Raw genomic sequence first — 54,159 nt, 5'->3', positions numbered from 1 at the left:
GTCGCGCTGCCGGCGGTCAGCGCGCCGGCGCAGATCTTCGATATTGCCGTGGCCCGGATCGAGGAAATCGTGATCGGCATCGTCTGCGCCGGGCTGGTGGGCTCGGTCGTCTTCCCGGCCAAGGTGGCGCCCGCGCTGCGGTCCCGCGCAGCCACCTGGCTGGCCGACGCGTCGGCCTGGGCATCGGACATACTCACCGGCAGCCCGCGCGCCGACGACAGCCGCCACCGGCTCGCTGCCGACATCCTGGCGCTGGACCAGCTGGTCAGCCAGCTGGCCTATGACACCGAGGGCAGCCACACGCTGCGCCATGCCCGCGCGCTGCGCCAGCGCATGACCATGCTGATGCCGCTGCTGTCGTCGCTGGAGAGCGTGCTGCACGCGCTGCGCGGCCATCCGGACGGCATCCCGTTGCCAGTGCGCGAGGCCATGGCGGCGGCGACCGCCTGGCTGGCGACCGATGCTGCCACGCCGCCTCCGGTCGCCGCGGGCGGCTGGCTTGCCGATAGCCGCGCGGGCGAGGTCGACTGGCAAGCCAGCCTCGCCGCCACGGCGGCGGACCAGCTGCAGCGCCTGGGCGCGTTGTACGCTGAATGCCGCGCCCTGCAGCAAGGCATAGGCGACCGCAGCGCCGGCGCGCCGCAGCTGCGCGGCAACGCGGCCCCGGAGGCTGCAGGCCATCACCACGACCACGGCATGCTGCTGTTCGGCGCCGTGTCGAGCGGCCTGGCCGTATTCTGCGCGGGGCTGCTGTGGATCTTCTCGGGCTGGGAGGGCGGCGCCGGCGCGGTCGCGGTGGCATCGATCGCCTGCTGCTTCCTTGCGGCCATCGACGAGCCGCGCCGCATGGCCGGTGCCTTCCTGCGCTGGAGCACGATCTGCCTGCTGGTGTCGTGCGGCTACCTGTTCCTGGTCGTGCCGCACGCGCACACCTTTGAAGCGCTGGCCGCGATGCTGGCGCTGCCCTATCTCGGCATTGGCCTGCTGATTGCGCGGCCCGGCTTCCAGTTGATTGCGATGCTGCTGTCGGTCAACACGGCCTCGTTCGCCAACGTGCAGGCCGTGTTCGATGCGGATTTCCTCGGCACCTTCAATACCTGCCTGGCCAGCGCCGCAGCCATGCTGTTCGCGCCGCTGTGGTCGATGGCGGTACGCCCGTTCGGCGCGCGCGCGGCGGCGCACCGGCTGGTGCGCGCCAGCTGGCAGGACCTAGCCCAGGCCGCCACGCTGCGAGCGGCCGATGGGGATGCGCGGCTGGGCGCGCGCATGCTGGACCGGCTCGGCCAGCTGGTGCCGCGGCTGGGGGCTGCCGGCGATCCCTTGTCGTCCGACGGCTTCCACGCGCTGCAAGTCGGCTACTGCGCGCTGGCGCTGCAGAAGGCGCTGCCGGCCTTGCCGCCCGCGGCACGCAAGCCGGTGCGCCGCGTGCTGGCCGCGGTGGCAAGGCATTTCCGCGCGCGGCTGCGCGCGGGCCATGCCGTGCCGGCTCCGGCGGGGCTGGCCGCCTGGGTGGCCGATGCCATCGCCGGCGTGGCCGCGTTGCCCGCAGGTGGCCGCCCTGACCACCGCGGCACGCTCGGCGCGCTGGTGGTGCTGCAGGTCACGCTGCTGCCTGGCCCTGTGGCTGCCCTGTCCCGCTGACCTCCCCAACTCTCCTCTGCCGCCGAATGCTCAGTGAAATCGACCTCTATGGCGTGTTCGTGCCAGGCGTGCTGGTGCTGATGGTGCTGGCCTTCGCCGCCACTACCGCGATCCGCATGGTGCTGGCCGCGCTGGGCTGGTACCGGCATATCTGGCACCGCTCGATGTTCAACCTTTCCCTCTATGTGATCGTCCTTGGCGCCGTGGCCGCAGTCTTTGTCGCGGTGCCGGGACTGCCGTCATGACCTTCCGACTCCGCCCCCTGCTTCCCTTGCTGCCAACGCTGCTGGCAGCCATCGCCGCCCTGCTGGTGCTGCGCCACCTGTGGGACTACTACACGGCCGCGCCATGGACCCGCGACGGCCATGTGCGTGCCGACATCATCCAGGTGGCGCCCGATGTGTCCGGGCTGGTCACACGCGTACTGGCGCGCGACAACCAGCATGTGCAGCAAGGCGAAGTCCTGTTCGAGATCGACCGCGACCGCTACGCGCTGGCCCTGCAGCAGGCGCTGGCCGCGGTAGCGACGCAGCGCGCCGCGCTGGCGCAGGCGCGGCGCGAAGCCGCGCGCAACCGCAATCTCGACGGCCTGGTTGCCGCCGAAGTCGCGGAACAGGGGCGTGCCCGCGTAGAGCAAGGCGAAGCCGCGCTGGCGCTGGCCGAAGCCGCGGTGCGGCTGGCCCGGCTTGACCTGGAGCGCACCAGCGTGCGCAGCCCGGTGGCGGGCTACCTCAACGACCGGCTGCCGCGCCTGGGCGACTATGTCTCGACCGGCCGCCCGGTGCTGTCGATGGTCGATGCCGGGTCCTTCCACGTGGAAGGCTATTTCGAGGAAACCAAGCTGCACCGGATCCGCATCGGCAGCCCGGTCGACGTGCATATCATGGGCGAGCCCCGGCACCTGCGCGGGCACGTGCAGAGCATCGCAGCCGGCATCGAGGACCGCGACCGCAGCGCGGGCTCGAACCTGCTGCCCAACGTCAACCCGACCTTCAACTGGGTGCGGCTGGCACAGCGCGTGCCGGTGCGCATCGTGCTGGAGGACGTGCCCGCGGATGTGCGCCTGGTTTCCGGCCGCACCGCGACTGTGGCCGTTCGCGAAGCCAGGCGCGTCGATGACGCCGGCCGCCGCACGGGGCCCCGGTCGTGAAGCGGCGCCATCCCTGGCTGGCGTGCGCCGCGGCCTGCCTGTGCGCCTGCACCACCGTGGGCCCGGACTATCGTGTGCCGGATCATGCGGCAGTGCGCGCGGCCGCCGCCAACGGCCCGCTTCAGGGTGCCAAAGCGCCCGGCGTGGCCATCGCGCCCGTGCCCGACGACTGGTGGCGGCTCTATGACAACGCGCGGCTCGACCGCCTGGTCGAACAGGCGCTGGCCGCCAACACCGACATCCGCGCCGCCAGCGCCAACCTGCGCCGCGCGGTGGCCCTCCTGCACGAGGTGGAGTCCGAGAACCTGCCGCAGGGCGGCGCCAGCGCCAGCGTTTCGCGCGCGCAGCTGTCGGGCGAAAGCTTCCTGCAGACCACCAAGCCACCGGTATTCAACCTGGGCGACTTCGGTTTCGGCGTGTCCTACCTGATCGATTTCTTCGGCAAGCTGGCCCGCGCCGACGAGGCCGCGCTGGCCGGCGCCGAAGCCAGCGCGGCCACGCTCGACATGGTGCGCGTCACCGTGGCGGCGCAGACGGTGCGCGCCTACGTGCAGGGCTGCGCCGCCACGCATGAACTGGCCGCCGCCACGCAGCAGCTCGCGGTACAGCAACGCACGCTGGACGCCACCGGCCGCCTGGTCGACGCCGGCCGCGGCGAACCCGCCGACGTGGCGCGCGAGCGTGCCCGCACCGAAGCGCTGCACTCTACCTTGCCAACGCTGGAAGCCGCGCGTAGCGCCGCACGCCACCGGCTGGCGCTGCTGCTGGGCAAGCCGCCTGCGGCACTGCCAGAGGCCGAGGTGGACTGCCATGCCGAACCCACGCTGCGTGTGCCGCTGCCAGTGGGTGACGGCGCAGCGCTGCTCAGGCGCCGGCCCGATATCCGCCAGGCGGAACGCGAACTGGCCGCGGCCACCGCTCGCATCGGCGTGGCCACGGCAGACCTGTATCCATCGATCAGCATCGGCGCCAGCGCCGGGCTGACCGGCGTGCTGAGCCACCTTGGCAGCGGCCCGACGGCGCGCTGGAGCGTGGGGCCGCTGCTGAGCTGGTCGCTGCCGACCAACGGCGTGCGCCATCGCATCCACAGGCATGAAGCCGCGGCCGACGCCGCCCTGGCGCGCTTTGATGGCGCGGTGCTGCGCGCATTGCAGGAAACCGAAACGGCGTTGTCGGCCTACACGCGCGAACTGGAACGGCACGACGCCCTGCACGCGGCGCGCGAACAGGCCGCAGAAGCTGCGCGGCTGCAGCGCCGCCTGCAGCAGGCGGGGCGCATCCCGTACCTGGCGCACCTGGACGCCGAGCGCACGCTGGCCGATGCGGAGGCCGCACTGGCTGCGTCCGAAGGCCATGTCGCCGCGCGCCAGGTCGACCTGTTCCTCGCGCTTGGCGGGGGCTGGCAGGCCGGCGGCAAGGTGGCCGCCATCAATGCGACTGGCAATGAAAAAAACGACTGATTTTTCGACGTTTAAATCATCACAGGAATGCATCGACCTGACTAAACTTCGTCCCGTGCCGCGCGCTTCCCACGCGACGGCACCGCCCAAAAGGCGAACCCGGACGGCGCGGGTGGCAGATCCGCCATCCCCGCGCGGCCCTTCGCGGGCCATGCCGTCCACCCACCCAAAAACAGCAGACATGCATAAAAACGCTCTCAAGGCCCTTCTTGCCACGACCCTCTCGATTGCAGCACTCGGTGCCGCCGCACTGGCCAGCCCTGCCATGGCGCAAGGCCTGAACGACCGCGGCGTCGCCACCGACCGCTACGGCTACAACCTGCACAACGGCAAGCGCAACCCGTTTACCGACGGTGCGCACGTCAATGGCAAGCGCGACCCCTTCACCGATGGCGCGCGCGTCAACGACCGGCGCGACCCGTTTACCGACGGCGCCAACCGCGCTGCCGCCGGCATGGAAGTGGCAGGCATGGACCGCAGCGGCGTGTCGGCACCGCCGGCCCATGGCGGCTCACGCGTATCGGCTGCCGCCTGACCGGCGCCTGCCCGCGCCACGGCAGCCGCCGTGGCGTGTCGACGGGGCGCAAGGCCCCGTCTCTTTTCTCATACCTCCCTGAAGGCCCCCTCATGAAAACCATCCTGTTCGCGCTGCTCGGCCTTGGCGCCCTGGCCGCGTCTTTTCCCGCGGCCGCCGGCCCTGACTGGGCTCTGATCGAGCGCGGCCGCGCCGCTGCCAGGACCGCAGCCGAGCGCACCGCACAAGCCCGCAATGCCACGCCTTGCGCACAAGTGGAAGCCGCCGCGTCGGCGACTTCGCCGGTTACATCACGCTGAGTGCTTCTGAGATGCGCGCTCGGGTGCTAGATTGAGAAGGCGTGCCGCCGCCAGGCGCCGGCCGTGCCTGACAAGCCACCCCACCAGAAGAGCGAGGAGCCGCGCATGTCCCTTCCCCACCTTGAATCCGGACAGATCGCCAGCGTGCTGCCACTGGGCGCACGGCTGGACCAGACCGCCACCCAGGCCCTGTTCAAGGAAGGCCCGCTGGAAGTGATGCGGCTGGTGCTGAAGGCGGGCAAGCATGTGCCGCCCCATGCGGTAGATGGCCCGATGACTGTGCAATGCCTGGAGGGCGAGGTGCGTGTGCGGGTGGACGGCGCCGAGCGCCAGTTGCACCAGGGCGACCTGCTCTACCTGGGGCCGAGCGTGCGCTACGACGTGACCGCCATCTCCGATGCCTCGGTGCTGGTCACGTTGGTCCTGCCCGGCAGCCGCTGAGTATCGCGCCTTTACACCACGGCAGACTGCCAGCGCGCGCTGGCAGCCACAAAGGCATCGATCAGCGCCGCCACCGGCGCGCGGCGCAGTGCCGATTCGCGCACCAGCACGCCCACGTCGCGATAGAGCGGCCCGCCCGGCAATGGCGCCTGCACCACGCCCGCGGACTGCTGCAACGGCACCAGTCCGGACGGGATGATGGCGCAACCCAGGCCAGCTGCCACCATCAGCAGGATCACGGCCGGCTCATCCAGCTCCATCCCTTCCCTGACCCATAGCCGCTGCCGCTTCAGGTAGCCGTCCACCAGCTGCCCGCCGGTGCTGTGGCGGTTGTAGCGAATGAACGGAAGCGTCTCCAGCAACGCGCGCAGGTCTGCAGGCGCACCGGCGGGCCCGATGCCGACAAAGCCCTCGCGCACCAGCGGCACCCACTTGAGGTCCGGCGGAAAGCCCAGCCGCGGCCGGATCAGCACGGCGATGTCCAGCTCGCGCGCATCCACCTGCGTCAGCAGCTGGGTGGACATGCCCGGCACCACGTTGACGTGCGAGTCGGGAAACCGCCCCCGGAAATGCCGCATCGCATCGGCCAGCAAGGTGGCCTGGACCGTCGACACCGCGCCCAGCTCCACCGGCGCGGCGTCGGCATGCGGGCCGGCGCGGTCCTTCATCGCGGCATAGAGCTCGACAAAGCGCCGCGCTTCCGGCACCAACCGGCGCCCGGCTTCGCTGAGCGCGACCGACTTGCCGGTGCGATCGAAGAGTACGCAGTCCAGGTCCTCTTCCAGCCGCCGGATCTGCGTGCTGACGGCCGACTGCGTCAGCGCCAGCCGCGCCGCGGCGGCGGAGAACGAGCCGGTTTCGGCGGCCACCAGGAAGGTCTGGAAGTAGCGGATCATCTATTGAAAATTCTGATACTCAGGCCAAAAATGATTCGCTTCATATTACGGGTTGTGCTGGCTACAATCAACGCGCAGGCCAACGCCTGCCCGCATAACGACCCCCGACAAAGGCCTCCCGCATGAGCGCGACTTCCTCTATTCCCCTGTTCCACCTGGCTTTCCCCGTGCGCGACCTGGCCGAGGCAAGGCGCTTCTATGGCGACTTGCTTGGTTGCCCCGAAGGGCGCAGTTCCGAGGCCTGGGTGGACTTCAATTTCTATGGCCACCAGGTGGTGGCGCACCTGTCGCCCGAGGAGTGTGGTCACCGCGCCACCAGCGCCGTCGATGGCGACGACGTGCCGGTGCGGCACTTCGGCGCGATCCTGCCGATGGCCGAATGGGAGGCCCTGGCCGAGCGGCTGCGCGCGGCGGGCACACAGTTCGTGATCGAGCCGCATGTGCGCTTCAAGGGCCAGGTGGGCGAACAGGCCACCATGTTCTTCCTGGACCCGTCGGGCAATGCGCTGGAGTTCAAGGCCTTTGGCGACCTGAGCCAGGTGTTCGCCAAATAAGGCAGCGCGCGGCCGGGCTAGGCAATGCGGCGCATGGCCTCGCGGATCGGCTCCGACTCGGTCGGGCGCACCAGCCGCGCCACTTCCTGCCCGTCGCGCAGGAACACCAGCGTCGGCCACAGCTTGATGTGAAACGACCGGCCAAGCCGGCGCCCGCTGCCGTCCTCGATCTTGAGATGGCGCAATGCCGGATGCACGGCAAAGGCCTCAGCCAGCGCCGGCTGGGCGCGCTGGCAGTAGCCGCACCACGGCGCGCCGAATTCCAGCACGGTGGCGCCCGGCAGCGCATCCACTTCCGTGCGGGTCGGCTCGGTGGCCGCGTATTGCTGGGTCATGGGCATGGATCTGATCCTTTCGCGATAGCTGGCTGATGGTATCCGCATGCCTGCCAGATTCGTTCCAGCGGCGACTTCGGGCAGGCACCGCGCAAAGAGGATGCCCCAGACTGGCCCGGCTGTGTAATTTCTAGGCCGCCGTGGCGATTTCCCACCATGCCGGCAGCAGTTCGCGCACCTCGGCCGCGGCAAAGCGGTCGTCGATCAGGTAGACCACGCCCTGGTCCTGCTGCGTGCGGATGACCCGGCCTGCCGCCTGCACCACCTTGCGCAGCCCGGGATACAGGTAGGCATAGGCATAGCCCTGCCCGAACGCCTGCTGCATGCGCGCACGGAACTGCTCGTTGACCGAGTTGAACTGGGGCAGCCCCAGGGTGGCAACGAAGGCGCCGATCAGGCGCTCGCCGGGCAGGTCAACGCCTTCGGCAAAGGCGCCGCCGAGCGCCGCAAAGCCGATGCCCTCGCCGCCTTCCGCAAACGTACCCAGGAACGCCGCCTGCGCGGCTTCGTCCATGCCCCGCGACTGCACCCAATGCGGAATGTCGGGGTGAGACTGGGCGAAGCGGGCCACGGCTTGCTGCAAGTACTCGTGGCTGCTGAAGAACGCCAGGTAGTTGCCGCGCCGTGCGCGGAACTGGCCGGCCATCAGCGCGACGATGGCCGGCAGCGATTGTTCGCGCCGCGCATAGCGGGTGGAGATGCGCGCTGCAATCCGCACCGACAGTTGCTCGGCGCGGAACGGCGATGGCACTTGCACCCGCGCGCAATCGGCCGGCAAACCCAGCGTATCGAGGTAGTAGGCGGCGGGATCGAGGGTCGCGGAGAACAGCGTGACCGAATGCGCGGCGCCAAAGCGCGGGCGCAGGAACGGGGCCGGGATGACATTGCGCAGGCACAGCCGCGCACGGTGGCCGCGGCCGCTGCGCGGCACGCGCTGGATATCGAACAGCGAATGCGCGTCGAGCTGCTCGGCCAGGCGTCCAAAATGCAGCGCATCGAAATAGAAGCGCTGCAGCGCCGGATCCTGCGCGCCTGGGTGCTCGGTCATATGCGTCAATGCCGCCGCACAGCATTCGTCCAGTGCGCGGCGGAAGACGGCGGGCACTTCGGGCAGGACTTCATAGGCATCGTCGCTCTGGCGTGCCAGCGCGCCCCATTGCCGGGCCAGCCGTGTCAATGGCTTGCGTACGACGGCGGGCGCACCGCGGCGCACCTCGCGCAGCGATTGGGGGTCGAGTTCCCCGGTGTACATGGCGCGGCCGCGTTCGACCAAGTTGTGGGCCTCGTCGACCAGCACGCTGGCGCGCCAGCCATTGGCCGCGGTCAGCGCATACAGCAACGCGCTGCGGTCGAAGTAGTAGTTGTAGTCGGCCACCACCACGTCGCTCCAGCGCACCAGCTCCTGCGACAAGTAGTAAGGGCAGATTCCGTGTGCCAGCGCCAGCGTGCGCACCGCGGCGCGGTCGCGCACCGGCACGCCGCGCGCCGCTTCGCGTGCTGCCGGCAGACGGTCATAGAAGCCGCGCGCCAGCGGGCAGGACTCGCCATGGCAGGCCAGCTCCGGATGCTCGCAAGCCTTGTCGCGGGCCACCAGCTCCAGCACATGCAGCGGCCGCGCGCCGTGGCCGCGCAACGCATTGGCGGCGTGCAGCGCCACCCCGCGCCCGGTGGAGCGGGCCGACAGGAAGTAGACCTTGTCGATGCCCTGCCCCGGCATGGCCTTGAGCACCGGGAACAATGTGCCGACCGACTTGCCGATGCCGGTGGGCGCCTGCGCCAGCAGGTGGCGGCCCGCGCGGTTGGCGTTATAGACCGCCTGCGCCAGTTCGCGCTGGCCCGGGCGGAAACCCTGGTGCGGAAAGGCCAGCTGCGCCAGCGCGCCATCGCGTGCCTGCCGGTGGGCCAGTTCCGCCTGCGCCCAGTGCAGGAACTGCTCGCAGGTCTGCACGAAGAAGGCTTCAAGCGCCTGCGCAGTGAAGTGCTCCGCAACCGGGTGCTCGCGCTGGCTGATGATGTCGAAATAGACCACCGCGATCTCCAGCCCCGGCAGCCCCAGCTTGCGGCATAACAGGCAGCCGTAGACCTTGGCCTGCGCCCAGTGCAGGTGGCGGTGGTTGTCCGGCACCGCGGCATCGCCGCGCACGGTCTTGATTTCTTCGAGCCGGTTGGCGACGGGATCGTAGCCGTCGGCACGGCCGCGCACACGCAAGGGCCCGAAATCGGCGGCAAGCGCCACTTCGGCCTGGTAGGCCTCCCCGCGCCGGCTGGTTACTACCGCATGCCCGGCCACGCCCTCCTGCGCCGATGGCGTCGGCACGAAGCGCAGGTCCAGGTCGCCCGCCTTGGCGGTGAATTCGCACAGCGCGCGCACGGCCACCACGTAGGCCGGTGCGGCTGCCATGGCAGGCGGGGCTGGAATGGGTGGCGGGACGGCGGACACAGGAAACGGGGCGCGGCAGCAACTGTATGAATATACAGTATCACGCAAGAGCCTTATCGCATGACTGCAACTCCGGCATAAGGAAAGAGCAAAACGTTATTTCCATGTGCCCCACCCGCCGCTCTATATTGTCCGGCTTACAAGACAACAACCGCCTGCCGACGCGCCGGCGGACCACGACCGGAGTACAACCTTGACCCGCGGCATCACCCTTGGCGACACCCTCTCCTGGCCCGCGCGCTACCTGCCGCGCAAGACCGCGCTGGTCAGCGGCATCGGTGCCGGGCGACGCGCGTGGACGTATGCGGAGCTCGATGCCGAGGTCAACCGCCACGCGCACGCACTGCAGTCGCTGGGGATCGGCAAGGGCGACGTGGTCGCGGCCTTCCTCTACAACACTCCGGCCTTCGTCTTCACGCTGCTGGCCACGGCGCGCATCGGCGCGGTCTACAACCCGGTCAACTACCGCCTGGCTGCGCAGGAACTGGCCTACATCCTGAACGATGGCGGCGCCAAGGCAGTGCTGTTCGAGCAGGAAGGCGCGGGCGTGGTGGAAAAGGCCGCCGAACTGGCGCCCGGCACCGCGCTGCGCATCTACGCAGACCCCGATGCCGCCCCCGCTTTCGCCACGCATCGGCTCGATACGCTGGCCGCGGCCCAGCCCGCCACGCCGCCCGCGGTGACGGTCCATGAGGACGATCCCTGCATCCTGATGTACACCAGCGGCACCACCGGCCGCCCCAAGGGCGTGGTGCACACCCATCGCAGCAAGCTGCAGCACAACGCGATGATGCACCAGGCCATGACGCTGTCGCGCGAGGACGTGGGCCTGTCGGTGGCGCCGCTGAACCATACCGCCGAGCTGCACACCAGCTTCCTGCCGCGGCTGCAGCTTGGCGCCACGCAGGTGCTGCAGCGCCGCTTCGACGCGGGCGAGGCCTGGCAACTGGTGGAAAGCGAGCGCGTCACGCACTTCTTTGCCGCGCCGACCATGGTGGGCATGCTGCTGAACCATCCGGATGCCGACGCACGCGACGTGTCTTCACTGCGGCTGGTGGAATACGGCGGCGCGTCGATGGCGCCGCACCTGATCCGCGAATGGGACCGCAAGGTCGGCGCCGGGCTGGTGCAGGTGTACGGCACCACGGAAATGGGCCCGTGCATGTCGGTGCTTTACCCGCATGAGCAGCTGAGCCACGCCGGCTCGGCAGGCCTGCCCGCGCTCGGCCATGAGCTGGTGGTGGCCAGGCTGCGCGACGACGGCGAGCCGACCGACCCCATGCAGCCGTGCGTGCCCGGTGAAGTCGGCGAAGTGCTGGTGCGTGGCCCCTGCATGATGCAGGGCTACCTGAACCGCCCGGATGCCAATGCGCGCGCGCTCGCGCACGGCTGGTACCACACCGGCGACCTCGGCAGCCTGGATGCGGACGGCTACCTGTGGATCCGCGATCGCATCGACTACATGATCAATTCCGGCGCGGAGAACGTCTATCCGCGCGAGGTGGAAGACGCGCTGATCGAGCACCCGGCCGTGCTGGAGGTAGCCGTGCTGGGCGAACCCGATCCGACCTGGGGCCAGGTCGTCGGCGCCTATGTGGTGACGCGCGGCGACGGACCGGTCAGCGCGGCGCAGCTCGACGCCTTCCTGTTGCAGGGTGACCGGCTGGCAGCCTACAAGCGCCCGCGCCGCTATCACTTCGTGGACGCATTGCCCAAGACCACCAGCGGCAAGATCCAGAAGCACATGCTGCGCGCGGGCGCCACGGCCTGAGCCTCAGACCAGGCGCGCGTCGTACTGCCAGCGGCGGACCTTGACGTAAGCCAGCCGCGCGGCGTCGGGGTGCGCCGGGTTGACCAGCACGTTGTGCTCTTCAGGGATGACGATGGAAGGCACCAGCAGCAAGGCGCTGGTGCCCCCGGCGGTCCAGGCTTCGCCGGTGTCGAGGCTGGTCTTTCCGGCGGGAATGGCATCCCAGCCTACGGGGGCGGTGTCGACGCTCAGTTTCTGCGCAGCCGCCCATAGCTCGTCGGGGATGTCGATCCGGACCAGGTAGCGGTTCAGCGGCAGCCCGCCTGAACCCAGGTGGACCAGCGTTTCCAGGCAAGCCAGCGCGATGCTGGACGCCGCATAAATCAAGGGCGTGCCCTGCCGGTTCCAGCGCCCGCCGGTGGCCTTGGCGCCGGCGCCGCTGGCGTCGTCGGCGGTGTAGTCTGGGGTGTCGGTCGCGATCCGCCAGGCTGGCCTCACGCGTACGCCCCGCTCTGCATCCTGGCCACCAGGTCGGAAACGATACGCTGGCCGGCGAGCGTATCCATCAGCTCAGCGGGGCGGCGCCCGCCCAGCGCCGGCGAAGGCTGCTCCAGCCACTGCGCCACCCACTGCGCCGCGCTGAAACCGCGCGGATCGCCCGAGCTTTCCACCAGCGCCTGGACCTGCCCGACCAGCCGCGCCATGCCCAGCACACGCTCGCTCTGCTCGCTCGACAGGTTCTGGTGCGCCCGTGCCTTGCGGTCCACGGTGGCGCGGGGCAAGTCCAGTGTCTTGATCAGCTGCTCCTTGGTGGTGCCCATGGATTCGGCCAGGCGGTTCAGGTCTGAAGCCGGCACACCTTCACGAATCGCGCGGATGATCGACATGGCGCCTTGCGTCGACAGGCTGGCCTCATAGACGGCGACGTAGTTGTTGACGCCCAGCTCGGGCGGAGCCGGGCGTTCATGAGCCAGCGGATAGCGGCCTTTGGGAGTGAGCATGAGCGGCATGGCAGACCTCATCAAATGAGCATTCAGTATAGCTCATTTGACAAAATCCACCTGGGCACCCGCCATGTATCCCTGAGTTGCCGCCGCGGCAGGTGCACTATACGCCTCGCGTACGCCGCCGACTGCCCTTGCCGGCGGCCAGCGCAGCGCGGGCCGGCCGTGTGCGGCGGACTGCCGGGCTACCGGGGCCGGCGGTGGCCGTGGTTGCGGCATCCGCCTGGTTGCGATACTCGGCCAGCAGGCTTTCCCGCTGCCGCACACGTTCTTCCAGCACGGCGAGCGCCTGGCCAAGGCGGGTCATCTCGCTGCCCTGGCGCGACGCGGCCTCGGCAGCACGCGTCAGCCGCTCAACGGCCGCCTTGCGCTCGGCTTCCAGCAGCTTCTGGCCCTCCCTGGCCGCCACGCGCGCGGCGTCCAGCTCCAGCGCCATGCGGCGCTCATTGGCGGCGGCGCGCTGGGTCACGGTTTCCCGCTCCTGGTCCCACGCCGCCCGCTGCGCGGCGAAATCCTGCTGCATGGCGTTGTGTGCCAACAGCGCCGCGGCCGACTCTGCGCGCATTGTCTCCGCCTGTTGCTGCAGGGCGGTGGCTGCAGCTTCAGCGCGCACGGCACGCTCCGTAGCGTCGTCGCGGGCCCGTGTCAGTTCCGCCATGGCCGTCTCGGCCCCTTCCAGGCGAGCCTGCATGACCTGGCGTTCCTGCGCCAGCGCTTGGCGCTCCTGCTCCAGTGCCGCCCGGGCCTCGGCCAGTGCCGCCTCACGCTGCACCAGCGCGGCCTCGGCCGAAGCCTTGGCTACCTGCAGCGCAGCATCCCACAAATAGCGCGCTGCCTCCGTGACTGGCTCCGGGCATCCGGGTGCGGGCGCAAAGGCCTGTGGATCCTGGATACGTCCACCCAGTGCCGCGAACCAGGCATCCAGGTGCGGGCTGACCGTATTGGGAGAGCCCCGCCCCAGGTGCAGGCGGATGCGTTCGATGGTGGGCCGCTGGCCGGCCTTGAGCAGGCTGTCGGCGGCCTGCCAGACGTCGTCCCGGGTAATGCCACGGCTGCGAAAGGTTTCCATGATGGGATCCGGCAAAAAGTCTGTGAGAGGACAAATAAGGTTCGATAATGGAGACTTATCGGCTGTTATCTGTCCTATTCATATGATACATTACAGCATACATCATATTTAATATGATAAAAATCCGAGAAGCCCACGAAGCCTACTTTCCACCGATTGCATCCGATGTCGAACTACCGGCGCCGCTTCGCCCGTCCGAACTGGATCCCCTTGCCGAGCAAGCGGCCAATGCCTTGCGCCGCGAAGGCGAATCCCAAAACACGGTGGCAAGCTACCGGTCCGCACTGCGCTACTGGTCTGCCTGGTATGCCCTGCGCTACCGGCAACCTGTGCAGCTCCCGCTCGCGCCTGCCGTCGTCATCCAGTTCATCGTCGACCACGCCACGCGACAGACGCCGCAAGGTCCTGTCTGCGAGATGCCCGCGGCCATCGACCAGGCGCTGGTCGCTGACGGATACAAGGCACGACCCGGCCCGCCCGCGCTGTCCACGCTGACGCACCGGCTGGCGGTACTGGCCAAGGCCCATCGCCTGCAGGCCTTGCCCAACCCTTGCGCCGAAGCTGCGGTGCGCGAACTGATGGCCGGCATCCGGCGCGCCTATGCGCGCCGCGGACAGCGCCAGGCGCGCAAGGCGGCGCTGACCCGCGATCCGCTGCTGCGCCTGCTCGATACCTGTGATGACTCGCTGCGCGGCCTGCGCGACCGCGCGCTGCTGCTGTTTGCATGGGCCAGTGGCGGGCGCCGCCGCTCTGAAGTCGCGCGCGCGACCCTCGGCCACCTCACCCGGCTTGGCCCCGGTGATTTCGTCTATGCACTGGGCTGGTCCAAGACCAACCAGTCAGGCAACGAGCGCGCCGATACCGCCAAGCCCGTCACCGGTGCCGCCGGCCAGGCGCTGGAGGCATGGCTTGCTGCCGCCGGCATCAACAGCGGGCCGCTGTTTCGCCGCATCCGCCGCGGCGGGCATGTGGGAGAAGGTTTGTCCGATGCGGCGGTCAGCCGCATCGTCAAGACGCGCTGCGCATTGGCGGGACTGGAGGGCGACTACTCAGCGCATTCACTGCGCTCGGGCTTCGTTACCGAGGCTGCTGCGCAACAGGTGCCGCTGGCCGAGACCATGGCCATGACCGGCCACGCAAGCGTGTCGACGGTTGTACGTTACTTCCGCGCCGCGGACGCGCGGCGCTCGCGTGCTGCCGACCTGCTGGCGCAAGCGTCGCAATCCGCCGAAGGCGACTGAGGGCGGCTTGCAACTGGCGCCAATCATGCCGCGCAGCCGGCGCAAATACGGGTATTTCGCTAGCTGGCAGCGCTGGCTCGGGCTGCGGGGCGTGCCTATACTGGCAGCGCGCCGCACAGTGCCAGGCATGGCCGGCCGCGCCCGGAGAATCCAGCAGGCAATCGCCACTGGCACGAAGTGCAGCGGCGACCCATGGGATGCAATTGCGCACCGCCTGCCTGGACCGGAACAAGTAGAAACGCGGAGATGGGGATGCCCAACGAACAATTCCTCGCCACCCAGGAAACCCGGCGCTCGGGGCTGAAAGCCCTGCGGGCTGCCTTGCTGCAGGTTCACAAGGAAGTCATCGGCTATGACAGAACCCAGTATGAGCGCCTGAACGGCCCGATTCCTGCAGGCCTGTTTGTGCAACTGGTGACTGAAGACAACTACTTCCGCTGGCTTGACCCGCTGTCGCGCCTGATCATCGAGATCGACGAAGAGCTGGAGGCCAAGGAACACCACGACGAAACCTGCCGTGCAGTCGGACGCGCAGCGGAAAGACTGTTCAGCGACGGTTCTGACCCGGCCTTTCGCAAGCGTTACCAGGAAGCCCTGCAGGACGAGTCCGGCGTCATCGTGGCGCACGGACGGCTGATGTCGGTGATCGGGCAGCTGCGCCAGTTGCCATAGCACGCCGGATCGCGCGGGGCGCGTTGCGCGCGCCGCGGCATAGCCTGTCCGCCTACTTCGCCGGTTTCGGTTCCGGCGTGGGTTTGCGCGGCGCATGGGTATCGACTGCCACCGGGTCGCTCGCCGGGAATGTCTCTTTCAGCCCCTCGTCCAGTTCGCGCTCGATCAGTTCATCCTTGCGCTGTTGTTCACGGGAGGCTGGCGTCTGGTGCTTCTGCGTTGCGGGCTTGGTCATGGCGATGGGGCTCCGTTGGCATCCATGAGCCGATGGTAATCCCGTGCAGGCCGCATTGCCATCACGGCGACGCAGGCTCATCGCCCCCTGCCGCCGCGCCCGCCCCCATGCCAGCCACCGTGCCCACGGCCACCACCGCCATGCCAGTGATGCCCGCCATGCCTGCCGTAGCTGCCGCCGTGGATATAGGTAAAGCTGCCGTAGAAACCACCGTAGCCCGGCCAAGGACGGTAGTACGGGTAGTACGCCGGCGCCGGGTAACCGTCATAGTAGGCAGAGGAAACCGGATAAGCCGGATAAGCAGGGTAGTAAGAGTCGCCAGCATAGGGATAGGCGACGCAGCCAGCCAGCACTGCCACGCAGAGGGCCGCTCCCAATCCATATCGCATGATCCGCTCCTCACCGTGGCGCCGGCGTTCGGCTGCCTGACAGCAAGTTAGACTGTTCTGCAGGCCGCGCAATTCCTCGAAATGCGGACGCGCCCTGATAGCGCGCGGCAATCGACCTGCGTAGATCGAGACAATTCAGGGCGATATTTAAGAAATGTCCGATATTCAGCTGAGAAGCAACGGAATACAGTCCTCTTGCACCCGGCCCGCGGGTGCCCCGACAGAGCCAGGTTGCCCCCCTTCCTGGTTCCTTACACTGCCACGATGGTTTCTGGCCATCGTGGCATTTTTTTCGCCGTGATCCTGCTGCAGGCGCTAGAGGCCCTTCTCGACCATGTCGAGCAGGCGCTGCCCGAGGATCTCTGCCTGCTCCTTGGCGCGGCTGCGCAGCGGGCCGTCGATCAGCAGGACGGCCAGGCCATGCACGGCCGACCACGCCAGGTACTCCGCACCCGGCCGGCGCTCGGGCGGCAGCACGCCGGCTTCCACCAGCTTGTCCAGCGCCGCGCCCAGCAGCTGGAACGGATTGAGACCGCTGTTGCCTGCCTTGGCCGGATCGGCATCATCTTCCACTTCATCCGGCACCGAAAACGCGGTGCGGAACAGTCCGGTCTCGGCCAGCGCAAAGCGCAGGTAGCCGGTGCCGACCGCACGCAGGCAGGCACGCGCATGCGCGGCGGCTCCACGGCCCGGGCGCAGCCCGCCGATTTCCCCCTCCATAGCAATGGCAAGCGACGACAAGGCCGAGGCCCGCACTGCCTGCAGCAGGTCCTGCCGGCTGGCGAAGTGCCGGTACGCGGCATTGGGCACCACGCCGGCACGGCGTGTGGCCTCGCGCAGCACGATGGCGTCGGGGCCACCCTCGCGTGCCAGGTCGATGCCTGCGTCCAGCAGCGCGCGGCGCAGGTCGCCGTGGCGGTAGGTGGCGCGCGCCGGAGGCGCGGGGACAGCCCGGGTCATGCGGCTCCCCTTGAATATGGATAACGGTTCATGATGTGCATACGCGTATAGTGAACAGTGTACACAATCAGGCCGCAACAAGTCTTTTGCATTGAGAATTGCAGGAACCAGCGGACCGGAATGCGGGCTTCAGAGGATGGGCGCAAACAGCTTGGCGACGTGCATCGCCACGCGCAGCGGCGCCGGCGCATCGAGGAACTCGTTCAGCCCGACGCGCCGGGCTTGGGCGAAGTCGGCTTCGAGCATGGTGGCCACGCTCGCGGCAAAGCCCTTGTCGGCAGTCATCACCATCAGCTCGAAGTTGAGCCGGAACGAGCGGTTGTCCAGGTTGGCGGTGCCGACCGCCGCGGCTTCGTCGTCGATCAGGATGACCTTCTGGTGCAGGAAGCCGGGCTGGTAGCGATACAGCTTGATGCCCGCGGACACGGCCTGGTACGCATAGATAGTGGAGGCGGCATAGACCACCAGGTGATCGGGCCGCGCTGGAATCAGGATGCGCACATCCACGCCGCGCAGCACGGCCAGCCGCAGCACCGCAAACACCGCCTCGTCGGGCACGAAATACGGCGACGTGATCCACAGCCGGTGGCGCGCCGCCTGGATGGCCTCGACAAAGAACAGCGAACAGGTCTCCTGCGCGTCGGCAGGGCCTGACGGCACCACCTGGCAGGTCATGCGCCCGCCCGCTTCTGGCGGCGGCATCAGCAGGTGCGGCACCTCGCGCGCGGCCCAGAACCAGTCTTCGGCAAAGGCCATCTGCAGGTCCAGCACGGCGCTGCCGCGCAGTGCAATATGGGTGTCGCGCCACGGCGCCAGTGGCGGGCGTTCGCCCAGGTATTCGACGCCGACGTTGTGGCCACCGACAAAGGCCTCGCTGCCATCGACGATCACCAGCTTGCGATGGTTGCGAAAATTGAGCTGAAACCGGTTGACAAAGCCGCGGTGCGTGGAGAACGCCCGCGCATCGACGCCGGCCTCGGCCAGCGTGCGCACGTAGCGGCGCGGCAGCGCGTGGCAGCCGATGCGATCGAACAGGAAGTACACCTTGACGCCGGCCCGCGCGCGCTCGCACAGCAGCGCCTGCAGGCGCTGGCCCAGCGCATCGTCATGCACGATGAAGAACTGCACGATCAGCACCTGGCTGGCCCGCGCGATCGCGGCAAAGATCGCCTCGAAGGTCTGCTCGCCGTTGACCAGCAAGCGCACGTCATTGTTGGCCAGGCACGGCATGCCGGTCAGCCGGGGTAGCGCACGCATGCAGGCCTGCGCCGGCGCATGGACCACGCAGGCGCTGCGCGCCTCGCGCTCGCGCGGGGTCATGCCGTGGCGCAGCTCGCGCAGGTGGTCGTCATTGAAGCGCCGGGCGTCGACGTAGCCGGCGAAGGTGCTGCGCCCGAAGATCAGGTAGGGCACCAGCGTGAAGTACGGCATCATCAGCAGCGACCCCGCCCACGCGATCGCGCCGGGCGCGGTGCGCACCGTCATGACGGCATGCAGGGCAGCCACCACGCCGACGACGTGAAAGCACAGGACGATGATGGCGATGACACTCGGGCTCTGCAGCATCGGTGGGCTTGAGTCCCCGGACCGGAACGCGATGCGCGCTATTTTGGCACACCCTGCCCGAATGTTGACAGCACGGCGCCCATAGTGCCCGCGCGCTGCCTTCTTTTTTGGCACGCCGACAGCATCACGGTGCCAGGCCGCAGTCCGGCCACTGCGCCCTGGCTTGTCCACAGGAGCTGTGGACAACTTTCCATATCGCCATCGGCGCCGCCGACATACGCCCCCTCACGCCAACAACGCGAGCGCCATCAAAAAAACAGCAGAAATTTCAGAAATGTCCGATTGTCCTGTGGACCACACTTTTTGTACGCTTGCTGCTTGCGAACGGTAGTGCTGCGTGCGTGCGCGCCTGGTGCCTGCCTTCGTTCCATCGCTGTCCGGCTCCAGCCCTGCCGCGGTCCGGCCGTCCCTGCCACGGCTCTCGTATTTCGCCATCGATGAATATTGCGCTGCTCATGGGCAAGTCGCCCCAACTCCGGCCGGTGCCGGAACTGCTGGCACGTTCCGGTTATCGTTGCAACGTGTTTGAAACGGGCCGCGACCTGATCCACGGTGTTAGCCAGGTACCGTTCGACATGCTGCTGATCGATGATGAACTGCCAGACCTGCCGGCCATCGACGTTATCCGTGCCGTGCGCTGTGCGCGCTCACGCGATGTGCCCATCATCATGCTTGCGGCCGACAGCAGTGAAGACGGCCTCATCGATGCACTCGACGCCGGCGCTGATGACTACGTGTGCCGCCCGCTCAATGTGCGCGTGCTCATGGCACGCATCACGGCGCTGCGCCGCCGGGTGACCGGCGAGCGCCTGCGCCAGGGCCTGGTAGTGCGCGTCGGCCCCTACCAGCTCAACAGCGTGGGCCGCTTTGCCACGCTGCACGACGAGCGCATCGAAATGACGCCGAAGGAATTCGACCTGGCCATGCTGTTGTTTTCCAATGTCGGCAGGGTCCTGTCCAGCGACCGCATCCAGCAGGCGGTGTGGCGGCATGAACTGGCGCCGCTGTCGCGGGCACTGGCGGGACTGATGTCGCGCCTGCGCAAGACCCTGCGCATCGGCATCGCCAACGGCATCGTCATCACTGTCGTCTACGCTCACGGCTACCGGCTCGACGTACTGGAAGGGGGCGCAACGCCCAGGCTGCCCGCGTCGGACCGCCGGCTCACCAGACGCAGGCAGCCGGACCGCTAGACCGACAGCGTCGCGGCCAGCGACAGGAAATCCAGCACGGCCATGCCGGTTGCCGAGCGCTTGGCCTCGCGCTTGGCCGCCGCCGCGGCGGCGCCGATATGCTGGCTGCCCAGCCGCTGCAGGCCCGCCACGCCCTCGCCGCTCACGCACACCACGCCAACCGCCATCGACACTGGCGCAAAAAAGACCGGCCGCCCGTGGCGGTCTTCGCCATGCATGCCGCCGGCGTTGCGATCGGCGGGCGAATACATGGCGCGCGCCGCGTCATTGAAGCGCCGGATCGCAGCTTGCAGGCGCGCGGCCCAGTCGCTGCTCTGGTACAGCACCAGGAAGTCGTCGCCGCCCACATGGCCGAGAAAATCGCGTGCGGGATCACAGGCCTCGGCCAGGATGGCGGCCGCGCCCTTGAGCATTTCATCGCCCTTCCAGTAGCCATATTTGTCGTTGAAGGGCTTGAAGTGGTTCAGGTCGACATAGCAGGCGCGGAACTCGCTGGCGGCTTCGATCAGGCGCTCGATATGCTGGTTCAGCGGGATATTGCCGGGCAGGAAGGTCAGCGGATTGGCGTAGCGCGCCGCCTCCATGCGCACTTCGGTGATGGCCCGGATCAGATCAGCGCCGGTGCCCAGGCCGATATAGCGGCCCTGTTCGGTAATCACGAAACCATCGGCAAGCGAGCGCGTGTTCTCGCCGGACAGGATCTGCGCCATCTCCTCCAGGCTGGCGCGATGGTCAAAGCAGGCCGGCTCGCGGTTGGCCATGGCGATGCAGGCCTTCTTGCCATACAGCTCGCGATGGAATGGCGCCGCGTAGCGGTCGATGAAAGCCTGGCGGCTGATGATCGCCAGCGGCCGGCCTTCGTCATTGACGACGGCCACGGCCTGCAGGTCGGGCTGGTCCTGGAAGACGCGCAGCACCGCATCGTTGCTGGTGGCAGGCGACACCGTCGGCGCAGGCCGCAGCAGGCGCCCGGCGGTGATGCCCGACCAGCCTGAGCGCACCATTTGCGGAAACACGGCGATATGCCGCGAAGCCAACGCCTGGTGCACGTGCTGCGGCGCCTGCGCGGCCGGCCGCAACAAGGGCCGGCCCACGTAGTAGCCCTGGGCGCCGGCCACGCCCAGGTCGCGGATCACGGCGAGCTCGTCTTCGTCCTCGACGCCTTCGGCGATCACGCGCCCGCCAAAGGCGCTCATCACGCGCAGCAGCGCGCGCAGGATCTCCAGCCGCCGCGAACAGGACGCAATGCCCCGCACCAGCGATTTGTCGATCTTGACGAACTGCGGCGACAGGTGCGCGAGCAGGTCGAGGTTGGCATGCCCGGTGCCGAAATCATCCAGCGCGTACTGCATGCCAAGCTCGCGCAGCACCGCCATCGCCTGGGCAAAGCTGGCAGCATCGCCGATCGGGGTCTGTTCGGTGATTTCGATCACCAGGCGCGACGGCGCAATACCGGCCTCCAGCAGCGCCGCCATCAGCCGCCCGCGCTCGGCCAGCAGGTGCCGCAACGTCATGGGGCTGAAATTGAGGAACAGCTTGCCGGGCAGGTCCAGGCTGCGCCAGGCGGCCAGCGCAGTGCGCGCCGCGTGGATCTCCAGCGCCATGGTCGCGGCAACGCCCTGCGCCAGCCGGAACAACGCGTCCGGGCTCGCCCAGGGCGAGCCCGCCGGCCCCCGGATCAGCGCCTCGTAGCCGAGGATCTCGGCATTGTCCGCCTGCACGATCGGCTGGAATACCGCATGCAGCGGCGGCAGCCGCGCATGCGCAAGTGCTGCGGCGATGGGGGTACCAGATGCGACAGGTGCGCGGTCGAGCAAAGGCGTGGCGGCAGGCAGGCCTGTCATGGCGGGAAATCCGGGGATGGGGCAAGAGGGCGAGCGACATTGCATGACATGGATATGACAGCGTGATGACAAAAATCCTCATTCCATGTCACGCCGGCGTCACGTTGATGATCGACCATCCGTGCGCCGCCTGCGACCGTCCCGGACAGAGGACAGCGCGCGCGGCAATTCGGGTCAAGCCCGGGCCGTGCATCCTTCAGGAGCCAGCACGCCCGTTTGGAGTCTTCTCCGTGGTGCAAGTCATCAAGACACACCTGCCCGGCCGCAGCCGGGCAGCTGCCCCCGCGCGGCTGTTCGCGCGGCTTTCCGCACGACTGGGCCGCCTGCCGCTGGTGGCACGCCTGTGCGCTGCCTTTGCCCTGGTGTACCTGTTCGGTGCCGCGGTCGGGTTGACCGGGATCGCCAACCTGGTCTCGATCAAGGCGCGCACCGACACCCTGTACCAGCACGACATGCACGGTGCCATCTCGGCCGAGCGCGCGCAGTCGGCACTGGCCACCCTCGGCCGTGCCCAGCTGGCGTTGACCATGGCCACCAGCAGCACCGAGCGCGACGATGCCGCCGCCGACGTCGCGCTCGGCCTGTCGCAGCTCGATGCTGCGCTGGCCGGCGTACGCCAGGCCGCCGCAGCACAGGCCGCGCCGCTGCTGCGCGAACGCCAGCGCACCGGCGAGCTGGTGCAGGCCTACGTGGCGCTGCTGCGCAAGCAGCCGCTGGACTCGCTGCAATTCGACAGCGCGGTCTCGGTCGACGGCCACTTCGTTACTGAACAGCTGCAATCCCTCAGCCGGCAGGTGGAAGCCGTGCGCCAGCAGCAGGAACAAAAGGCCGCCGCCACTGTGGCCAGCGTGGCGGCCAGCCAGCTGCGCGCGCAGGCATGGATGGCCGCCCTGCTCGGCGCCAGCCTGCTGGCGGCCGCCGCGCTGGCGTGGATCGCTGCGCGCAGCCTGCGTGCCGAACTTGGCGGCGAGCCGCGCGACGCCGCCGAGATCGCTCGCCGCATAGCCGCCGGCGACCTGACCGCCACCATTGCCCTGCGCCCGTCGGACCACAGCAGCATGCTGCACCACGTGGCCCGCATGCGCGACCAGCTTGCCGGCGTACTGGCCCGTATCCAGGCCAGCGCCCAGGAGATCACCGCGGCCAGCCAGCAGATCGCCGAAGACAACCACGCCTTGTCGGCGCGCACCCAGCGGCAGGCCAGCGCGCTCGATGCCACCACCGGCAGCATGCAGGCACTGGCAGCACGCGTGGCCGACGCGCACGCCCAGGCCACCGAATCGAGCCAGATGGCCAGCCAGGCACGCGCCGCCACCGATGCCGGCGCTGCCGTGGTGCAGCAGATGCGCGGCGCGATGGATACGCTGCACGGCCACTCGCGCCATATCGCCGAGATCGTCGGCGTGATCCAGGGGATCGCCTTCCAGACCAATATACTGGCGCTGAATGCCGCGGTGGAAGCGGCCCGCGCCGGCCCCGCCGGCCGCGGCTTCGCGGTGGTCGCGCAAGAAGTGCGCGCGCTGGCCCAGCGCAGCGCCGATGCGGCGCGCGAGATCGACGGCATCGTCAGCACCGCTACACACGAGATCGAGCAAGGCGCGCGCCTGAGCGCCAGCGTGGTGGCGGCGATGGACCGCATCGCGGCTACCGTCGGGCACAGCCATGCGCTGGCCGAGGCCTTGCGCACGCTTGCCGACGAGCAGGCCGGCAGCGTGCAGGCCGCCGGGCAATCCGTATCGCAGCTGCGCCAGACCGCCCAGCAGAACGCGGCGCTGGTCGATGAGCTGGCCAGCCAGGCAGCCCGGCTGGACCAGCACGCAGCGGCACTGGCCGACGATGTGGCCCGCTTCCGCTTCTAGTGCGTGTCATCTTTGTAACGGGCAGATGTGTCTGGGCGAAACATTTGTCATGGCGACGTAACCGGCATTTACGTCTACCCCGATAAAGTTACAGATCTGTTTCAACTGAACCCGTGCCGGTTACGTGTCAGCCTGCCCGTGGCGAGTAATCTTGGTTCACACCAACTGAACTGTCACCCGCACAGGAAACCATGGCTGAACGACTCATCATGCTGGACGTACCCGGCGTCCTGTATTCCGACCGCTCCCGCACCCGCCTCGGCGGCATTCCGGATTCGGGCACGCTGCGCGACGTCCGGTTCTTTGATCCTGTCGCGCTGGGGTTCGTACGCAGGTTGTTCGGCGTGGCCGGCGCCCGCGTGGTGGTGTCCGACGCCTGGCGCCGCGGCACGCCCGCGGCAATCCTGCAGCAGCTGGACCTGCAGGTCGAAGCCATGACCCCGCCGGCCGCAGGCGGCCATGGTGCGGAGATCGAAGCTTATTTCGCCCAGGGCGCCAAGCCGGTTCACTACGTGATCATTTCCTGCGCCGCCCCGGAGTCGATGCCCGAGGCCTTGCGCGAGCATCTCGTCACCGTTGACCCGGCTGCCGGGCTGACCCTGGAGAACTTCCAGCAGGCGCTCGGCATCCTGGGCGTGGCCTGCCCGTCCACGGTGATGCCTGCACCGAAAATGGATGCCGGCCTGAAGGCCAAGCTGGCCCAGCTGCAGCAGCTCGCCCGGGAAAATCCGGCCCGCTTTGGCGGCGCACTGGCACCGGCACGCGAGCGCACGCCCGTCCCCGCCTGATCCGCACCAGCAGCACATCCCGACGGGGCGCCATAAAGCGCCCCGTTTGCATTGGTGCGCCCGCCACGCGCCCCCGATCCCGTATCATGCTCGGTTTCACCGGAACACAGTCAGGACGCCGCCATGCCTCACCTCGTCATCGAACTCACCGAAAACACCCGCCTGAACTGCTCGCAGGAAGAGTTGCTGGATGAAGCCAATGCCGCCCTGCTGGCCTCCGGACAGTTCCAGGAGGCGGACATCAAGTCGCGCTGCGTCACGCTGTCGACTTACCGCCAGGGCGTGGACGCGGTCGAGCGGGCCTTTGTCCACGCGCGCCTGTCGATCCTGGACGGCCGCGACACCGCCGTGCGCCAGGCGCTGGCGCAGGCCGTCTGCGACGTGATCGCCGAAGCCGTGCGCGCCGGCTCCGGCACCGGCCAGGACGTGCAGGTGTCGGTAGAGGTCTGCGAGATGGCGCGGGCAACCTATGCCAAGCAGGTGGTGGCCTGAGTTTGCGGACCGGATGGTGGCCGCCAAATAAAAAACCCGCAGCCATTGCGGCCGCGGGCGGAAGCTTCAGGAAGACTCCGGAAGCTCTGTCATGGGGAGCGCCCCCGCACCCATGACCTGACCGATTCTAGGGGGGCGCCCGTCCTGTCCATTTGACGCAGGTTAAACTTGCTCCAGTCGGATCCGGTTGCGGCCAGCCTGGCATGAATCACCGGGCGGCCGGCATCAACCCGGGTCGGTCACCTCCTGCGGGGCAACGGCAGTGCGCACAGGCGCCAGCCCGTCCCTACCCTCCGTGCCGTGCGCGTCGTCGGCAAGCACTGACCGCACAATCTCGGCAAACGCCGCGTCCGCTTCCGGCATCGGCAGCAGCATCCAGACATGGAACATTCCCTCGCCCTCGTGATACCGAAGCGGCAGGCCCTGCTCGTCGGCCATCTGGCGGAACTTCCTGCAGTCGGGCAGCAGGATGTCATGGGTGCCGATAAACAACGTGGTGGGCGGCAACCCGCGCAACACGCCGTGCATGGGACTGACCTGCGGCAGGGTGACCGGATCCGCGCCGGCATAGACGCGCCCGCATTCAATGCCCCCGGGGCGTGACAGCATCGGGTCGAACGGCTCCAGGGCATCGATGCCGGGATTGTCGCCGGTGGCATCCAGGAACGGCGACAGCAACACCAGCCGCCGCGGCAGCGGCTGGCCGCTGTCGCGCAGCACCTGTGCCAGCGCCAGTGCCATGCCGCCGCCAGCGGAATCGCCCATGACGGTCAGGTCTGCGCCCGGATGGCGCTGCTGCAGCACCTGCCACAGCGGCACCATGGCCGCGAACACGTCGCGGTGGGTATGTTCAGGCGCCAGCGGATAGACCGGCACCGTCACCGCGCAGCCAAGCGCGTCCACCAGCTTGCCGATGAAATCCCAGTGCTGGCTGACGATGTCGAAGACATAGCCGCCGCCGTGCAGGTAAAGGATATGGCGGGATTTACCGTGCGCAGGCCCGCCCCTGGGCCGCACGGTGTAGACCTCCATTCCGGCGATCCGCTCCTCGCTGACCGCATGCCGCGCACGCAGGCGCCGGGACGGATAGGCGCGTCCGACGATACGGCGCCGCCGGATTTCATCATGGAGCGCCTGGGCGCTGGCAAACCGCCGCTTGCGGCGGACCAGGCGCAAGGCAAGCCGCCACAGCTGGCTTTGCAGACTTGGCATCGTGTCTCCTCCCGCGCCGGTCTGTCGCCGGCGGCTGAAAATGCAGGAACGCGCGGCACGTATTGCGCTCGCGCATAAAAAAAGGAGCCGGCAAGCGGCTCCTTTTTTGTCAGAACAACGTGGCGCAGATCAGGCTGCGGCGTCCTTCAGCTTCTTCAGCGGACGGACCTTGACCTTGACGCTGGCCGGCTTGGCCGGGAACCAACGCTCTTCACCGGTGAACGGGTCCTTGCCGAAACGCTTCTTCTTGGCCGGCACTTGCTGCGCCGTGACCTTCAGCAGGCCGGGCAGCGTGAACTCGCCAGCGCCCTTCTTGTTCAGCGCGCCGATGATGGTGGTTTCCAGGTGGGCCAGCACCGTCTTCACGGCCTTGGCTTCCAGTTGGGTCTGGGCTACCAGGTGAGCGACCAGGCTCGACTTGTTGAAGGTGTCCTTCAGCGGGCGCGCAACGGGCGCAGCGGCGGGAGCAGCCTTCTTGGCCGGCGTGGCCTTCTTGGCGGCAGCCTTCACGGGTGCCTTGGTTGCCGCGGCCTTCTTGGCAGCGGGCTTGGTTGCAGTCTTCGCGGTCGGTTTCGCTTTGGTCGCCATATCGATATTCGTAAGTTGAACAGATGGGTGTCGGCAGGTGTTTCGCATTGCTTCTCAGCGTTGCGCAATCGTCTGCTCGACGCCCACTGAATCATAGCGGAAAGTACCGTAAGTCAAGGGGTTTTCGTGCATTCGAAACGTAAAACCCCGTGAAAACCCCGGGTTTTGTCGCGGCTTTGCCTCAGTGGAAACGCGAATACGGCCTACGTACCCCCGTTTTGGCGTTCGCGGCAGGCTCTTCGGTGCCTGTGCGCGCAGCGATGCGCGTGCTGCGGCGCTACCGTTTGCTGCCTGGTCACGAGGGTTTCGTTCAGCCCGCATTCAGGCAATCTGAGGCAAACTCCGGGCCATGAAGTTCAACTTCCCGGCCCTCCTGCGCCCCGGCGTGCTGGTCGCTGCGGCGCTGCTGGCGCTGGCGGCGATGCCGGCCGCGCACGCCGACAAGGACGCCGACCGCGCCCGCGCGGCCGTGCAGTCCGGCGAAATCCTGCCGCTGTCGCGCATCCTGGAAACGGTATCGCGCCAGTACGAGGGCGACGTCATCGGCGTTGAGCTGGACCGCGACGACGGCATCTGGCAATACGAGGTCAAGCTGCTGTTGCCGGGCGGTTCGGTGGCCAAGCTCGAGTACGATGCACGCACGGCCGCCCTGCTCAAGGCGAAGGGGCGTGGGCTGGAAAACGCCCGCCGCAAACCCTGACCGACAGGAAACCCCGATGCGCATCTTGCTGGTCGAAGACGAAGCCGCCCTCGCCGCCCAGGTCCGCGCCAGCCTGGCCGAGGCCGGCTATGCCGTCGACGTGGCCGCGGACGGCCTGGATGCCTGCCACCTGGGCGAGCAGGAGCCCTACGACGCCGTCATCCTGGACCTGGGCCTGCCGCGGCTGGACGGCCTTTCGGTGCTGCGCCGCTGGCGCGCCGCGCAGGTCGGCGTGCCGGTGCTGATCCTGACCGCGCGCGACAGCTGGACCGAGAAGGTCGAAGGCATCGATGCCGGCGCCGACGACTACCTGGCCAAGCCATTCCGCATGGAAGAGCTGCTCGCGCGCATCCGCGCGCTGATCCGGCGCGCGCACGGCATGCCGGCGCCGGAGCTGCAATGCGGCCCGGTGCGGATGAATCCGCGCGCAGGCAAGGTCACCGTCGACGGCACGCCGGTGGCACTGACCTCGCATGAATTCCGCGTGCTGGACTACCTGATGCACCATCCCGGCGCCATCGTCAGCAAGACCGCGCTGACCGAGCATATCTATGCCCAGGACTTCGACCGCGACAGCAACACCATCGAGGTCTTCGTCGGGCGGCTGCGCCGCAAGCTTGGCGTGGATGTCATCGAGACCGTGCGCGGCCAGGGCTACCGCATGCGGCCGCCGTCGCCACCGCAGCCCTAGATGCCGGCCCGCCTGCGCCGATCCCTTGCGCTGCGCCTGCTGGCAGTGGCGGCGGTCTGGCTGGCAGCGGCGCTGGGCGCCAGCGGCTGGCTGCTGTCGACGCTGTTCGAGCGCCACGTCAACAACACCTATGTGCGCCAGCTCGACCACCAGTTGGCGGGCCTGGCCGCGGCGCTGGACTGGAGCGCCGACGGCAAGCTGGTCCTCACCCGTACCCCCGCCGATCCCCGCTACGAGCTGCCCTACTCCGGCACCTACTGGCAGGCGCGCGCGCCGGGCGCGCTGCTGCGCTCGCGCTCGCTGTGGGATACGGAAATGCCGGTGACGGTGGAGCGCCGCCTTGCCGGCGCCCAGGCCGACGTGCGCCCGGGCCCCGGCAACCAGTCGTTGCTGGTGGTGTCGCGGCAACTGGTGCTGCCGTCCGCGGATACCCCGGTAGAGATCTCGGTGGCACTGGACCGGACCGAGCTGCGTGCCGCGCGCCGCAGCTTCAACCGGACGCTGGCGTGGTCGCTGACGGCGCTGGGACTGGGGCTGATGCTGGCGGTTGCGGCGCAGGTGAAGTTTGGGCTGGCGCCGCTGGCGCGGCTGCGGCGCGCGCTGGGCACGATGCAGGCGCGGCGCGAGGCACGCCTGGGCGGCAACTGGCCCACCGAAGTCGAACCCCTGGTGGCCGAGATCAATGCCCTGCTGGCACGCAACACTCAGGCGCTGGAACGCTCGCGCCGGCAGGCGGCGGACCTGGCGCACGCGGTCAAGACGCCACTGGCAGTGCTCGCCAACGAGGCCGCGGCGCTGCCGGGGGCGCCGGCGCATGCCGTGGCGGCGCAGGTCGAAGCGATGCGCCGGCAGGTCGACCGCCATCTGGCACGCGCCCGCGCCGCGGGCGCCGCGGCGGCGCGCGGCCAGCGTATCGATGCCGGCGCGCCGGTGCGGGAGCTGACCCGAGCACTGGCGCGGCTGCACGCTGAGCGCGCGCTGGCGCTGACGGTTGAAGGCGCCGGGCACTTTGCCGGCGACCGGCAAGACCTGGTCGAAATACTCGGCAACCTGCTCGACAATGCCTGCCAGTGGGCGCGCACGCGCGTGCGCGTCACGCTGCAGGAAGCGGATGGCGAGCTCGAAATACTGGTCGAGGACGACGGCCCGGGCATGCCGCCGGAGGCGCAGGCACTCGCCACCGCCCGCTTTGGCCGGCTCGACGAGGCCGCTGCCGGCAGCGGGCTGGGCCTGGCGATCGTGACGGAAATCGCCGCGATGTACGACGGCAGCCTGGCGCTGGCATCGAGCCCGCTGGGCGGGCTGGCGGCGCGGCTGCGGCTGCCGGCGGGGCTGCCCTGATCAGTGCGCGCGGGCGGCCATGGCCTCGCGCGTGCCGCGTGCCAGCCCCAGCGCAAAGGCGGTTTCCGCCACCAGGAACAGCGGACCGATCAGCAGGCCGACCAGGTCGTCGACGAAGGCCGGCTTGCGCCCCTCGTAATAGTGGCCGATGAACTGGATCACCCATCCCACCACGAACAGGCCAAGGCCGATGGCAAGCCACCAGGCGGTGGGCATCGCCGCGATGTGGGCGCCGGCATAGAGGAAGAACGCCAGGATGACCGCCATCGCCACCCCGAACACCAGCGACAGGCGCAGGTAGAACAGGCACGACAGGATGTACAGCAGCATCGCCGGCGTCAGGTAGGCAGAGCCGTCGCCCAGCGGCAGCGCCGGGCGCGCCAGCAGCGTCGTCACTGCCAGCACGATCATCGGAATGCCAATGAAGTGCGTAAAGACGTTGCGCGGGTCGCGATGGTAGGCGGCGTAGTTGGCCAGGTGTTCGATCAGGGTTTTCACGGGGGTATCTCCTTGTATGCGCAGGCGTGCGCGTGCCGCGCCGCAAGGGCGGCCGGACGCTGCCGCCTGCTGCTGCGCGGCGGGCGGGATGTGGATTTATAGTAGTGGGCGCGCACAGTCTGGTCTGTCAGGTTTTTGACAGTCCGGACCGTCGCAGCGTGCCCTTGTGTGTCCCTGCTGACACCCGGCACAACCCCATATGAAAGGAGACCGGCATGGGACTGGCGAGCCCGCCGCAACGCCCTCAACCGCAACTCGCCGGCAAACTGCCCGGCACGGTGCCGCCGCGCGACGATGCGCTTGCTGCCGTACGTGCCGGCGCCTGGTTCAGCCAGTTGCCGCCCGCACTGCGCCAGGCACTGCTCGATGACGGCAGCCTGCGCCGGCTGGTGGCCGGCGAGACGCTCTTTGCCCGCGGCGACCGTTTCGACGGCCTGTATTGTGTCGCCAGCGGCACCATGCAGATCCACGCCAGCGGCGAATCGGGCAAGGCGGCGTTGCTCGGGCTGCTGGAACCCGGCACCTGGTTCGGCGAGATCTGCCTGTTCGACGGCCTGCCGCGCACCCACGACGCGCGCGCGGTCAGCGCCACGACACTGTGGCATGTGACGCGCTCCAGCCTGGAGCAGCGCCTGGCGCAGCAGCCGGCATGGTGGCAGGCCTTCGGGCAATTGCTGGCAGCCAAGACGCGCCAGGCCTTCAACTATGTCGAGGAAGCGCAGTTGCTGCCGCCGGCGGCCCGCATTGCCCGGCGCCTGGCCGCGATCGCACATGGCTACGGCAACCTGCCGCAGATCCAGGCCACGCAGCGCGTGCGCATCCCGCAGGAGCAGCTGGCGCAGATGCTGGGCCTGTCACGCCAGACCGTGAACCACGCGCTGCGCGAACTGGAAGCGCGCGGGCTGCTGCGGCTGGAGTATGGCGGCATCGAACTGCTTGACCTGCCGGCGCTGGAAGCGCTCAACTGAACGCATCGCACCGGAGCCCCGCACACCATGATGACCCTGGACGCACCCCAACAGGATGCCTGGCTCGCGCGCCTCGGCATCGCCGCCCCGCCCTCGCCCACGCTGGAAGCGCTGGATATCGTACTGGCCGCGCACCTGGCCAGCATTCCGTTCGAAAACGTCGATCCGCTGCTGCGACGGCCAGTACGGATCGAGCTGGATGCGGTCTTCGACAAGCTCGTCGCGCGCCGTCGTGGCGGCTACTGCTTTGAACTCAATACCCTGCTTGCGGCCGGGCTGAGCGCGCTCGGCTACGTTGTGACGCCGCTGGCCGCGCGCGTGCGCTGGGGCGTTCCCGACGACGTGCCGACCGCGACCTCGCACATGCTGCTGCGGGTGGAGGTGGCGCATCGCAGCTACCTCGCCGATGTCGGCTTCGGCGGCCCCACGCCATACAGGGCGATGCCGCTGTCCGAGCCGGCCGATGACAGCTTCCCCTACCGTCTGGCGCCTTCGCCGCCGCAGACCTCCGCCACCGCGTTCCACAGCTACGACCTGGAGGCGCGCGGCGATGCCGGCTGGATCAAGGTCTACCGCTTCGACCTGACACCGCAGCCGTGGATCGATTTCGTGCCGCGCAACTGGTATGTATCGACGCACCCTGACAGCGTATTCCTGCAGCGGCTGATGGCCGCGCGCACCGACGGCGGCACCCGCGTGACGCTGGCCGACGGCGAGCTGGCCGAGCGCGCAGCTGACGGCACCGTGCGCCGAACCCGGCTGGCCTCGCCCGAGGCCGTGGTGCAGGCCTTGTCGGATCGCTTTGGCGTGCTGCTGGACGATGAGCTGCGGCGTGGCCTGGCCGACGCCCTGCCAGCGCTGCTGGCGCCCGCAACGGCATCCTCTGGCACCTGAGGCGCCATTATTCTGCTATGCAGCATGCCTGCCATGCACGGCGCGCATTGCCCGCAGAAAGAATCCTGATATGGCCGGCGCACGGCACCCGGGCCTGTGGACTGGGGCCAGCGGCGCCACCATAATGTCCCGGCGATGCTGCCTGCGGGCGCGTCGCCAGGACAAAGCCGGCCCCTGACGCCGGCGCAGCCATACAGGAGACTCCATGTCATTGTTTGATCTGACGGGCAAGGTTGCCATCGTCACCGGCTCCTCGCGCGGGATTGGCCGCGCCATCGCCGAGCAGATGGCCGTCCAGGGCGCCAAGGTGGTCATTTCTTCGCGCAAGATCGAGGCCTGCCAGGAAGTGGTGGATGCCATCAACGCCCGCCACGGCGCCGGCACCGCGATCGCGGTCCCTGCCAATATTTCTTCAAAGGACGACCTGCAGCGCCTGGTCGACGAGACCAACCGCGCCTTCGGCAAGATCGACGTGCTGGTCTGCAATGCCGCGTCCAACCCGTACTACGGGCCCATGAGCGGCGTGTCGGACGACCAGTTCCGCAAGGTGCTGGACAACAACGTCATCTCCAACCACTGGCTGATCCAGATGGTGGCCCCGCAGATGATCGACCGCAAGGACGGCTCGATCATCATCGTGTCGTCGATCGGCGGCCTGCGCGGCTCGCCCACCATCGGCGTGTACAACATCTCCAAGGCCGCCGACTTCCAGCTGGCGCGCAACCTCGCCGTAGAGTTCGGGCCGCACAACGTGCGCGTGAACTGCATCGCGCCGGGGCTGATCAAGACCGACTTTGCGCGCGCGCTGTGGGAAGATCCCGAGCGCTACAAGCAGTCCACCCAGGGCGCGCCGCTGCGCCGCATCGGCGAACCCGTCGAGATTGCCGGGGCGGCGGTCTACCTGGCGTCGGCGGCCAGCACCTTCATGACCGGCCAGGCGCTGGTCGTGGACGGCGGCGTGACCATCTGAGCGTCTGACCCCAGCGTTGCGGGCGCCGGCCTTGAGGCCGGCGCCCGCCGCTTTCCTGCATTTCCCTCAACCTGCAATGCAGTTCCGGGAGGCAGTCATGTCGAGCAATCCGCAGTTGGCCGGCACCTGGCCGGTCATGTCGCTGGCCGAGGCCCACGCCCGGCTTACCGCGCCCGGCGCGCCGTTCGAAACCGAAACGCGCGTGATCCGCGGCATCCCCACCACCGTCTGGAAGAACGCACCGCCCACGCTGCGCGAGCTGTTGCTGAACACGCGCGCGTTTGCCGACCGCACCTTCGTGGTCTATGAGGACGAGCGCGTCTCCTACGATGCCTTCCGTCGCGCCGCCATCGCCCTCGCCCATGCACTGGTGCGCGATGGCGTGCGCAAGGGCGACCGCGTGGCCGTAGCCATGCGCAACCTGCCTGAATGGCCGGTGGCGTTCTACGGCGCGCTGCTGGCGGGTGCCATCGTGACGCCGCTCAATGCCTGGTGGACCGGGGCCGAGCTGGAGTACGGCCTGGCCGATTCCGGCAGCCGCGTGGCGATCGTCGATGCCGAACGGCTCGACCGCATCCTGGAACACCTGCCGGGCTGCCCGGCGCTGGAACGCATCTATGCCTCACGTGCCGGCGGCACCGCGGCCGAGCCGCGCGTGGCCCCGCTGGAAAGCGTGATCGGCTGCCCGGCTGACTGGGCCGCGCTGCCAGACCAGGCGCCGCCGCAGGTCGATATCGATCCGGACGACGACGCCACCATCTTCTACACCTCGGGCACCACCGGCAAACCCAAGGGCGCGCTCGGCACGCACCGCAACTCCACCAACGTGGCCGTTGCAGGCAGCTTCAGCCCGATGCGCAACCTGTTGCGCCGGGGCGAGCCGATTCCCGCGCCGGACCCCGCCGCGCCGCAAAAGGCCATGTTGCTGGCGGTGCCGTTCTTCCATGTCACCGGCTGCATGGCGGTGCTCAACGGCGCCATCGCCACCGGCGGAAAGATCGTGCTGATGCACCGCTGGGACGCGCTGCGCGGCATGGAGCTGATCGAGCGCGAGCGCTGCACCGCGGCCGGCGGCGTGCCCACCATCGCGTGGCAGATCCTGGAGCATCCGGAGCGCGGCCGCTTCGACCTGTCCTCGCTGGAGAACGTCAACTACGGCGGCGCGCCGGCATCTCCCGAACTGGTGCGGCGCATCGGTGAGGTATTCCCGCTGGCCGCTCCCGGCATCGGCTGGGGCATGACGGAAACGTCGTCCACCTTCACCAGCCACAGCGCCGAGGAATACGTGATGCGCCCGGACAGCAGCGGCCCGGCGCTGCCGATCGGCGAGATGAAGGTGGTGGACGGGCACGGCCGCGCCTTGCCACCCGGCGCAACCGGCGAGCTGATGGCGCGCGGTGCCAATGTCGTGCGCGGCTACTGGAACAAGCCCGAGGCCACGGCGCAGACCTTTGCCGACGGCTGGCTGCGCACCGGCGACATTGCGCGGCTGGATGAGGAAGGCTACGTCTATATCGTCGACCGGATGAAGGACATGCTGATCCGCGGCGGCGAGAACATCTACTGCATCGAGGTGGAAAGCACCCTGTACGAGCATCCCGCGGTGATGGATGCCGCGGTGGTCGGACTCGCGCACAAGACGCTGGGCGAAGAACCGGCCGCGGTGATCAGCCTGAAGCCCGGCATGCAGGCAAGCGAGGCCGAGCTGCAGGATTTCGTGCGCACCCGGCTGGCGGCATTCAAGGTGCCGGTGCGTATCCTGATTTACCAGGAGATGCTGCCGCGCAATGCCAATGGCAAGATCCTGAAGTCGAACCTGCGCAAGCTGTTCGACGCTGCCACCTGAGCTGCGGCAGGAGCGCCGACTCGACAAGAACAACAAGGAACGACAAATTGACGGAACAAGCAAAGCGTGACCACTCCCCGTCCGCCCCGGTGCGGGCAACTATCGCGGTGGCACTCGCCGCCCTGGTGGCTGGCTGCGCCGCCGGCGGCACCAACCTGTCCGCGGTGCCGGAACTGCGCCCGGGCGTGCCTGCCGGCTACCTGGCTACCGACGCGCGCCCGGACAGCCTGAAGCTGCTGCCCGCGCCGCCGGCGCAGGGCTCGGCAGCGCTGGCGCTGGATGAGGATGCCGCGCGGCAGGCCGGGACGCTGCGCGGTTCACCGCGCTGGCAAGTGGCTGGCGAGGATGCCGTGTTGACGTTCCCGCAGGCCGCCAGCGCATTCTCCTGCGCGCTGGGCGTGCCGGTCAGCGAGAAAGAAACGCCGTACCTGAACATCCTGCTGCGCCGCAGCCTGGTCGATGCCGGCCTGTCCACCTACAAGGCCAAGGACCACTACAAGCGCACACGCCCCTTCGTTGCCAACAAGACCCAGATGTGCACGCCGGCCGAGACCGCCAAGCTGGAAAAGGACGGTTCGTACCCGTCCGGCCACAGCGCCATCGGCTGGGCCTGGGCGCTGATCCTGGCTGAGGTCGAGCCGGAACGCGCCAATGACATCCTGGCGCGCGGGCGCGCGTTCGGCCAGAGCCGCGTGGTCTGCAACGTGCACTGGCAAAGCGATGTCAACGAGGGCCGCATGATGGCCGCGGCAACGGTGGCGCGGCTGCATGCCGACCCCACCTTCCGCGCCGACCTGGACCGCGCCCGCCGCGAAGTGGCGGCGGCACGCGCCAGCGGCGCGCGCCCGTCGCGCGACTGCCAGGCGGAGAGCGCGGCGCTGGCGCCCTGATCCACCAGGTGCCGGGGCCGGCTGCTGCAGGGTTACTTCACCGGGATAACCGTGCCGGCCGGCACCGGCACGGCGGTGACGCTGTTCTGCGGGCTGCCGCTGACAATGCGGTCGGAGTACGTCAGGTACACCAGCGTATTGCGCTTGCGGTCGACCGCGCGCACGACATGCAGGGCCTTGAACAGGATCGACATGCGTTCGGAGAAGACGTTGTCCTGTTGCCGGATCGGCCCCTTGAAGGCAATCGTGGCCACCTGCCGGCAGGCGATCGATGCCTCCGGCGGGTCTTCGGCCATGCCCAGCTGGCCCTTGATGCCGCCCGTGCGGGCGCGCGACACATAGCAGGTCACGCCGTCCACCTGGGGGTCGTCATAGGCTTCGATCACGACCTTGTCGGAGCCGGTCATGCGGAAATTGGTACTGACGCTGCCGATCTCCTCGGCGTGGGCGCCCGAGGCGGCCGTCAGACAGACGACGGCCAGGACCGTGCGGATGCGATTGCAGTAGCGCTTCATGGCGGGGGTATTCAGGTCACCGACGACTTGATGTCGTCGTGGCGCTTTTCCATTTCCTGGCGCAGCGCGCGGCGCTGCTGGGCGGCGGCAAAGCGCTGGCGCTCCACCTCGTCGCGCGGCTCCAGCGGCGGCACCTCGGCCGGCGTGCCGTTGTCGTCCACGGCCACCATGGTGAAGTAGCAGCTGTTGGTATGGCGCACCAGCTTGCTGCGGATATTTTCCGTCACCACCTTGATGCCGATTTCCATCGAGCTGCGGCCGGTGAAGTTGACCGAGGCCAGGAAGGTCACCAGCTCGCCCACGTGGATCGGCTGGCGAAACACCACCTGGTCGACCGACAGCGTTACCACGTAGCGGCCGGCGTAGCGGCTGGCGCACGCATAGGCAACCATGTCCAGGTACTTGAGGATGGTGCCGCCGTGGACGTTGCCGGAGAAGTTGGCCATGTCCGGCGTCATCAGCACGGTCATGGAAAGCTGGTGGGACAGATCGTTCATGATGCGGGTACGGATTGCGGGGGCGGGATTTCTGGGGCGAACCTGCGACGGCGGCATTGCCTGACTGCACGCCGGAACGCTGGCGCCGGCAGTTTAACCCGGATCGTGCCCGCCGTTGCCGGCTGCAGCCCGGTACCGGCAGGCGTGGCCGTGCCAGGCAACAAAAAAGCGGCCTGCAAGGCCGCTTTTCACGCTGTGGACGCAAACTGCTTACTTCTTCTTGTTCACCGCGTCCTTGAAACCCTGCCCGGCAGAGAACTTGACCGTCTTGGCGGCCGGGATCTTGATGGTTTCACCGGTGCGCGGATTGCGGCCGGTGCGGGCGGCGCGTTTGCCGGCGCTGAAGCTGCCAAAGCCCACCAGCGTCACCGAATCGCCCTTTGCCACTGCCTTCTTGATACTGTCCAGCGCTGCGTTGAGCGCGCGCTCGGCGGCGGCATTGCTCAGTTCTGCTTCCGCGGCGATGGCCGATACCAGTTCACCTTTATTCATGGCTGATTTCCCTTGTTGGTCGTCGTCACCGATGTGCGTGCCTCGCGGCAAAGCCATCGATCGGCGCAGTCTAATCTGCCCGTCGCGCGTAGAGCAATCCCCAGTGGCACCAATGCGACAAAAAAACCCGCAAATCCTTGATTGAGGCCGGTTAGCGGGCAATTTTCCACGCTTTTCCCGCTTGCCAGAAGCCGGCTTTGCCGGGCCGTCCCGCAGCGCGGCAACGCCAGACCGGCCCGCGCGTGGGGCAAACCAGCAGCATAGGATAGATTCCCACAAATGGGGCGCCGCACCATAACGGTTCAGCCCGCGCCGCCGTTTCGCGCCATTTTGGCGCATCTGCACTATCACGGCGATGCCAGCGGCAACGCTACCAGCAGCGCCCGCCCCTGCCTGCGCGCGGCATTCCGGTGCGGTTTTACCCGACAAGGTGCACATGGCACCAGGATGCGGCCGTTGCTGGAATGCTTTTTGCGTACTCACGCTCCCATTTTGAGCATGAGGTCACTATGGACGACTGGAAGACCGGCACCGACGCCCTGTTTATACTGCTAGGCGCCATCATGGTGCTGGCCATGCACGCCGGCTTCGCCTTCCTGGAACTGGGCACGGTGCGCAAGAAGAACCAGGTCAACGCACTGGTAAAGATCCTGGTGGATTTTGCAGTTTCGACCATCGCCTATTTCTTTATCGGCTACACCATTGCCTACGGCGTGCAATTCATGTCCGGGGCCGAAACGCTGGCGCAGAAAAACGGTTACGAACTGGTCAAGTTCTTTTTCCTGGCGACATTTGCCGCGGCCATTCCTGCGATTATCTCGGGCGGTATTGCCGAGCGTTCACGCTTCAACCCGCAACTGGTCGCCACCTTCGTGCTGGTAGGTTTTGTCTATCCGTTCTTCGAAGGCATCGCCTGGAACCAGCGCTATGGTGTGCAGGACTGGATTACGCGCGTGGCCGGCGCGCCATTCCATGACTTCGCCGGCTCGGTGGTGGTGCATGCGCTGGGCGGCTGGATCGCGCTGCCCGCGGTGCTGCTGCTGGGCGCACGGCGCGGGCGCTACCAGAAGGACGGCCGCATCAGCGCCCATCCGCCCTCAAACATCCCGTTCCTGGCGCTAGGCGCCTGGGTGCTGGCGGTGGGCTGGTTCGGCTTCAACGTCATGAGCGCGCAGACGGTCGACAAGGTCAGCGGCCTGGTGGCAATCAACTCGCTGATGGCAATGGCCGGCGGCACGCTGGCGGCCTGGGCGGCCGGACGCAACGACCCGGGCTTTGCCTACAACGGGCCGCTGGCCGGACTGGTGGCGGTGTGCGCTGGCTCGGACCTGATGCACCCGCTCGGCGCGCTGATCACCGGCGCGGTGGCCGGCGCGCTCTTTGTCTATATGTTCACGCTGGCGCAGAACAAATGGCATATCGATGACGTGCTCGGCGTGTGGCCTCTGCACGGGCTGTGCGGCGCCTGGGGCGGCATTGCCGCGGGCATCTTCGGGGCCAGGACGCTGGGCGGGTTGGGCGGTGTGTCGCTGGGCGCGCAGGCGATCGGCACCGTGCTTGGCATCGTGGTGGCGCTGGCCGGGGGCACCCTGGTATATGGCGCGCTGAAGAAGCTGGTGGGCATCCGGCTCGATGCCGAAGGCGAATTCAACGGAGCGGACCTGACCTTGCACCGGATTTCGGCAACGCCGGAACGGGAAACCAACTGGTAATGGCGTGCGGGCCGTCCTGATTTAAATTGACAAGCTGCGCAAGGCAGCTTGTCTTAACAATAATTTGCTTGCACTTCCGGTACGGCGTCTCAATAATTGCCGTGCCCATGTATTGCGCCGCAACAGCGCGCAGGGCTAGCACATTGCTGCCGGCTGAATCGGGGGATGTTGTGCCGGCGGCCGGCCGGACACCAACATGAAAGGACTACGCCGATGGATGCCACTACCTTCGATAACCTCAAGGCCTTGGTCGTCACCTACGCGACAGAATTCGGGGTCAAGATCCTGGCAGCCCTTGCCTTCTGGGTCATCGGCCGCTGGCTGATCCACTTTGTCGTGCGCATGGTGCAGAACGCGCTCGGCAAGCAGAAGGTCGATCCCACGCTGCTGCGCTATGTCGGCTCGATCGTCACCGTGACGCTGAACGTGGTGCTGGTGATCGGCATCCTTGGCTACTTCGGCATCCAGACCACGACCTTCGCCGCACTGATCGCCGCCGCTGGCGTGGCCATCGGCATGGCCTGGTCGGGGTTGATGGCGAACTTCGCTGCCGGTGCGTTCCTGGTGGTGCTGCGCCCGTTCAAGGTGGGAGACTTCGTGACGATCGGCGGCGTGACCGGCACGGTGCGCGAGATCGGCCTGTTCGCGACCTCGCTCGACACACCGGACAATGTGCAGACCGTGGTCGGCAACAACAAGATCTTCAGCGATACCATCCAGAACTTCACGGCCAACCCGTACCGGCGCGTGGAACTGAAAGCGCAGCTTGCCGGCAGCACCGACACCGCCCATGCGGCAGCGCTGCTGAAGGCCCGCATCGCGGAGATCCCCAACGTGCTGGCCGAGCCCCCGGTCGATGTCGAGATCCTGGAGTTCACGCTGGTCGGCCCGGTGCTGGCGGTGCGCCCGTACTGCCACAACGACCACTACTGGCAAGTCTATTTCGATACCAACCGCATCATCCGCGAGAGCTTCGGCCAGGCCGGCTATGCCGCACCAATGCCGGCGCAGATGGTGGTGGTGCAGCAGGCTTTGGCGCAGCAGGCCGCCGCGCAACAGGCTGCCTGACGACGGCTCGCAGACGGTATCAGCGGGGGCCTGAGCGCCCGTAGTATCGCATCAGCACCGCGCCCGCGCCGCAGGCTGCCATCACCACGCCCAGCGGCAGCGCGGTGCCGTCGCGCCACAGGCTGACTGCCGCGCCGCCCAGCGTCCCGAGTGAAAACTGCAGCGTGCCCATCAGCGCCGAAGCCGTGCCGGCGCGATGGCCCTGATGGGCGAGCGCCAGTGCCGACGCATTCGGCGATACGCAGCCGAGCGCGCCGATAAAGACGAAAAAGCCCGCCAGCAGCACCGGCAGCACCGCCACGCCTGCAAGCGCGGCAACAGCCAGCGCCAGGCCCGCCGCACAGGCAGCCAGCAGCGCGCCCCCGAGCACCTGATCGAGCGAGCGGCCGCGCACCAGCCTGGCGTTGAGCTGCGACATCGTGATCAGGCCCAGCGCATTGGCACCGAACACAAAACCGTAGTGCGACGGCGCAATGCCGTGCAGCTCGATCAGCACGAACGGCGAGCCGGAGATATACGCGAACATGCCCGCCGAGCCGAAACCCGCAGACAGCGAATAGCCGAGGAATTCGCGATCCCGCAGCAGCTCGGCGTAGCTTTTCGCCACCGTGCCGAGCCTCAGCGGCGCCGCATGGCGCCGGTCCAGCGATTCCTCCATGCGCAGGTGTACCAGCAGCAGGATCAGCATCCCTGCCACCGCCAGCACCCAGAAGATCGCGCGCCAGCCCGACACCGAGAGAATGGCGCCGCCGACGATCGGTGCCAGAATCGGCGCAACCCCCATCACCAGCATCAGCGACGAGAAGGCGCGCGCCGACTCATGCGCCTCAAGCCGGTCGCGGATCACCGCGCGTGCCATCACCATGCCGGCGCAGCCGCCCAGCGCCTGCAGGAAGCGCCACAGCATCAGCGACTCCACGCTGCGTGCCAGCGCGCAGCCCACCGCGGCGGCCACGTAGAGGCACAGGCCGACATAGAGCGGTGGCTTGCGCCCGAAGCGGTCGCTGAACGGCCCATAGAACGCCTGCCCCAGCGCCAGCCCCACCAGGAATGTGCCGAGGGTCAGCTGCACCTGGCCGATGTCCACGCCGAGATCGCCGGCCAGCGACGGAAAACTCGGCAGGTACATGTCGATCGACAACGGCGCGATCGCCATCAGCGAACCGCAGATCAGCAGCCAGGCAGGAAAGCGCGCGGCCGAGGCAGCGCTGGTGGAACGGAGCATGGGAAGTATCCGGGGGGAACGGCGTTGTCATGCACGGCCAGCCTGCTTGCGCCGCAGCCCGCGCCTGCAACCCGTGAAAAGACGCAATTGTTGCACAGCATAACGAAAGCGGTACGGCACTGGCGTAGCCGGTTTTGAAACAGTCGTTCAGAAAAACTGCCCCGCCAAGGTCGGGTTCGATGATGCTGGCGAAGTTGGCGCTATTGGTGAATAGTGGTGTCAGGTCATTTGCGATCACGGCAGCGCGAATCCGGCGCTGCGGATGCCCTTGCGGGGTGGCGCGGCTTTCACCTGTGGCAAGGTGGAGGGTACAATGCCAGCCTGTCGGCGCAAGCCACACCGTCGGCCACGCAGAGACGGACGACAGTATCGGTCCCGGCAACGTTAGCCTGCATGAGAATACGACACACGCCGCTTTCCGCTTCGCTAGGCCCGGCCGCACTCGCGGCTGCGCTGCTGTTGCCTCTGCCCCAGCCCGGCAACGCCGCGCCGGCGCAGGCGCGCAATGTCGCCGCCTCGGCGCCGGCCCCAGCGATCGATGAGGCCGACCCGCTGTCACGCATGCTCAAGGGCGCTGCCACTGGCCAGAACACCGGCGCCGCCGGCGTGCCTGAATTGCTGCGCAACACCACGCGGCCCGACAACGTGCTGGCACGCGCCTGCCGCCAGCTCAACGACGCCCTGCCAATCGAAATCGACGGAGAAACGCGGCTGCGCCGCTGCCAGTCGATCCCCGGCAAGCATGTGCTGTTCCAGCTGGAGCTCACCAACTACCGCGGGCCGATGCTGGACCTGGCCAGCTTCGAGGTCAACTACGCTGCGCCCCTGCAGCGCAATATCTGCGCCAACCGCGACGTCGAGATCCTGACCAAGCTAGGCATCAGCCTGATGTTCCGCTACATGACGCGCAAGGACCGTGGCGAGCGCCGCATCGGCGATGTCTACATCAACGCGCCCATCTGCACGGCCGCGCTGCGCTAGCCAATACAAACAAGAATCGATTGCAATTGATGCGGCACGGCACGCCGCCCGCGCAAAAGAAAGACGGCCCGCAGATGCGGGCCGTTCTCGTTTGGGTCAGTACCGCTCAGGCAGCGCGCGGGCGCAGCGGCAGCACGTTGGCCGCGCGCCGCACCAGGATGCGCGTGTCCTTCCAGCCGGCATCGGCCAGCGGCGAGCCCCACACCAGTTCATGCAGGCGTGCCAGTGCAAACGGATTGCCCAGCAGCACATGCTTCTGCGCGGGCGTCAGCGCGCGCGGGCCATGCGTGAGCGCATGCTCGACCAGGGCCTCATGGCGCTTGCGTGCCGATTCCGGCTGCACCACGCGCGGCGTGGCGGTCGCGCACATCAGCGCATTGGTAACCGGGTCCACCACGGCATCGACAAAGTCAGGCGTTTCGGCCGCGGCTTCGACATGCTGCTGCGTCTCGACGATCTCGCGCGGTACCTGCGTCTCCTCGGGGATCATGAAGAGGCCCGCATTGCGCGAGGCGCGACCGAACGACACCCGCGACAGCATCACCGACAACGGGATCGACAGCGCCAGCGAGCCCACGATCGGCAGCAGCCACAGCACGTAGGACGGGTTCAGCCAGTACACCAGGCCACCCCAAGCCAGGCCCAGGGCGGTGTGCCAGCCGTGGCGACGGAATGCTTCGCCCCAGCTGGTCTCGGCGTCTTCGCGCGGGGGCGACTTCCACGAGATGCCCCAGCCGCTGTACGCGGCGATCACGAACTTGGTGTGGAACAGCATGCGCGTGGGCGCCAGCAGCGCGGACAGCATCACCTCGATCAGCATGCTGGCAATCAGCTGCACCGCCCCGCCATAACGGCGCGCCTGCTTCAGCAGCAGCACCACGCTGGCCAGCTTGGGCAGGAACAGCAGCGTGGCCGTGGCGGAGAACAAGGCCAGCGCTTTTTCCGGATGCCATTCGGGCCAGGTCGGGAACAGCTGGTATTGCTGCGTGAAGTACTCCGGCGGCACCAGCGCGTGCTTGGCCAGCATCGCCGTGGACAGCAGCAGGAACAGCAGCCACAACGGCGCCGACAGGTAGGCCATGATGCCGGTCAGGAACACCGCGCGGTGCACCACGTGGAAGCCCTGCTTGAGCCACAGCCTGAAGTTCATCAGGTTGCCCTGGCACCAGCGGCGGTCGCGCTTGACCTCGTCCAGCAGGTTCGGCGGCAGTTCTTCGTACGAGCCTTCCAGGTCGTAGGCGATCCACACGCCCCAGCCGGCACGGCGCATCAGCGCGGCTTCGACAAAGTCGTGCGACAGGATCTCACCCGACAGCGGGCCGCGGCCGGGCAACGGCGCCAGCGCGCAGTGCTCGATGAACGGATGCACGCGGATGATGGCGTTATGGCCCCAGTAGTGCGATTCACCCAGCTGCCAGTAATGCAGGCCGGCCGTGAACAGCGGCCCGTACACGCGCGTGGCGAACTGCTGCACGCGCGCGTAGAGGGTCTCGCGACCCACTGCCAGGGGTGCGGACTGGATGATGCCCGCGCCGGGGTTGGCTTCCATCAGCCGCACCAGCGTGGCCAGGCAGTCGCCGCTCATCACGCTGTCGGCATCGAGTACCACCATGTAGCGGTACTTGCTGCCCCAGCGGCGGCAGAAGTCGGCCACGTTGCCGGTCTTGCGCTTCACGCGGTGGCGGCGCCAGCGGTAGAAGATGCGGCCAAAGCCGCCGACGGCGCGGCACAGCTCCATCCACGCGTCATGCTCGGCGGTGCGCAGGTCCGGATTGCCACTGTCCGACAGCACGATGAAATCGAAGTTGGACAGGTGGCTGGTGCGCGCCAGCGATTCATAGGTGGCGCGCAACCCCGCGAACACGCGCGTCACGTCCTCATTGCAGATCGGCATGATGATCGCGGTGCGCGCCTCGGGCGCTATCGGCCCGTCGGGCGCGGCCGAGCGCGAGATCAGGTGGCGGTCGCCGCCCTTGGCCAGCACCAGGAAGCCCATCATTGCCGTCCAGAAGCCGGCCGACACCCATGAGAACAGGACGGCGAACAGCACCAGGATGGCGATCTCGAGCGGATCGGCGCCGTGGTATGGCAGCACGTTGCTCATGAAGTAGGTGGCCAGCACGGTCTGGATCACGACCAGGCCCAGCAGGAACCAGCGTCGGTGCGAGCCGGCGGGATGCCATTTGCCTTCGGCATCGGGACCGTCGTGCAGCGTGTCCCAGGTCTCGGGCACGGGCGGGCGGCCGAGCATGCGGCGCCAGGTATTGCGCAGCCAGCCGGTGACGATATGCGGCGGCCATTGGCGCGGCACCATCGAGCTGCGCTCGGGCTCGGGGCCGGTGTCGACCTTCACGGTGCCGTCTTCGCGCCGCTGCAGCAGCGGTGCGCCATCCACCTGGGGATTGCCGTATGCGATCGTGAAACGCCGGCCGACAGAGGCGTAGGCACTGCCGCCTTGCGCGGGCGGCGTGTCCTTGGCCGCCAGGCGCGACTGCAGGCGCGTGATCGCGTCCTGCGCATCGCGGCCGTCGGCGGTAACGGCGATCACGGGGGCAACGGATGCCACGGGCGTGACCGGTGCGACCGGCGTCGCGGGCGCGCCGTCTGCCAGCAGTTCGCTGCGCACTTCAGGCGATACCGGCAGGCGGTCGACATAGCGCTCGCATGCCGCCGCCTTGGCCGGTCGCTGCTTTAGCCTGGGGGTAAGATGTAGCTCCATGTCTCGGATAGGGTTGTATTGCCGTTGCGAAGATAGCCGCGCAACTCAACCGGCTTGGTTTCGTCCTTGCGGCGCATCACCATGGTCATGCGCCAGCCGCCGGTCGCCTCATTGCGCTGCACCGACGTTTTCAGCAGCTCACCGTTGGCATCGGCCGAAACTACCGGGTCGATGCGCACGTTCGCCGGCAGCTTGCCGAAGGCAGGGCCTTCGAAGTCCACCACCAGCGAAAAGCTCGTGTCTTCCTTGTTGCGGGTCTGGCCCTGCCCCAACCGGGTCTGGGTCACCCACGACAGCGGCGGTTGTTGTTCGCCGTCCTTCTGCCACAGCAGCCGGTACTCATAGTCGAAGGGTTGCTTCGGCTTGGGCGGGTTGTCCGGCACCCAGTACGCGACGATATTGTCGTTGGTCTCGTCCGGCGTCGGGATCAGCACCAGCTCTACCCGGCCCGAGCCCCAGTTGCCTCGCGGCTGCACCCAGCCACTCGGCCGGCGCTCATACCACGATCCGATCTCCTGGTAGCTGTTGAAGGTGCGGTCGCGCTGCATCAGCCCGAAGCCCTGCGGATTGGTCGCCGCGAACGAGGTGACCAGCAAGCGCTTGGGATTGACCAGCGGGCGCCAGACCCATTCGCCGGTGCCCAGGTGGATCGACAGGCCGTCAGAGTCATGCACCTCGGGACGGAAATCCTGTGCGGGCGACGGCTGGTTCTCGCCGAACAGGAACATGCTGGTCAGCGGCGCCAGGCCCAGCTTGGTCACGTTCTCGCGCAGGTAGAGGCGCGACTTGACCTCCATCGCGGTCTCGGCGCCGGGCTTGATGGTGAAACGGTACGCGCCGCTCATGCGGCGCGAATCCATCAGCGCGTAGATCGTGATCTCCTTGGCATTGGGGCCGGGACGCTCGATCCAGTACTCAACAAAGCGCGGGAACTCCTCGCCCGAATTGAGCGCGGTGTCCACCGCCAGGCCGCGTGCCGACAAGCCGTACCACTGGTCCTTGCCCAGCGCACGGAAATAGCTCGCGCCCAGGAACGACGCCAGCTCATCCTTGCGCTTGCCCTGGTTCAGCGGATACAGGATGCGGAAGCCCGCGAAGCCCAGGCCCTTGAGCTTGCCGGCATCGACCTTGTGCGGGCCGTAGTTGAACGCGGACGGGTCGAAGCGGAATTCACGCACGCTGTTGCCCACCACTTCATGGATGCGCACGGGCTGGTCGAACACCATGCCCTCGTGGAAGAATGACAGCTCGAACGGCACGCGCGTGCCGCGCCAGGCAAAGCGCTCGGGCTTGTATTCGATCTCGCGGTAGCGCTCGTACGACAGCTCGCGCAACTCGCGCGGCAGGTTCTGCGGGGGCGCCTTGTAAGGCGAGGCTGCCAGCTGGCGCGCGCGCGCCGCCACCGTGTCGAAATCGAACGCCTGGGCTGCCATGGCACACAGCGCCAGCGCGCTGCCACCAAGCCAGGCTGCGATCCGCACACCCGCCCGCGCCGCCCGGCGGCGGGCCCCCGGCCCGGCGGCGGGCAAGGTATGGGGAATGGACAGGCGTGGCGTGGCGATCTGTGACATGTATGCCAGGGTAAGCGGTTGAATCGGGGTGACCGGCATCGGCAGTCGGAACGAAGGACGACACAGCAAGAGACGGGCCCGGCGCCGAGTGGCGAGGCCCGGACACGAGGCAGACGGCCCGCGGGGCACTGTGTCCGGTTTGTTGCGATGCGCAATAAACCATAACAATTCGAGACGCAAAAGTCACGTTTCGATCACGCAAGGTTTGAAACAAAATGTTGGCCAGGTTGCCTGAAAGCCGCTCCGGACGAGGCTTTGCGGGCGTCGGGATCACGCGGCCGCAAGCTCCGGCGAGGCGAATGCCTCCCGGCTGCGAGAATCTGGTGCGGATCGGGGCCGGCCGGCAGCCGGCCCTTTTAATACGGTGTTACTTTTTAGCGCCTTCGCTGTACGGATCGAACTTGCCGCTCTTGGCGCCTTCGGAATACGGATCGAACTTCCCGCTCTTCATGCCACCCTGGCTATATGAGTCGAAGGATTTCTGCGCGCCGCCCTGGATCGGCTCCATCTGGTCAGGGCGGGCACCCGGGTTCAGCGAAGTCACGTTGTCGCTTTTTGCGCCATCCGAGTACGGGCTGAATTTGTCCTGCTTGGCGCCATCGGAGTAGGTACTGAACTTGTCTTGCTTGGCGCCGTCAGTGTAAGGATTGAATTTGTCGGCCTTGCCCGTGGTCTGGGCGTGCAGCGTGCCGAATGCGCAGGCCAGGGCCAGGCCGATGGTCAGATAGCTCAGCTTCATGGGATCTCCTCTCGCTGGGGGAAAGGCGCTTGCCTTGCAAAGCGCACGGCAGGCGCCGCTGCCGGCCGACGCGAAGCGCGGGGGCAACAATCAACGCTAGGTCAGCGGCTGGCACGTGTCAACCGCACCGCAGCGCCGCTGCGGCGCTGCATTGCGCTTACAATGCCACCCAAACGCCACCACGAAGCCACAAGGAATCGTCATGCTGCCTCGGCCATCCGACCCTACCGTCAGCCCTGTCCGCCCTGCCCTGCGCGCCGCCGTCACTGGCGCGCTTGGTGCCGCCCTGCTGTTTGCCGCTGCGGCACCGGCGCAGGCGTACTTCGACAACTACCTGAGCGGCACCATCATCGGCACGCTCAACGACAAGGAAGGCGCATCGCTGGCCAAGTCAGTGCGCACCGCACTGAACGATACGGCCGACGGCAAGACGGTTGAATGGACGTTCCCGGCGGCGGGGCGGCGCCAGCAGATCGACGGCACCATCACGCCGGTCGAAAGCAAGACCGACAAGGGCCAGCCCTGCCGGCGCCTGAAGTCTGACCTCAAGCGCGGCAGCGCTGAAGAGCACTGGAGCGGCTGGTTCTGCAAGCAGTCCAACGGGCAATGGAAGTCGCGCCACGTCGATGAGTAAGCGGCGCTGAGCGCTCGCGCCGCCGGCGTTCATGCCGCGCGCGACGGCGCGCGATGCGGCCGCGCCGCCGGATCGACCTGCGGCGACCCGGGTTCCTCGTACCACCTGGTCCCGGGCACGTAGACGGTCTTGTCCGGCTGCGCCATGAAATGCGGCGACATGATCTGCACCCCGTGGGTGTTGAACTGGTCCTGGATCGCCGCGTGCAGTGCCGACAGCGCGTAGAAGCGATTGCGCGGATGGTCCAGCGCGCAGAACAGTTCGTACTCGACGTAGAAGTCGGACAGCCCCCGCTGCAGCACGAATGACGTCGGCGACGGCGCAATATGCGCCGCCTCGGCGGCGGCTGCCAGCAGCATCGCATGGACCTGCCGCCAGGGCGTGTCGTAGCCGATCGTGACCGAAGTCGAGATCAGCGCAGCCTGCCAGCCTTCCTGCACGCGGGGATCACGCACGCTGCCGTGCCGGGTGTAGTTATGGATGGCACTGCCGACCACCACCGCATTGGGCAGCGTCACCTCTTCATTGCGCAGGTTGATCACCTTCACCGACAGGGCGTCGAGCGAGGCCACGGTGCCCACCGTATCGCCGATGCACACCATGTCGCCACGCCGCAGCGCACGCGAATACACCACCACCATGCCGCTCATCAGCTGGTTGACCACGTTGGCCGATCCCAGCGTCACCATGAAGCCCAGCAGCACTGACAGCCCCTTGAAGACATCGCTGTCCGAGCCCGGGATGTAGGGGTAGGCAAAGGTGAAGCCCAGCGCCCAGATCACCACCGCCGCCAGCCGCCGCGTGGCGCCCGCGGTTTCCGGATGCATGCCGGGCACCGTGATCTGGCCCTTCTGCACCGCCTTGAAGATATTCGACACCAGCCGCTGCACCGCGCGGGTAATCAGCACGATCACCGCCACCGTGACCAGGCCCGGCACCGACGACACCATCGACAGCGCGATCTGCGACAGCAAGCCGACGATAAAGGCGCCCATGCGGTCGCCCATGGGCTGGGTCAGCGGAAACAGCTCGAGCGCAAACTCCAGCCAGGCAAAGGCCAGCACCAGCACCAGCCCGATCGCCAGGATCTGCACGATGCGGGCAACCAGGTGGTAGAGCGCGCCGGTCCAGTCGAACTGGCCGCCGACGCGCCGCGCCAGGTGGCGCTCCAGTGCCACCTGCAGGCGAGCGCGCAGGGCCACGCCGGCTCGCGCCACGCCCCATGTCAGCGCGGCCAGCACGGCCAGGCCAAGCAGGCTCAGCGCGGCGCCGCGCAGCAGGTTGGGCCAGTGCAGGTGCGCGCGCCGCGCGGCAATGGCCTGGCGCAGGCCCGCCGCGGTGCGCGTTGCGGCAGCCTCAAGCGTAAGGTGATCCTCCGGGGAGAGGTCTTGCGAGGTCAGCGCGAACAAGAGCCGGTCGCCCAGCCGGAAGGCGACCATCGGCGCATCGCCGAACGTGCCGCTGGCCTGCCCGAGCGGCAGTGCCAGTTCGCTTTCCGTCAGGTCGTCGAACACCAGCTGCGCGCGCGAGACGCGCATGGCCGGGGTGGCTCCCGCGATCTCGGCGCGCATGGTGGCGATGGGCCGATCCATCAGGCGCAGCTCGACCGCAGCGCCGCTGCGCACGGCGATCGGAGCCGGCACGGCCGCGGGCTCGGACGCCGGCGCAGCCAGGCTGGCTTGCATCCACAGCGTGCCTATCACCCAGCCCAGTCCCGCCATCCAGAATGCCGTCAATCGCCGCCACCGCCGCCACACCGCTAGCGTTGCCATAAGACCGCTCCCGTCCGAGTTGGCCTGCGCCGGCGCGAGGGCTCCACGCCCGGTCCGGCACGATGCCCGCAAGCATAGCGTGCGGCGGCGCAGGCGCAAAGCCGGCGCGGCGGCAGCCGCCCTGCGGCAGCGGACGAAAAAAAGGAGGCCGAAGCCTCCTGGTTGCGATCCGCCCGGACATGCCCTGCTCTATCCCCCCGGAAGACACGCAACGCGTGCCGCGGGGCTGTCCTGCGCACGGCGGGTCCGCGCCATGCAGGCGCGGCCGGCCATTATCTGCGTGGCGGCATGGCAGTCACGGGCGCAGCCTGCCTCCCCGCTTGCCGGGGAGCCGTGCGCCCGCCGCCATCATCAGCGCGCTCAGGCGCCTTTGTTCTTCGTCGGATCCTTGGCCGCAGGCGCGTGGCTCTTCTTCTTGCTGCCGGTCTTCTTGGCCTTGGCCTTGCTGCTGTCTGCCTTGGCCGGCGCGGCCTTGTCAGTCGACGCTGCCGCCGGCGTGGCCGGGGTGGCAGGCGTCGCCGGAGTAGCCGGCGTCTGCGCCATCGCGCCCGCACCGAACATTGCCATCGACAGCATGACGATCCATTTCTTCATTTCCGTCTCCTCGTTTGCCCTGCGGGTAGGTATGGCAGGGATGCCTGCCATGACGGGCGCTTTTGGCTCGCGCCCTGTCACCAGCATCAACGAGGAAGGTTTGCGCGCCGTTGACCGGGACAAACCCTGATAGGGAGCTGGACAGGCAGCCGTGGATCGCCGCTCGCCGCCAGGCTTACCGGCACAGCTTGCGCAGCAACTCTCCGGCAATCGTGCCGGGGCCGGCGACCTGGAAGGTGCCGTACTGCGGCGCGCGGATCGTATAGAGCGAATCGCCGCGCGCAAAGCGCTTGCTGTAGAGCGTCTGCTCGACCACGGCGAACATGGACGTGGCGCAGTTCAGCACCATGCGCTTGAGCGACGAGCGGATCGGCTCGCCGCTGGCGGTGCGGATCACCCCCGACGGCGAATTGCGCATCACCACCACGCCGACTTCGGTGCCCTGGCGGCGCACCGTGGATTGATCGAAATACGAAATCACGCCGTTGGCACCCATCAGGGGAAGCCATCGTTGCGGATCGGGGGCGGCGGGATCGGGTGCCGCGACCAGCCGGCAGCCTTCCCTGGGCGTGGACCGGAATACCGTGCCGGTGCCAGCGACCTGGCACTCGTACAGGCCAGCGGCGGCAGCCGGGCGGGTGGTGCTGGAGGGAACGGGGGACGGCGCCGTCGCGGCGCTGCCTTCGGCATGCGCCAGCGGTGCGGCCAGTCCGAGCAGGCAGCCAGCAAACGCGGCTGCGTGCCTAAAAATGCGGAACATCATGGAATTGCCCTCATATAGACGGGAAAAAGCGATCCGCATTGTCGCACAGGAAGCACGCATCCCGGGCGCGTTTGCATGCCGGGGTGCGTGCAGGCGGCGACTTTTCAGTCGTGCAGGCGGCGCCAGGCCACCAGGTCCTCGATGGTCAGCACCGGTAGCTGGTACATCTCGGCAAAGGCCAGCGCCTCCGGCCGGCGTGCCATGGTGCCGTCGGGGTTCATCAGCTCGCACAGCACCGCGGCCGGTGACAGGCCTGCCATGCGGGCCAGGTCGACCGAGCCCTCGGTATGGCCGCGGCGCACCAGCACCCCGCCGTCGCGCGCCACCAGCGGAAACACATGGCCGGGGCTGACCACAGCATCGGTGCCCGCATCCCCGGCAATGGCAGCGCGGATGGTGGTGATGCGGTCGGCGGCGCTGACACCCGTGCCGACACCTTCGCGGGCTTCGATCGATACCGTGAAGGCGGTGCCATACTGGCTGCGGTTGTGCTCGACCATCGGCCGCAGGCCGAGGCTGCGCACCTTGTCCTCGGTCAGGCACAGGCAGACGATGCCGCTGCATTCGCGGATCATCATCGCCATATTGGCATTCGTCAGGCGTTCCGCGGCCAGAATCAGGTCGGCCTCGTTCTCGCGGTCGTCATCGTCGAGCAGCACGACCGGACGGCCTTCGCGCATGGCGTCCAGCGCCTGCGCGATGCGCGCGGCCAGGGAACGGGGGGCGGCATCGGCGGCAAGATCCGCGGACACCTCGGGTGCAACAGCTTCGGTGGAAAGGCTAGGCATGAAACGCTCCTTGTTCAGCATCAATGGGCGTTCCAGGGGAAGGATCAACGGAGTTGCAGCGCCGCACGCCGCGCCTGAAGCGCACGCACGAACAGCCGCGCCCTGCGCGCGGCGCAAGGCAACAGCGAACCGCAAGGCTCGGGCAAGGCGCCGGGCCGCGCGGGCAAGCTCCGCCCATCTTCTTTCATCCGGACTATGACCGTCGGCCCTGGCCTCTCACCAGGTCTGCTGACCTCGCACGGGAATGCGAGCGCTCGCGGGCTCGCCGGACACGCACTGCGCGCCGCGGCATACCGCCGGTGGGGACTTTCACCCCGCCCTGAAGACGTAACGAACCGGCGCGGCCTTGTAGCCGGCGCCGGCGCGCGAATGTTAGCACGATTATTTTTTTCTTTGTCCCGACGCAGAGCGCCGGACGGGCGCTCGACCACGCTTGAACAAATCCGACCATCGCAACGTGGCCTCGCGTGTACTACAAATAAGGCAGGGAGGCAGCGCATGTGCAAGCTAGCGCCCGCCGTGGCGGCCGGCTCATGCCTTGCCGGACAACAACGCAGCACCTCTTCATCCGTGCTTCCCATGCGCCGACACGAACCAGAAGCCAGACAAGACCGCCGTGTGAGTTGTTCCTCGTTCCATCCACCCCCGCCCTGCCGACATGCGTGGCAACAGCGGGTGCGCCGCACCGTCGCCGCGGGCCTGCTTGCCCTGTCCTTGTGCCTGGCAGCGACGGCACGCGCCGCGCCTGCCGTGCAGCTTGGCTACGGCTTCGACGATGGCCACGACGTGCAGAAGGCGGAGGTCGCCATGTTGTGGGATTCGGGCTTTGCGTGGGGCAATCCGCAAGGCTGGCAGGTCGACCTGCAATGGGAGGTCAACATTGCGCGCTGGCGCAGCAGCAGCGACAACCAGCCCAACGACCTATGGGAGTTTGGTGCCTCGCCGGTGGTGCGGATCGCATGGTGGCGCCACACCTGGGTGCCCTTCCTCGAGCTGTCGGTCGGGCCGCGCCTGCTGACCAGCACGCACACCTCGGCCAACCACGACATTTCCACCGCCTTCCAGTTCTCGGAGTACGCCGGGATCGGCTTGACGGTGGGCAAGGACCGGCGCTTTGCCGCGGGCTACCGGTTCCAGCACCTGTCCAATGGCGGCATCAAGGACCCCAATCCCGGCACTACCTTCCACGTCATTTACCTGCGCTACCGCTTCTGACAGCGGCCGCTGCAGCCCCGGCCTGCGCTTCAAACAAGGTGCGGGTGGCGTCGTCAGCCGGGAAGAAGCACTCGATGCGCAGCTCCTGCAGCGTGATGTCCTGTGGAATGCCGAGCGTGGTCAGGGTCGAGAACAGCGACGCGCGGAACGCGCCCGCATGCAGCACCACCGGCAGCAATGGCGCCGGCGGGCCATCGGTGCCGTCGTCCTCGGGCAGCAGCGCGCCGCCCGGCCCGACCATGTCAGGATGCCAGGCGGCGATGCGCCCGAAGATCTCGCGCGCGGTCTGGTCGTGGGCCTGCACCTGCAGCTCCTGCCACACGCGCCGCAACAGGTAGCGCCCGACCTGGCGCGCGTTCTCGATCACCGGCCACAGGCCCTCCGGATCAAACACGGTCAGCATCAGGTTGATCCTGTGGCTGCCTTCCGTGAGCGATGCCGGCTCGCGCCCGCCCAGCAGGGTCTCGAGCATGCGCCGGTAGGCCGGGTTGGCATCCACCAGGTTCCAGAAACGGTCCAGCACCACGGCCGGGTACGGCTCCTGCTTGGCCAGGATCAGCGCGATCGCCTGCTGCACCATCTGCAGCGGCGGCGAAGCCAGCGCGTGTTCGCTGTAGGCCGGGGCAAAGCCGCCGGCCAGCAGCAGCCGGTTGCGCTGGCGCAGCGGCACGCCCAGGCGCTCGGCCAGCGCCAGCACCATTTCACGGCTGGGGCGGGCGCGGCCGGATTCCAGGAAGGAGATGTGGCGCTGCGACACCCCGGCGGCCAGCGACAGCGCCAGCTGGCTGTAGCCGCGCTTGCTGCGCCAGTAGCGCAGCAGGCCGGGGAAGTCGAGGGTGGCCTCGGAGGCTGGGGTCAGCGTGTCCATGGCATGCATTACAGCATGCACCGCGGCGTATGACCATTACCTTGCAGGTAATGGCTCCAATTCAGTCATCGCCTGCGGAGCGCCGGGCCCCGCCGCGCGCACCGCGTCGATCAGCAGGCGCATGGCCGGCGTCGCGGCCCGCCGCCGGCGCAGCACAATCCCATAGGGGACCAGCCGCCCGCGCATCGCCACCGGCAGGACCGCCAGCGCACCCAGGGCGACGAAGTACTCCGCGATCGCGCCCGGCACGACGGCAATGCGGTCGCTATCCGCCAGCAGCGGCAGCGTGCCCATGATCGACGAAGTCTCGATGATGTCTTCCGGCAGCGGCACGCGGTTGTCGCGGAAGGTCTGGTCGATGATCTGCCACATCGGCACCGCCGCTGGCGGGATGATCCAGGGATAGCCGGCCAGGGAAGCCAGCTTGACGCCGCGCTTGCCTGCCTGCGGATGGCCGGCGCGCGCCACGATGGCCAGCGACTCTTCGAACAGTGGCTCGAAGTCGAGATCGTCGGCCACCGTGCCTTCGGGAATGCGTCCGATCACCACGTCCAGCGCATCCTGCCGCAGCGCCTGTACCAGTACGTCGCTGGTA

Annotated in this window: 56 protein-coding genes and 1 riboswitch (2 of these 57 running past the window's edge); of the genes, 28 read left to right on the top strand and 28 right to left on the bottom strand. The window is 68.0% G+C overall.

Annotated features, from left to right (window positions below):
- The 7 genes from I6H87_RS25220 to I6H87_RS25190 form a co-directional block, all read left to right on the top strand.
- Positions 1–1,641, top strand: partial view of an FUSC family protein gene (locus tag I6H87_RS25220; protein WP_011617118.1) — the 3' portion only. It extends 360 nt beyond the left edge of the window; 1,641 of the gene's 2,001 nt are visible here — the last part of the coding sequence; its start codon lies beyond the left edge, outside the window; the stop codon is at positions 1,639–1,641.
- A 26-nt stretch (positions 1,642–1,667) separates the two neighbouring features.
- Positions 1,668–1,886 carry a DUF1656 domain-containing protein gene (locus I6H87_RS25215; protein WP_010809381.1) on the top strand — a complete coding sequence of 73 codons (219 nt, stop codon included), beginning with the start codon at positions 1,668–1,670 and terminating at the stop codon, positions 1,884–1,886.
- A complete protein-coding gene (locus I6H87_RS25210) occupies positions 1,883–2,791 on the top strand; it encodes an efflux RND transporter periplasmic adaptor subunit (protein WP_011617117.1) in 909 nt (302 codons plus the stop codon). The genes I6H87_RS25215 and I6H87_RS25210 overlap by 4 nt, the downstream gene beginning before the upstream one ends.
- Positions 2,788–4,251: an efflux transporter outer membrane subunit gene (locus tag I6H87_RS25205; RefSeq protein ID WP_011617116.1), complete on the top strand. Its 1,464-nt coding sequence runs from the start codon at positions 2,788–2,790 to the stop codon at positions 4,249–4,251. The genes I6H87_RS25210 and I6H87_RS25205 overlap by 4 nt, the downstream gene beginning before the upstream one ends.
- A gap of 181 nt (positions 4,252–4,432) precedes the next feature.
- Positions 4,433–4,786: a hypothetical protein gene (locus I6H87_RS25200; protein WP_041688085.1), complete on the top strand. Its 354-nt coding sequence runs from the start codon at positions 4,433–4,435 to the stop codon at positions 4,784–4,786.
- Between the two features lie 92 nt (positions 4,787–4,878).
- On the top strand, positions 4,879–5,085 hold the full coding sequence (locus I6H87_RS25195) for a hypothetical protein (protein WP_011617114.1): 207 nt from the start codon (positions 4,879–4,881) through the stop codon (positions 5,083–5,085).
- A gap of 105 nt (positions 5,086–5,190) precedes the next feature.
- A complete protein-coding gene (locus I6H87_RS25190; RefSeq protein WP_010809386.1) occupies positions 5,191–5,526 on the top strand; it encodes a cupin domain-containing protein in 336 nt (111 codons plus the stop codon).
- Between the two features lie 11 nt (positions 5,527–5,537).
- Here I6H87_RS25190 and I6H87_RS25185 read toward each other — a convergent pair whose 3' ends face one another.
- Complete coding sequence (locus I6H87_RS25185; protein ID WP_011617113.1) at positions 5,538–6,422, bottom strand: LysR family transcriptional regulator; 885 nt, start codon at positions 6,420–6,422, stop codon at positions 5,538–5,540.
- A gap of 122 nt (positions 6,423–6,544) precedes the next feature.
- Between I6H87_RS25185 and I6H87_RS25180 the strand changes: the two genes are divergently transcribed.
- Positions 6,545–6,976, top strand: a complete 432-nt coding sequence (locus I6H87_RS25180) for a VOC family protein (protein WP_010809388.1) — start codon at positions 6,545–6,547, stop codon at positions 6,974–6,976.
- A gap of 17 nt (positions 6,977–6,993) precedes the next feature.
- On the opposite strand, the gene I6H87_RS25175 is transcribed toward I6H87_RS25180, so the two are convergent.
- On the bottom strand, positions 6,994–7,317 hold the full coding sequence (locus tag I6H87_RS25175) for a thioredoxin family protein (protein WP_010809389.1): 324 nt from the start codon (positions 7,315–7,317) through the stop codon (positions 6,994–6,996).
- A 124-nt stretch (positions 7,318–7,441) separates the two neighbouring features.
- Positions 7,442–9,712, bottom strand: coding sequence for an ATP-dependent DNA helicase (locus I6H87_RS25170; RefSeq protein WP_041688083.1), 2,271 nt, complete (start codon positions 9,710–9,712; stop codon positions 7,442–7,444).
- A 232-nt stretch (positions 9,713–9,944) separates the two neighbouring features.
- Between I6H87_RS25170 and I6H87_RS25165 the strand changes: the two genes are divergently transcribed.
- A complete protein-coding gene (locus tag I6H87_RS25165) occupies positions 9,945–11,522 on the top strand; it encodes a fatty acid--CoA ligase (RefSeq protein ID WP_011617111.1) in 1,578 nt (525 codons plus the stop codon).
- A 3-nt stretch (positions 11,523–11,525) separates the two neighbouring features.
- On the opposite strand, the gene I6H87_RS25160 is transcribed toward I6H87_RS25165, so the two are convergent.
- The 3 genes from I6H87_RS25160 to I6H87_RS25150 form a co-directional block, all read right to left on the bottom strand.
- Complete coding sequence (locus I6H87_RS25160) at positions 11,526–11,999, bottom strand: RES family NAD+ phosphorylase (protein WP_011617110.1); 474 nt, start codon at positions 11,997–11,999, stop codon at positions 11,526–11,528.
- Positions 11,996–12,511, bottom strand: coding sequence for an Xre family toxin-antitoxin system antitoxin (parS, locus tag I6H87_RS25155; RefSeq protein WP_011617109.1), 516 nt, complete (start codon positions 12,509–12,511; stop codon positions 11,996–11,998). Before parS ends, I6H87_RS25160 begins: the two co-directional genes overlap by 4 nt.
- Positions 12,512–12,608: 97 nt before the next feature.
- On the bottom strand, positions 12,609–13,574 hold the full coding sequence (locus I6H87_RS25150; RefSeq protein WP_011617108.1) for a DNA-binding protein: 966 nt from the start codon (positions 13,572–13,574) through the stop codon (positions 12,609–12,611).
- Positions 13,575–13,687: 113 nt separating this feature from the next.
- Between I6H87_RS25150 and I6H87_RS25145 the strand changes: the two genes are divergently transcribed.
- A complete protein-coding gene (locus tag I6H87_RS25145) occupies positions 13,688–14,815 on the top strand; it encodes a site-specific integrase (protein ID WP_041688081.1) in 1,128 nt (375 codons plus the stop codon).
- 246 nt (positions 14,816–15,061) lie between these two features.
- Positions 15,062–15,487, top strand: a complete 426-nt coding sequence (locus tag I6H87_RS25140; protein WP_035823937.1) for a hypothetical protein — start codon at positions 15,062–15,064, stop codon at positions 15,485–15,487.
- Positions 15,488–15,539: 52 nt separating this feature from the next.
- Here I6H87_RS25140 and I6H87_RS25135 read toward each other — a convergent pair whose 3' ends face one another.
- The 5 genes from I6H87_RS25135 to I6H87_RS25115 all read right to left on the bottom strand — a co-directional run bounded on the left by I6H87_RS25135 (position 15,540) and on the right by I6H87_RS25115 (position 19,072).
- Entirely contained in the window at positions 15,540–15,722 is a 183-nt protein-coding gene (locus I6H87_RS25135; RefSeq protein WP_010809397.1) for a hypothetical protein, read from the bottom strand.
- Between the two features lie 77 nt (positions 15,723–15,799).
- Complete coding sequence (locus I6H87_RS25130; RefSeq protein WP_011617106.1) at positions 15,800–16,111, bottom strand: hypothetical protein; 312 nt, start codon at positions 16,109–16,111, stop codon at positions 15,800–15,802.
- Positions 16,112–16,426: 315 nt separating this feature from the next.
- Entirely contained in the window at positions 16,427–17,071 is a 645-nt protein-coding gene (locus I6H87_RS25125) for a TetR/AcrR family transcriptional regulator (protein WP_010809399.1), read from the bottom strand.
- 129 nt (positions 17,072–17,200) lie between these two features.
- The gene (cls, locus tag I6H87_RS25120; protein WP_010809400.1) at positions 17,201–18,637 is read right to left on the bottom strand and encodes a cardiolipin synthase; all 1,437 of its coding nucleotides are present in this window, start codon (positions 18,635–18,637) and stop codon (positions 17,201–17,203) included.
- A 225-nt stretch (positions 18,638–18,862) separates the two neighbouring features.
- Complete coding sequence (locus tag I6H87_RS25115; protein WP_136227860.1) at positions 18,863–19,072, bottom strand: hypothetical protein; 210 nt, start codon at positions 19,070–19,072, stop codon at positions 18,863–18,865.
- Positions 19,073–19,074: 2 nt separating this feature from the next.
- Between I6H87_RS25115 and I6H87_RS25110 the strand changes: the two genes are divergently transcribed.
- Positions 19,075–19,830 carry a response regulator transcription factor gene (locus tag I6H87_RS25110; RefSeq protein ID WP_011617105.1) on the top strand — a complete coding sequence of 252 codons (756 nt, stop codon included), beginning with the start codon at positions 19,075–19,077 and terminating at the stop codon, positions 19,828–19,830.
- Here the strand turns inward: I6H87_RS25110 and I6H87_RS25105 are convergent.
- The gene (locus I6H87_RS25105) at positions 19,827–21,674 is read right to left on the bottom strand and encodes a phosphodiesterase (protein ID WP_010809402.1); all 1,848 of its coding nucleotides are present in this window, start codon (positions 21,672–21,674) and stop codon (positions 19,827–19,829) included. The genes I6H87_RS25110 and I6H87_RS25105 overlap by 4 nt on opposite strands.
- A gap of 230 nt (positions 21,675–21,904) precedes the next feature.
- Between I6H87_RS25105 and I6H87_RS25100 the strand changes: the two genes are divergently transcribed.
- The 3 genes from I6H87_RS25100 to I6H87_RS25090 all read left to right on the top strand — a co-directional run bounded on the left by I6H87_RS25100 (position 21,905) and on the right by I6H87_RS25090 (position 24,813).
- Entirely contained in the window at positions 21,905–23,533 is a 1,629-nt protein-coding gene (locus tag I6H87_RS25100; RefSeq protein ID WP_011617104.1) for a methyl-accepting chemotaxis protein, read from the top strand.
- Positions 23,534–23,724: 191 nt separating this feature from the next.
- Positions 23,725–24,321, top strand: a complete 597-nt coding sequence (locus I6H87_RS25095; RefSeq protein ID WP_011617103.1) for an HAD domain-containing protein — start codon at positions 23,725–23,727, stop codon at positions 24,319–24,321.
- 123 nt (positions 24,322–24,444) lie between these two features.
- Positions 24,445–24,813, top strand: a complete 369-nt coding sequence (locus I6H87_RS25090) for a 5-carboxymethyl-2-hydroxymuconate Delta-isomerase (RefSeq protein ID WP_010809405.1) — start codon at positions 24,445–24,447, stop codon at positions 24,811–24,813.
- Between the two features lie 225 nt (positions 24,814–25,038).
- On the opposite strand, the gene I6H87_RS25085 is transcribed toward I6H87_RS25090, so the two are convergent.
- On the bottom strand, positions 25,039–26,025 hold the full coding sequence (locus I6H87_RS25085; protein ID WP_011617102.1) for an alpha/beta hydrolase fold domain-containing protein: 987 nt from the start codon (positions 26,023–26,025) through the stop codon (positions 25,039–25,041).
- Between the two features lie 129 nt (positions 26,026–26,154).
- Complete coding sequence (locus tag I6H87_RS25080) at positions 26,155–26,613, bottom strand: HU family DNA-binding protein (RefSeq protein ID WP_010809407.1); 459 nt, start codon at positions 26,611–26,613, stop codon at positions 26,155–26,157.
- A 349-nt stretch (positions 26,614–26,962) separates the two neighbouring features.
- On the opposite strand from I6H87_RS25080, the gene I6H87_RS25075 reads away from it, so the two are divergent.
- From I6H87_RS25075 to I6H87_RS25065, 3 genes are read left to right on the top strand one after another with little or no spacing between them, the layout of a single operon-like run.
- Positions 26,963–27,313, top strand: a complete 351-nt coding sequence (locus I6H87_RS25075) for a PepSY domain-containing protein (RefSeq protein ID WP_010809408.1) — start codon at positions 26,963–26,965, stop codon at positions 27,311–27,313.
- 16 nt (positions 27,314–27,329) lie between these two features.
- Complete coding sequence (locus I6H87_RS25070) at positions 27,330–28,004, top strand: response regulator transcription factor (protein ID WP_011617100.1); 675 nt, start codon at positions 27,330–27,332, stop codon at positions 28,002–28,004.
- Positions 28,005–29,345, top strand: coding sequence for a sensor histidine kinase (locus tag I6H87_RS25065; protein ID WP_011617099.1), 1,341 nt, complete (start codon positions 28,005–28,007; stop codon positions 29,343–29,345).
- Here the strand turns inward: I6H87_RS25065 and I6H87_RS25060 are convergent, their stop codons facing one another.
- Positions 29,346–29,843 (bottom strand): Mpo1 family 2-hydroxy fatty acid dioxygenase, encoded by a 498-nt coding sequence (locus tag I6H87_RS25060; RefSeq protein ID WP_010809411.1) that lies wholly within the window; start codon positions 29,841–29,843, stop codon positions 29,346–29,348.
- Positions 29,844–30,058: 215 nt separating this feature from the next.
- Between I6H87_RS25060 and I6H87_RS25055 the strand changes: the two genes are divergently transcribed.
- The 5 genes from I6H87_RS25055 (at position 30,059) to I6H87_RS25035 (ending at position 35,411) form a co-directional block, all read left to right on the top strand.
- A complete protein-coding gene (locus tag I6H87_RS25055; RefSeq protein ID WP_011617098.1) occupies positions 30,059–30,811 on the top strand; it encodes a Crp/Fnr family transcriptional regulator in 753 nt (250 codons plus the stop codon).
- 27 nt (positions 30,812–30,838) lie between these two features.
- The gene (locus I6H87_RS25050; protein ID WP_011617097.1) at positions 30,839–31,705 is read left to right on the top strand and encodes an arylamine N-acetyltransferase family protein; all 867 of its coding nucleotides are present in this window, start codon (positions 30,839–30,841) and stop codon (positions 31,703–31,705) included.
- Between the two features lie 205 nt (positions 31,706–31,910).
- Entirely contained in the window at positions 31,911–32,675 is a 765-nt protein-coding gene (locus tag I6H87_RS25045; RefSeq protein ID WP_011617096.1) for an SDR family oxidoreductase, read from the top strand.
- 97 nt (positions 32,676–32,772) lie between these two features.
- Positions 32,773–34,521, top strand: coding sequence for a class I adenylate-forming enzyme family protein (locus I6H87_RS25040; protein WP_011617095.1), 1,749 nt, complete (start codon positions 32,773–32,775; stop codon positions 34,519–34,521).
- 47 nt (positions 34,522–34,568) lie between these two features.
- Positions 34,569–35,411, top strand: coding sequence for an acid phosphatase (locus tag I6H87_RS25035; protein WP_231881501.1), 843 nt, complete (start codon positions 34,569–34,571; stop codon positions 35,409–35,411).
- A 32-nt stretch (positions 35,412–35,443) separates the two neighbouring features.
- On the opposite strand, the gene I6H87_RS25030 is transcribed toward I6H87_RS25035, so the two are convergent.
- The 3 genes from I6H87_RS25030 to I6H87_RS25020 form a co-directional block, all read right to left on the bottom strand.
- Entirely contained in the window at positions 35,444–35,926 is a 483-nt protein-coding gene (locus tag I6H87_RS25030; RefSeq protein WP_010814168.1) for a CreA family protein, read from the bottom strand.
- An 11-nt stretch (positions 35,927–35,937) separates the two neighbouring features.
- Positions 35,938–36,423, bottom strand: coding sequence for an acyl-CoA thioesterase (locus I6H87_RS25025; RefSeq protein ID WP_010814167.1), 486 nt, complete (start codon positions 36,421–36,423; stop codon positions 35,938–35,940).
- 210 nt (positions 36,424–36,633) lie between these two features.
- The gene (locus I6H87_RS25020) at positions 36,634–36,915 is read right to left on the bottom strand and encodes an HU family DNA-binding protein (protein ID WP_010814166.1); all 282 of its coding nucleotides are present in this window, start codon (positions 36,913–36,915) and stop codon (positions 36,634–36,636) included.
- A gap of 509 nt (positions 36,916–37,424) precedes the next feature.
- On the opposite strand from I6H87_RS25020, the gene I6H87_RS25015 reads away from it, so the two are divergent.
- Entirely contained in the window at positions 37,425–38,627 is a 1,203-nt protein-coding gene (locus I6H87_RS25015) for an ammonium transporter (RefSeq protein ID WP_010814165.1), read from the top strand.
- A gap of 213 nt (positions 38,628–38,840) precedes the next feature.
- Positions 38,841–39,695, top strand: coding sequence for a mechanosensitive ion channel family protein (locus I6H87_RS25010; RefSeq protein WP_010814164.1), 855 nt, complete (start codon positions 38,841–38,843; stop codon positions 39,693–39,695).
- 19 nt (positions 39,696–39,714) lie between these two features.
- On the opposite strand, the gene I6H87_RS25005 is transcribed toward I6H87_RS25010, so the two are convergent.
- On the bottom strand, positions 39,715–40,920 hold the full coding sequence (locus I6H87_RS25005; protein WP_010814163.1) for a Bcr/CflA family multidrug efflux MFS transporter: 1,206 nt from the start codon (positions 40,918–40,920) through the stop codon (positions 39,715–39,717).
- 393 nt (positions 40,921–41,313) lie between these two features.
- Here I6H87_RS25005 and I6H87_RS25000 point away from each other — a divergent pair, with 393 nt between their 5' ends.
- Positions 41,314–41,901 carry a hypothetical protein gene (locus I6H87_RS25000; RefSeq protein ID WP_037025453.1) on the top strand — a complete coding sequence of 196 codons (588 nt, stop codon included), beginning with the start codon at positions 41,314–41,316 and terminating at the stop codon, positions 41,899–41,901.
- Between the two features lie 106 nt (positions 41,902–42,007).
- On the opposite strand, the gene mdoH is transcribed toward I6H87_RS25000, so the two are convergent.
- The 3 genes from mdoH to I6H87_RS24985 form a co-directional block, all read right to left on the bottom strand.
- Positions 42,008–44,620, bottom strand: coding sequence for a glucans biosynthesis glucosyltransferase MdoH (gene mdoH / locus I6H87_RS24995; RefSeq protein ID WP_081225829.1), 2,613 nt, complete (start codon positions 44,618–44,620; stop codon positions 42,008–42,010).
- Positions 44,593–46,191 (bottom strand): glucan biosynthesis protein G, encoded by a 1,599-nt coding sequence (locus I6H87_RS24990; RefSeq protein ID WP_037025456.1) that lies wholly within the window; start codon positions 46,189–46,191, stop codon positions 44,593–44,595. The genes mdoH and I6H87_RS24990 overlap by 28 nt, the downstream gene beginning before the upstream one ends.
- Positions 46,192–46,558: 367 nt before the next feature.
- The gene (locus I6H87_RS24985) at positions 46,559–46,930 is read right to left on the bottom strand and encodes a hypothetical protein (RefSeq protein WP_010814159.1); all 372 of its coding nucleotides are present in this window, start codon (positions 46,928–46,930) and stop codon (positions 46,559–46,561) included.
- 202 nt (positions 46,931–47,132) lie between these two features.
- On the opposite strand from I6H87_RS24985, the gene I6H87_RS24980 reads away from it, so the two are divergent.
- Entirely contained in the window at positions 47,133–47,564 is a 432-nt protein-coding gene (locus I6H87_RS24980; protein ID WP_010814158.1) for an RT0821/Lpp0805 family surface protein, read from the top strand.
- A 29-nt stretch (positions 47,565–47,593) separates the two neighbouring features.
- Here I6H87_RS24980 and I6H87_RS24975 read toward each other — a convergent pair whose 3' ends face one another.
- From I6H87_RS24975 to ribB, 4 genes are all read right to left on the bottom strand, one after another.
- On the bottom strand, positions 47,594–49,336 hold the full coding sequence (locus tag I6H87_RS24975) for a mechanosensitive ion channel family protein (protein WP_011617091.1): 1,743 nt from the start codon (positions 49,334–49,336) through the stop codon (positions 47,594–47,596).
- Between the two features lie 360 nt (positions 49,337–49,696).
- On the bottom strand, positions 49,697–49,930 hold the full coding sequence (locus tag I6H87_RS24970; RefSeq protein WP_011617090.1) for a hypothetical protein: 234 nt from the start codon (positions 49,928–49,930) through the stop codon (positions 49,697–49,699).
- 175 nt (positions 49,931–50,105) lie between these two features.
- Positions 50,106–50,693 (bottom strand): surface-adhesin E family protein, encoded by a 588-nt coding sequence (locus I6H87_RS24965; protein ID WP_011617089.1) that lies wholly within the window; start codon positions 50,691–50,693, stop codon positions 50,106–50,108.
- Positions 50,694–50,797: 104 nt separating this feature from the next.
- Positions 50,798–51,481, bottom strand: coding sequence for a 3,4-dihydroxy-2-butanone-4-phosphate synthase (ribB, locus tag I6H87_RS24960; protein WP_155737100.1), 684 nt, complete (start codon positions 51,479–51,481; stop codon positions 50,798–50,800).
- Positions 51,482–51,653: 172 nt separating this feature from the next.
- Positions 51,654–51,812, bottom strand: a riboswitch (FMN riboswitch).
- Between the two features lie 344 nt (positions 51,813–52,156).
- Between ribB and I6H87_RS24955 the strand changes: the two genes are divergently transcribed.
- Complete coding sequence (locus I6H87_RS24955) at positions 52,157–52,696, top strand: acyloxyacyl hydrolase (protein WP_041688076.1); 540 nt, start codon at positions 52,157–52,159, stop codon at positions 52,694–52,696.
- Here I6H87_RS24955 and I6H87_RS24950 read toward each other — a convergent pair.
- Positions 52,671–53,564, bottom strand: coding sequence for a helix-turn-helix domain-containing protein (locus I6H87_RS24950; protein ID WP_041688388.1), 894 nt, complete (start codon positions 53,562–53,564; stop codon positions 52,671–52,673). The genes I6H87_RS24955 and I6H87_RS24950 overlap by 26 nt on opposite strands.
- Before the next feature lie 36 nt (positions 53,565–53,600).
- Positions 53,601–54,159, bottom strand: partial view of a LysR family transcriptional regulator gene (locus tag I6H87_RS24945; protein ID WP_011617085.1) — the 3' portion only. 431 nt of this gene lie beyond the right edge of the window; only the last 559 of its 990 coding nucleotides appear in the window; the start codon falls outside the window, past its right edge; it ends in the stop codon at positions 53,601–53,603.

Origin of the sequence: Cupriavidus necator, assembly GCF_016127575.1 — a bacterium.
In the GTDB taxonomy this organism is placed as follows: Bacteria; Pseudomonadota; Gammaproteobacteria; order Burkholderiales; family Burkholderiaceae; genus Cupriavidus; species Cupriavidus necator_D.
The sequence above is the reverse complement of the archived record's forward strand: the minus strand, read 5'-3'. Positions and strand labels throughout refer to the sequence as shown.

What these genes read in the sequence shown, in the direction of transcription:
- I6H87_RS25030 (WP_010814168.1), bottom strand. Translation starts at nt 35,926, where the DNA reads ATGAAGCGCTACTGCAATCGCATCCGCACGGTCCTGGCCGTCGTCTGT.
- I6H87_RS25130 (WP_011617106.1), bottom strand. Translation starts at nt 16,111, where the DNA reads ATGCGATATGGATTGGGAGCGGCCCTCTGCGTGGCAGTGCTGGCTGGC.
- I6H87_RS24970 (WP_011617090.1), bottom strand. Translation starts at nt 49,930, where the DNA reads ATGAAGAAATGGATCGTCATGCTGTCGATGGCAATGTTCGGTGCGGGC.
- I6H87_RS25000 (WP_037025453.1), top strand. Translation starts at nt 41,314, where the DNA reads ATGAGAATACGACACACGCCGCTTTCCGCTTCGCTAGGCCCGGCCGCA.
- I6H87_RS25105 (WP_010809402.1), bottom strand. Translation starts at nt 21,674, where the DNA reads ATGACAGGCCTGCCTGCCGCCACGCCTTTGCTCGACCGCGCACCTGTC.
- I6H87_RS25090 (WP_010809405.1), top strand. Translation starts at nt 24,445, where the DNA reads ATGCCTCACCTCGTCATCGAACTCACCGAAAACACCCGCCTGAACTGC.
- I6H87_RS24950 (WP_041688388.1), bottom strand. Translation starts at nt 53,564, where the DNA reads ATGGACACGCTGACCCCAGCCTCCGAGGCCACCCTCGACTTCCCCGGC.
- I6H87_RS24975 (WP_011617091.1), bottom strand. Translation starts at nt 49,336, where the DNA reads ATGGCAACGCTAGCGGTGTGGCGGCGGTGGCGGCGATTGACGGCATTC.
- I6H87_RS25170 (WP_041688083.1), bottom strand. Translation starts at nt 9,712, where the DNA reads ATGGCAGCCGCACCGGCCTACGTGGTGGCCGTGCGCGCGCTGTGCGAA.
- I6H87_RS25080 (WP_010809407.1), bottom strand. Translation starts at nt 26,613, where the DNA reads ATGGCGACCAAAGCGAAACCGACCGCGAAGACTGCAACCAAGCCCGCT.
- I6H87_RS25045 (WP_011617096.1), top strand. Translation starts at nt 31,911, where the DNA reads ATGTCATTGTTTGATCTGACGGGCAAGGTTGCCATCGTCACCGGCTCC.
- I6H87_RS25040 (WP_011617095.1), top strand. Translation starts at nt 32,773, where the DNA reads ATGTCGAGCAATCCGCAGTTGGCCGGCACCTGGCCGGTCATGTCGCTG.
- I6H87_RS25145 (WP_041688081.1), top strand. Translation starts at nt 13,688, where the DNA reads ATGATAAAAATCCGAGAAGCCCACGAAGCCTACTTTCCACCGATTGCA.
- I6H87_RS25025 (WP_010814167.1), bottom strand. Translation starts at nt 36,423, where the DNA reads ATGAACGATCTGTCCCACCAGCTTTCCATGACCGTGCTGATGACGCCG.
- I6H87_RS25150 (WP_011617108.1), bottom strand. Translation starts at nt 13,574, where the DNA reads ATGGAAACCTTTCGCAGCCGTGGCATTACCCGGGACGACGTCTGGCAG.
- cls (WP_010809400.1), bottom strand. Translation starts at nt 18,637, where the DNA reads ATGCTGCAGAGCCCGAGTGTCATCGCCATCATCGTCCTGTGCTTTCAC.
- I6H87_RS25065 (WP_011617099.1), top strand. Translation starts at nt 28,005, where the DNA reads ATGCCGGCCCGCCTGCGCCGATCCCTTGCGCTGCGCCTGCTGGCAGTG.
- I6H87_RS25125 (WP_010809399.1), bottom strand. Translation starts at nt 17,071, where the DNA reads ATGACCCGGGCTGTCCCCGCGCCTCCGGCGCGCGCCACCTACCGCCAC.
- parS (WP_011617109.1), bottom strand. Translation starts at nt 12,511, where the DNA reads ATGCCGCTCATGCTCACTCCCAAAGGCCGCTATCCGCTGGCTCATGAA.
- I6H87_RS25070 (WP_011617100.1), top strand. Translation starts at nt 27,330, where the DNA reads ATGCGCATCTTGCTGGTCGAAGACGAAGCCGCCCTCGCCGCCCAGGTC.
- I6H87_RS25175 (WP_010809389.1), bottom strand. Translation starts at nt 7,317, where the DNA reads ATGCCCATGACCCAGCAATACGCGGCCACCGAGCCGACCCGCACGGAA.
- mdoH (WP_081225829.1), bottom strand. Translation starts at nt 44,620, where the DNA reads ATGGAGCTACATCTTACCCCCAGGCTAAAGCAGCGACCGGCCAAGGCG.
- I6H87_RS24980 (WP_010814158.1), top strand. Translation starts at nt 47,133, where the DNA reads ATGCTGCCTCGGCCATCCGACCCTACCGTCAGCCCTGTCCGCCCTGCC.
- I6H87_RS24965 (WP_011617089.1), bottom strand. Translation starts at nt 50,693, where the DNA reads ATGATGTTCCGCATTTTTAGGCACGCAGCCGCGTTTGCTGGCTGCCTG.
- I6H87_RS25005 (WP_010814163.1), bottom strand. Translation starts at nt 40,920, where the DNA reads ATGCTCCGTTCCACCAGCGCTGCCTCGGCCGCGCGCTTTCCTGCCTGG.
- I6H87_RS25050 (WP_011617097.1), top strand. Translation starts at nt 30,839, where the DNA reads ATGATGACCCTGGACGCACCCCAACAGGATGCCTGGCTCGCGCGCCTC.
- I6H87_RS25085 (WP_011617102.1), bottom strand. Translation starts at nt 26,025, where the DNA reads ATGCCAAGTCTGCAAAGCCAGCTGTGGCGGCTTGCCTTGCGCCTGGTC.
- ribB (WP_155737100.1), bottom strand. Translation starts at nt 51,481, where the DNA reads ATGCCTAGCCTTTCCACCGAAGCTGTTGCACCCGAGGTGTCCGCGGAT.
- I6H87_RS25010 (WP_010814164.1), top strand. Translation starts at nt 38,841, where the DNA reads ATGGATGCCACTACCTTCGATAACCTCAAGGCCTTGGTCGTCACCTAC.
- I6H87_RS25110 (WP_011617105.1), top strand. Translation starts at nt 19,075, where the DNA reads ATGAATATTGCGCTGCTCATGGGCAAGTCGCCCCAACTCCGGCCGGTG.
- I6H87_RS25200 (WP_041688085.1), top strand. Translation starts at nt 4,433, where the DNA reads ATGCATAAAAACGCTCTCAAGGCCCTTCTTGCCACGACCCTCTCGATT.
- I6H87_RS25190 (WP_010809386.1), top strand. Translation starts at nt 5,191, where the DNA reads ATGTCCCTTCCCCACCTTGAATCCGGACAGATCGCCAGCGTGCTGCCA.
- I6H87_RS25015 (WP_010814165.1), top strand. Translation starts at nt 37,425, where the DNA reads ATGGACGACTGGAAGACCGGCACCGACGCCCTGTTTATACTGCTAGGC.
- I6H87_RS25195 (WP_011617114.1), top strand. Translation starts at nt 4,879, where the DNA reads ATGAAAACCATCCTGTTCGCGCTGCTCGGCCTTGGCGCCCTGGCCGCG.
- I6H87_RS25020 (WP_010814166.1), bottom strand. Translation starts at nt 36,915, where the DNA reads ATGAATAAAGGTGAACTGGTATCGGCCATCGCCGCGGAAGCAGAACTG.
- I6H87_RS25185 (WP_011617113.1), bottom strand. Translation starts at nt 6,422, where the DNA reads ATGATCCGCTACTTCCAGACCTTCCTGGTGGCCGCCGAAACCGGCTCG.
- I6H87_RS24985 (WP_010814159.1), bottom strand. Translation starts at nt 46,930, where the DNA reads ATGAAGCTGAGCTATCTGACCATCGGCCTGGCCCTGGCCTGCGCATTC.
- I6H87_RS25075 (WP_010809408.1), top strand. Translation starts at nt 26,963, where the DNA reads ATGAAGTTCAACTTCCCGGCCCTCCTGCGCCCCGGCGTGCTGGTCGCT.
- I6H87_RS25180 (WP_010809388.1), top strand. Translation starts at nt 6,545, where the DNA reads ATGAGCGCGACTTCCTCTATTCCCCTGTTCCACCTGGCTTTCCCCGTG.
- I6H87_RS25055 (WP_011617098.1), top strand. Translation starts at nt 30,059, where the DNA reads ATGGGACTGGCGAGCCCGCCGCAACGCCCTCAACCGCAACTCGCCGGC.
- I6H87_RS24990 (WP_037025456.1), bottom strand. Translation starts at nt 46,191, where the DNA reads ATGTCACAGATCGCCACGCCACGCCTGTCCATTCCCCATACCTTGCCC.
- I6H87_RS25095 (WP_011617103.1), top strand. Translation starts at nt 23,725, where the DNA reads ATGGCTGAACGACTCATCATGCTGGACGTACCCGGCGTCCTGTATTCC.
- I6H87_RS25215 (WP_010809381.1), top strand. Translation starts at nt 1,668, where the DNA reads ATGCTCAGTGAAATCGACCTCTATGGCGTGTTCGTGCCAGGCGTGCTG.
- I6H87_RS25135 (WP_010809397.1), bottom strand. Translation starts at nt 15,722, where the DNA reads ATGACCAAGCCCGCAACGCAGAAGCACCAGACGCCAGCCTCCCGTGAA.
- I6H87_RS25140 (WP_035823937.1), top strand. Translation starts at nt 15,062, where the DNA reads ATGGGGATGCCCAACGAACAATTCCTCGCCACCCAGGAAACCCGGCGC.
- I6H87_RS25210 (WP_011617117.1), top strand. Translation starts at nt 1,883, where the DNA reads ATGACCTTCCGACTCCGCCCCCTGCTTCCCTTGCTGCCAACGCTGCTG.
- I6H87_RS25115 (WP_136227860.1), bottom strand. Translation starts at nt 19,072, where the DNA reads ATGGCGAAATACGAGAGCCGTGGCAGGGACGGCCGGACCGCGGCAGGG.